Annotated in this window: 54 protein-coding genes, 2 tRNA genes, 1 other RNA gene and 1 riboswitch (2 of these 58 only partly in view); of the genes, 33 read left to right on the top strand and 24 right to left on the bottom strand. The window is 59.4% G+C overall.

Features of this window, described 5'->3' with window-relative positions; all coding sequences use genetic code 11:
• Positions 1-560, bottom strand: the 5' portion of a protein-coding gene (locus tag J4721_RS11345) for a ribonuclease T2 (RefSeq protein WP_211002712.1). Its footprint begins 106 nt before the window's first position; the window shows 560 of its 666 coding nt (coding positions 1-560); its start codon is at positions 558-560; the stop codon falls past the left edge of the window.
• 142 nt (positions 561-702) lie between these two features.
• Here J4721_RS11345 and J4721_RS11340 point away from each other — a divergent pair, with 142 nt between their 5' ends.
• Together J4721_RS11340 and J4721_RS11335 are read left to right on the top strand one after the other, a co-directional pair.
• Positions 703-1,476, top strand: coding sequence for a DUF1013 domain-containing protein (locus J4721_RS11340; protein ID WP_014875910.1), 774 nt, complete (start codon positions 703-705; stop codon positions 1,474-1,476).
• A 255-nt stretch (positions 1,477-1,731) separates the two neighbouring features.
• A tRNA-Met gene (locus J4721_RS11335) sits at positions 1,732-1,808 on the top strand.
• A 183-nt stretch (positions 1,809-1,991) separates the two neighbouring features.
• On the opposite strand, the gene recR is transcribed toward J4721_RS11335, so the two are convergent.
• The 4 genes from recR to J4721_RS11315 form a co-directional block, all read right to left on the bottom strand.
• Positions 1,992-2,591 carry a recombination mediator RecR gene (gene recR / locus J4721_RS11330; protein ID WP_014875909.1) on the bottom strand — a complete coding sequence of 200 codons (600 nt, stop codon included), beginning with the start codon at positions 2,589-2,591 and terminating at the stop codon, positions 1,992-1,994.
• A gap of 168 nt (positions 2,592-2,759) precedes the next feature.
• Positions 2,760-3,104 carry a YbaB/EbfC family nucleoid-associated protein gene (locus J4721_RS11325; protein ID WP_027248612.1) on the bottom strand — a complete coding sequence of 115 codons (345 nt, stop codon included), beginning with the start codon at positions 3,102-3,104 and terminating at the stop codon, positions 2,760-2,762.
• Positions 3,105-3,114: 10 nt separating this feature from the next.
• The gene (locus J4721_RS11320; RefSeq protein ID WP_061049830.1) at positions 3,115-3,489 is read right to left on the bottom strand and encodes a hypothetical protein; all 375 of its coding nucleotides are present in this window, start codon (positions 3,487-3,489) and stop codon (positions 3,115-3,117) included.
• Positions 3,490-3,506: 17 nt separating this feature from the next.
• The gene (locus J4721_RS11315) at positions 3,507-5,342 is read right to left on the bottom strand and encodes a DNA polymerase III subunit gamma/tau (protein WP_102914463.1); all 1,836 of its coding nucleotides are present in this window, start codon (positions 5,340-5,342) and stop codon (positions 3,507-3,509) included.
• Positions 5,343-5,571: 229 nt separating this feature from the next.
• On the opposite strand from J4721_RS11315, the gene J4721_RS11310 reads away from it, so the two are divergent.
• Complete coding sequence (locus tag J4721_RS11310) at positions 5,572-6,123, top strand: protein-tyrosine phosphatase family protein (RefSeq protein ID WP_061049828.1); 552 nt, start codon at positions 5,572-5,574, stop codon at positions 6,121-6,123.
• Positions 6,124-6,244: 121 nt separating this feature from the next.
• Here J4721_RS11310 and J4721_RS11305 read toward each other — a convergent pair whose 3' ends face one another.
• From J4721_RS11305 to J4721_RS11295, 3 genes are all read right to left on the bottom strand, one after another.
• Positions 6,245-6,658, bottom strand: coding sequence for a hypothetical protein (locus J4721_RS11305; RefSeq protein ID WP_211002711.1), 414 nt, complete (start codon positions 6,656-6,658; stop codon positions 6,245-6,247).
• Between the two features lie 91 nt (positions 6,659-6,749).
• Positions 6,750-6,990: riboswitch (cobalamin riboswitch) on the bottom strand.
• A gap of 184 nt (positions 6,991-7,174) precedes the next feature.
• Positions 7,175-7,273: signal recognition particle sRNA small type (gene ffs / locus J4721_RS11300), an RNA gene on the bottom strand.
• An 89-nt stretch (positions 7,274-7,362) separates the two neighbouring features.
• Complete coding sequence (locus J4721_RS11295; protein ID WP_014875903.1) at positions 7,363-9,234, bottom strand: 5'-nucleotidase C-terminal domain-containing protein; 1,872 nt, start codon at positions 9,232-9,234, stop codon at positions 7,363-7,365.
• Positions 9,235-9,547: 313 nt separating this feature from the next.
• Between J4721_RS11295 and nudC the strand changes: the two genes are divergently transcribed.
• Together nudC and J4721_RS11285 are read left to right on the top strand one after the other, a co-directional pair.
• Positions 9,548-10,552, top strand: coding sequence for an NAD(+) diphosphatase (gene nudC, locus J4721_RS11290; RefSeq protein WP_211002710.1), 1,005 nt, complete (start codon positions 9,548-9,550; stop codon positions 10,550-10,552).
• A 68-nt stretch (positions 10,553-10,620) separates the two neighbouring features.
• Positions 10,621-11,088 (top strand): SRPBCC family protein, encoded by a 468-nt coding sequence (locus J4721_RS11285; protein ID WP_102873516.1) that lies wholly within the window; start codon positions 10,621-10,623, stop codon positions 11,086-11,088.
• 13 nt (positions 11,089-11,101) lie between these two features.
• On the opposite strand, the gene J4721_RS11280 is transcribed toward J4721_RS11285, so the two are convergent.
• Positions 11,102-11,935, bottom strand: a complete 834-nt coding sequence (locus tag J4721_RS11280) for a prephenate dehydratase (RefSeq protein ID WP_014881159.1) — start codon at positions 11,933-11,935, stop codon at positions 11,102-11,104.
• Positions 11,936-12,054: 119 nt separating this feature from the next.
• On the opposite strand from J4721_RS11280, the gene J4721_RS11275 reads away from it, so the two are divergent.
• From J4721_RS11275 to fnrL, 6 genes are all read left to right on the top strand, one after another.
• On the top strand, positions 12,055-12,558 hold the full coding sequence (locus J4721_RS11275; protein WP_014875899.1) for a cytochrome c family protein: 504 nt from the start codon (positions 12,055-12,057) through the stop codon (positions 12,556-12,558).
• 241 nt (positions 12,559-12,799) lie between these two features.
• A complete protein-coding gene (locus J4721_RS11270) occupies positions 12,800-14,722 on the top strand; it encodes an extracellular solute-binding protein (RefSeq protein WP_102873517.1) in 1,923 nt (640 codons plus the stop codon).
• A gap of 9 nt (positions 14,723-14,731) precedes the next feature.
• The gene (locus J4721_RS11265) at positions 14,732-15,817 is read left to right on the top strand and encodes a microcin C ABC transporter permease YejB (RefSeq protein ID WP_211002709.1); all 1,086 of its coding nucleotides are present in this window, start codon (positions 14,732-14,734) and stop codon (positions 15,815-15,817) included.
• A 3-nt stretch (positions 15,818-15,820) separates the two neighbouring features.
• Positions 15,821-16,927 (top strand): ABC transporter permease, encoded by a 1,107-nt coding sequence (locus J4721_RS11260; protein ID WP_014875896.1) that lies wholly within the window; start codon positions 15,821-15,823, stop codon positions 16,925-16,927.
• Positions 16,928-17,014: 87 nt separating this feature from the next.
• On the top strand, positions 17,015-18,625 hold the full coding sequence (locus J4721_RS11255) for an ABC transporter ATP-binding protein (RefSeq protein ID WP_211002708.1): 1,611 nt from the start codon (positions 17,015-17,017) through the stop codon (positions 18,623-18,625).
• A 286-nt stretch (positions 18,626-18,911) separates the two neighbouring features.
• Complete coding sequence (gene fnrL / locus J4721_RS11250) at positions 18,912-19,652, top strand: transcriptional regulator FnrL (RefSeq protein ID WP_014875894.1); 741 nt, start codon at positions 18,912-18,914, stop codon at positions 19,650-19,652.
• Positions 19,653-19,713: 61 nt separating this feature from the next.
• Here fnrL and J4721_RS11245 read toward each other — a convergent pair whose 3' ends face one another.
• Positions 19,714-20,553: a universal stress protein gene (locus J4721_RS11245; protein ID WP_027248622.1), complete on the bottom strand. Its 840-nt coding sequence runs from the start codon at positions 20,551-20,553 to the stop codon at positions 19,714-19,716.
• A gap of 206 nt (positions 20,554-20,759) precedes the next feature.
• On the opposite strand from J4721_RS11245, the gene ccoN reads away from it, so the two are divergent.
• From ccoN to ccoS, 9 genes are all read left to right on the top strand, one after another.
• Positions 20,760-22,370: a cytochrome-c oxidase, cbb3-type subunit I gene (ccoN, locus tag J4721_RS11240; RefSeq protein WP_014875892.1), complete on the top strand. Its 1,611-nt coding sequence runs from the start codon at positions 20,760-20,762 to the stop codon at positions 22,368-22,370.
• Between the two features lie 14 nt (positions 22,371-22,384).
• Entirely contained in the window at positions 22,385-23,113 is a 729-nt protein-coding gene (ccoO, locus tag J4721_RS11235) for a cytochrome-c oxidase, cbb3-type subunit II (protein WP_014875891.1), read from the top strand.
• 12 nt (positions 23,114-23,125) lie between these two features.
• On the top strand, positions 23,126-23,323 hold the full coding sequence (locus J4721_RS11230) for a CcoQ/FixQ family Cbb3-type cytochrome c oxidase assembly chaperone (RefSeq protein WP_014875890.1): 198 nt from the start codon (positions 23,126-23,128) through the stop codon (positions 23,321-23,323).
• On the top strand, positions 23,320-24,189 hold the full coding sequence (ccoP, locus tag J4721_RS11225) for a cytochrome-c oxidase, cbb3-type subunit III (RefSeq protein WP_027248624.1): 870 nt from the start codon (positions 23,320-23,322) through the stop codon (positions 24,187-24,189). The genes J4721_RS11230 and ccoP overlap by 4 nt, the downstream gene beginning before the upstream one ends.
• A gap of 152 nt (positions 24,190-24,341) precedes the next feature.
• Positions 24,342-25,115, top strand: a complete 774-nt coding sequence (locus J4721_RS11220; protein ID WP_102873522.1) for a transglutaminase family protein — start codon at positions 24,342-24,344, stop codon at positions 25,113-25,115.
• Positions 25,116-25,674: 559 nt separating this feature from the next.
• Positions 25,675-27,114 (top strand): cytochrome c oxidase accessory protein CcoG, encoded by a 1,440-nt coding sequence (gene ccoG, locus J4721_RS11215; protein ID WP_211002707.1) that lies wholly within the window; start codon positions 25,675-25,677, stop codon positions 27,112-27,114.
• Positions 27,111-27,581, top strand: a complete 471-nt coding sequence (locus tag J4721_RS11210) for a FixH family protein (RefSeq protein ID WP_014875886.1) — start codon at positions 27,111-27,113, stop codon at positions 27,579-27,581. Before ccoG ends, J4721_RS11210 begins: the two co-directional genes overlap by 4 nt.
• A gap of 6 nt (positions 27,582-27,587) precedes the next feature.
• Positions 27,588-29,768, top strand: a complete 2,181-nt coding sequence (locus tag J4721_RS11205; RefSeq protein WP_211002706.1) for a heavy metal translocating P-type ATPase — start codon at positions 27,588-27,590, stop codon at positions 29,766-29,768.
• Between the two features lie 43 nt (positions 29,769-29,811).
• Positions 29,812-29,970, top strand: coding sequence for a cbb3-type cytochrome oxidase assembly protein CcoS (gene ccoS, locus J4721_RS11200; protein WP_014875884.1), 159 nt, complete (start codon positions 29,812-29,814; stop codon positions 29,968-29,970).
• An 84-nt stretch (positions 29,971-30,054) separates the two neighbouring features.
• Here ccoS and J4721_RS11195 read toward each other — a convergent pair whose 3' ends face one another.
• The 3 genes from J4721_RS11195 to J4721_RS11185 all read right to left on the bottom strand — a co-directional run bounded on the left by J4721_RS11195 (position 30,055) and on the right by J4721_RS11185 (position 33,072).
• A complete protein-coding gene (locus tag J4721_RS11195; protein ID WP_211002705.1) occupies positions 30,055-31,647 on the bottom strand; it encodes a D-alanyl-D-alanine carboxypeptidase family protein in 1,593 nt (530 codons plus the stop codon).
• 333 nt (positions 31,648-31,980) lie between these two features.
• Positions 31,981-32,319 carry a hypothetical protein gene (locus tag J4721_RS11190; RefSeq protein WP_211002704.1) on the bottom strand — a complete coding sequence of 113 codons (339 nt, stop codon included), beginning with the start codon at positions 32,317-32,319 and terminating at the stop codon, positions 31,981-31,983.
• Between the two features lie 39 nt (positions 32,320-32,358).
• Positions 32,359-33,072 (bottom strand): HAD family hydrolase, encoded by a 714-nt coding sequence (locus J4721_RS11185; protein WP_211002703.1) that lies wholly within the window; start codon positions 33,070-33,072, stop codon positions 32,359-32,361.
• Positions 33,073-33,160: 88 nt separating this feature from the next.
• Between J4721_RS11185 and clpS the strand changes: the two genes are divergently transcribed.
• The 5 genes from clpS (at position 33,161) to J4721_RS11160 (ending at position 37,315) form a co-directional block, all read left to right on the top strand.
• Positions 33,161-33,502 carry an ATP-dependent Clp protease adapter ClpS gene (clpS, locus tag J4721_RS11180; RefSeq protein WP_014875880.1) on the top strand — a complete coding sequence of 114 codons (342 nt, stop codon included), beginning with the start codon at positions 33,161-33,163 and terminating at the stop codon, positions 33,500-33,502.
• Positions 33,503-33,516: 14 nt separating this feature from the next.
• On the top strand, positions 33,517-34,509 hold the full coding sequence (locus J4721_RS11175) for a class I SAM-dependent methyltransferase (protein WP_211002702.1): 993 nt from the start codon (positions 33,517-33,519) through the stop codon (positions 34,507-34,509).
• Positions 34,510-34,615: 106 nt separating this feature from the next.
• Positions 34,616-35,419, top strand: coding sequence for an SDR family NAD(P)-dependent oxidoreductase (locus J4721_RS11170; protein WP_102873528.1), 804 nt, complete (start codon positions 34,616-34,618; stop codon positions 35,417-35,419).
• 36 nt (positions 35,420-35,455) lie between these two features.
• Positions 35,456-36,349, top strand: a complete 894-nt coding sequence (gene hemF / locus J4721_RS11165; protein WP_211002701.1) for an oxygen-dependent coproporphyrinogen oxidase — start codon at positions 35,456-35,458, stop codon at positions 36,347-36,349.
• Positions 36,350-36,475: 126 nt separating this feature from the next.
• Complete coding sequence (locus J4721_RS11160; RefSeq protein ID WP_027248633.1) at positions 36,476-37,315, top strand: GH25 family lysozyme; 840 nt, start codon at positions 36,476-36,478, stop codon at positions 37,313-37,315.
• Positions 37,316-37,393: 78 nt separating this feature from the next.
• On the opposite strand, the gene hemC is transcribed toward J4721_RS11160, so the two are convergent.
• A complete protein-coding gene (gene hemC, locus J4721_RS11155) occupies positions 37,394-38,356 on the bottom strand; it encodes a hydroxymethylbilane synthase (RefSeq protein ID WP_014875875.1) in 963 nt (320 codons plus the stop codon).
• A 110-nt stretch (positions 38,357-38,466) separates the two neighbouring features.
• Between hemC and hemE the strand changes: the two genes are divergently transcribed.
• Both hemE and J4721_RS11145 read left to right on the top strand, forming a co-directional pair.
• On the top strand, positions 38,467-39,501 hold the full coding sequence (gene hemE, locus J4721_RS11150) for a uroporphyrinogen decarboxylase (RefSeq protein ID WP_102849706.1): 1,035 nt from the start codon (positions 38,467-38,469) through the stop codon (positions 39,499-39,501).
• A 99-nt stretch (positions 39,502-39,600) separates the two neighbouring features.
• On the top strand, positions 39,601-39,768 hold the full coding sequence (locus J4721_RS11145) for a hypothetical protein (protein ID WP_199538326.1): 168 nt from the start codon (positions 39,601-39,603) through the stop codon (positions 39,766-39,768).
• Between the two features lies 1 nt (position 39,769).
• Here the strand turns inward: J4721_RS11145 and J4721_RS11140 are convergent, their stop codons facing one another.
• Complete coding sequence (locus J4721_RS11140; RefSeq protein WP_211002700.1) at positions 39,770-40,870, bottom strand: CaiB/BaiF CoA-transferase family protein; 1,101 nt, start codon at positions 40,868-40,870, stop codon at positions 39,770-39,772.
• Positions 40,871-41,085: 215 nt separating this feature from the next.
• Here J4721_RS11140 and J4721_RS11135 point away from each other — a divergent pair, with 215 nt between their 5' ends.
• A complete protein-coding gene (locus J4721_RS11135) occupies positions 41,086-43,266 on the top strand; it encodes a heavy metal translocating P-type ATPase (protein ID WP_211002699.1) in 2,181 nt (726 codons plus the stop codon).
• A 29-nt stretch (positions 43,267-43,295) separates the two neighbouring features.
• Here J4721_RS11135 and J4721_RS11130 read toward each other — a convergent pair whose 3' ends face one another.
• Positions 43,296-43,490, bottom strand: coding sequence for a SlyX family protein (locus J4721_RS11130; protein WP_014875870.1), 195 nt, complete (start codon positions 43,488-43,490; stop codon positions 43,296-43,298).
• A 205-nt stretch (positions 43,491-43,695) separates the two neighbouring features.
• Between J4721_RS11130 and hisS the strand changes: the two genes are divergently transcribed.
• From hisS to J4721_RS11110, 4 genes are all read left to right on the top strand, one after another.
• Complete coding sequence (gene hisS, locus J4721_RS11125) at positions 43,696-45,183, top strand: histidine--tRNA ligase (RefSeq protein ID WP_014881139.1); 1,488 nt, start codon at positions 43,696-43,698, stop codon at positions 45,181-45,183.
• 3 nt (positions 45,184-45,186) lie between these two features.
• The gene (locus tag J4721_RS11120; protein ID WP_102855437.1) at positions 45,187-46,275 is read left to right on the top strand and encodes an ATP phosphoribosyltransferase regulatory subunit; all 1,089 of its coding nucleotides are present in this window, start codon (positions 45,187-45,189) and stop codon (positions 46,273-46,275) included.
• Positions 46,272-46,964, top strand: coding sequence for an ATP phosphoribosyltransferase (gene hisG, locus J4721_RS11115; RefSeq protein WP_211002698.1), 693 nt, complete (start codon positions 46,272-46,274; stop codon positions 46,962-46,964). Before J4721_RS11120 ends, hisG begins: the two co-directional genes overlap by 4 nt.
• Before the next feature lie 265 nt (positions 46,965-47,229).
• Positions 47,230-47,892: a hypothetical protein gene (locus J4721_RS11110; protein ID WP_076617363.1), complete on the top strand. Its 663-nt coding sequence runs from the start codon at positions 47,230-47,232 to the stop codon at positions 47,890-47,892.
• 55 nt (positions 47,893-47,947) lie between these two features.
• On the opposite strand, the gene J4721_RS11105 is transcribed toward J4721_RS11110, so the two are convergent.
• From J4721_RS11105 to J4721_RS11085, 5 genes are all read right to left on the bottom strand, one after another.
• Positions 47,948-48,024, bottom strand: a tRNA-Pro gene (locus J4721_RS11105).
• Between the two features lie 43 nt (positions 48,025-48,067).
• Positions 48,068-49,024 (bottom strand): DMT family transporter, encoded by a 957-nt coding sequence (locus J4721_RS11100; RefSeq protein WP_211002697.1) that lies wholly within the window; start codon positions 49,022-49,024, stop codon positions 48,068-48,070.
• A 216-nt stretch (positions 49,025-49,240) separates the two neighbouring features.
• A complete protein-coding gene (gene leuB / locus J4721_RS11095; RefSeq protein WP_211002696.1) occupies positions 49,241-50,344 on the bottom strand; it encodes a 3-isopropylmalate dehydrogenase in 1,104 nt (367 codons plus the stop codon).
• Between the two features lie 141 nt (positions 50,345-50,485).
• Positions 50,486-51,550, bottom strand: coding sequence for an endonuclease/exonuclease/phosphatase family protein (locus tag J4721_RS11090; RefSeq protein WP_211002695.1), 1,065 nt, complete (start codon positions 51,548-51,550; stop codon positions 50,486-50,488).
• Complete coding sequence (locus J4721_RS11085) at positions 51,547-52,380, bottom strand: hypothetical protein (protein WP_211002694.1); 834 nt, start codon at positions 52,378-52,380, stop codon at positions 51,547-51,549. Before J4721_RS11085 ends, J4721_RS11090 begins: the two co-directional genes overlap by 4 nt.
• A gap of 370 nt (positions 52,381-52,750) precedes the next feature.
• Here J4721_RS11085 and J4721_RS11080 point away from each other — a divergent pair, with 370 nt between their 5' ends.
• A complete protein-coding gene (locus J4721_RS11080; protein WP_211002693.1) occupies positions 52,751-53,728 on the top strand; it encodes a DUF2332 domain-containing protein in 978 nt (325 codons plus the stop codon).
• A gap of 68 nt (positions 53,729-53,796) precedes the next feature.
• Here J4721_RS11080 and leuD read toward each other — a convergent pair whose 3' ends face one another.
• The 3 genes in view from leuD to J4721_RS11065 are tightly spaced (at most 55 nt apart) and all read right to left on the bottom strand, a layout consistent with a single transcriptional unit that may run on beyond the window.
• Complete coding sequence (leuD, locus tag J4721_RS11075; RefSeq protein ID WP_014881131.1) at positions 53,797-54,402, bottom strand: 3-isopropylmalate dehydratase small subunit; 606 nt, start codon at positions 54,400-54,402, stop codon at positions 53,797-53,799.
• 12 nt (positions 54,403-54,414) lie between these two features.
• Positions 54,415-55,818: a 3-isopropylmalate dehydratase large subunit gene (gene leuC, locus J4721_RS11070; protein ID WP_211002692.1), complete on the bottom strand. Its 1,404-nt coding sequence runs from the start codon at positions 55,816-55,818 to the stop codon at positions 54,415-54,417.
• Positions 55,819-55,873: 55 nt separating this feature from the next.
• Positions 55,874-55,934, bottom strand: partial view of a hypothetical protein gene (locus J4721_RS11065; protein WP_027248644.1) — the 3' portion only. The gene runs 53 nt beyond the window's last position; 61 of the gene's 114 nt are visible here — the last part of the coding sequence; its start codon lies beyond the right edge, outside the window — the gene reads right to left on this strand; the stop codon is at positions 55,874-55,876.

The following is a 55,934-nucleotide window of genomic DNA, read 5'->3' as shown; positions in this document are numbered from 1 at the left end:
TGAATGTGACCGTCGCGGCAGGTGATGGTCAGCGTGTTGGGGGCCAAGTCAGGATTGTCCTGCAAAAAAGCCTGCTCGACCAAACTGGCAGGCAGGGTCACCGACTGCTGCAGTTTACGGAAGGCGACGGGACGTTTGATCTGCGCATAGGCCTGCCGGGAGAGTGCGAAATATGCCTGCGCGGAGAGGCCAGCGCAGGTGCCGTGTTTTTTCCACTGGTGCCAAGCGAGGCCGGCGCTGCCCATAATGTCCGTCATTTCCCGGCTCATGGCCCGGCTGGGTGGGGCCTCGGCGGTGCGGCAGTAGCTCGGCCAGCCGCGGTGGAACTGAGGCCACAGACCATGCAATGTCCAGCCGTGATCATGTCGGGCGTCGCATTGCTCGGACCGTTTGGCATCCCCCTCCAGCACGCACCAGTTTGGCGACCAGCTGAGGCTGAGCAAATAGTAGTCGAATTCACCTGCAATCTCGCCTTCGGCACGGACCTGACCCGGCAGGGCCACGCCAACGCCCGTTACTGCAATAAGGGCCGCCATCAGGGCCTGTCTGATCCCGCGCATTCGCCTCTTTCCTTATAGAAACATCGCGACTATATAGAACTGAAGTTCCCCGACAACGGAAACCGCCCCAAATCGGGGAAGCCTCTTTCAGGCGACGGGAAAGATGTATCTGGGACAACCGTGTTATTAAGGAGATGAGCGCATGGCAAAACCGTTGATGGCCAAGGCGACCGCCGTGTGGCTGGTGGACAATACCACGATCAGCTTCAAACAGATCGCCGATTTTGTCGGCATGCACGAGCTGGAAATCCAGGGCATTGCAGATGGCGATGTGGCTGCGGGCGTCAAGGGGTTCGACCCGGTCGCCAATAACCAGCTGACGCAGGAAGAGGTCGACAAGGCCGAGAAAAATCCGCTGCATAAGCTGAAGCTGAAGTTCAATCCGGCTGCTGCTGGCGAAGAAAAACGCCGTGGCCCGCGCTATACCCCGCTGTCGAAGCGCCAGGACCGCCCGGCCTCGATCTACTGGCTGGTGAAGTTTCACCCTGAGTTGTCGGACGGTCAGGTGTCGAAACTGGTGGGCACCACCAAACCGACCATTCAGGCGATCCGTGAGCGGACCCATTGGAATATTGCCAATATCCAGCCGATTGACCCGGTTGCTCTGGGCCTCTGCAAACAGTCCGAGCTGGATGCCGCCGTCCAGAAGGCTGCTGCCAAGAAGGCTGCCGAAGGTGGCGTGATGAGCGATGATGAGCGTCGCAAGCTGGTGTCGACTGAACAATCGCTGGAAATGGACGCGGAGCCACGCATGCCGTCTGCGATCGAAGGTCTCGAAACCTTCACCCTGGGTGGCAACGACAAGCCCGAAGCGGCCGAGGAAGAGACTGTTGTGGATGCCGACAGCTTCTTCAACCTGCCTGCCGGTGGTGACGATGAGGATGATGACGAGGATAACATCGATCCCCGTTTCTAAGATCTACCGGCCGCGGGGATGGCGGTATGTCAGATAGAAAAGACCACGGTGCGTGCTGCGTTCCGTGGTCTTTTTGCGTCTGGAAGTCACAGAAGTCGGCGATGCTGCCACGGTGACTTTACGAGGCAGGATGAGGTGCGGGGAGGTCGATTGATTGACCGTCACAAAAAATTCGCCTTTCGATGCCGATCCCTGCATTTTTCTGACTTTTCCGCCTTGACGTGCGGGCGTGGCTGGCGTACCTCGCACCCCGACGGCGCGGTAGCTCAGTTGGTTAGAGCGAACGACTCATAATCGTTAGGTCGGGAGTTCGAGTCTCCCCCACGCCACCATTCTTCTCTTGAAAATATAGACTCGACCACTGGCGGATTGCCGGGAAAACTACTGCCCGAACATCTGAATTTCTTTGCGCTATCGATGCTGCAACAGGGCTTTGTTCAGGCCTGATATTGCCTGTTTGTCGGGTGCTGTGGATAAGGCCGAGCAGACCTTGCCTCTGCCAGATGTCGTGACAGTCAGATGTCCTTGCGGGCACGCAGGGCGGCTGTGATGGTGCCCTCGTCGAGGTAGTCGAGCTCTCCGCCAATAGGCACCCCCTGCGCCAGCGACGTCAGGCGGACTTGTCCGCTGAGCTGATCCGCGATGTAATGTGCCGTCGTCTGGCCGTCGATTGTGGCGTTGAGCGCCAGTATGACCTCGCTGACCTGTTCGGCCTGCACCCGGTCCACCAGACGGGGAATGCGCAGATCCTCCGGGCCGACCGCGTCCAAGGCGGAGAGCGTTCCGCCCAACACGTGATAGCGGCCCTTGAAGACGGCCGCACGTTCCATGGCCCAGAGGTCGGAAACATCCTCCACCACGCAGAGTTCGCCGTTCGCACGGGTCATATCCTCGCAGATGGTGCAGAGATCACCGGTGCCGACATTGCCACAGTTGAGGCATTCCCGCGCGGTGGCGGCCACCTCGCTCATGGTCTCGGCCAATGGGGTCAGCAGCAGGGCGCGTTTGCGGATCAGGTGCAGGACCGCCCGGCGGGCAGAGCGCGGCCCCAGCCCCGGCAGTTTGGCCATCAGGGCAATCAGGTCTTCGATGTCGGTGGTTGAGTTCTTGATCATGCCTAAAACGCCCTTCTTTGCCCCGCTATATAGGCTGATTGCGACCTCCGAGTACAAGGGGGGCAGGGCAGCTGTTCAGGTTTTGTTTTACACCGCAGCTGGGCACGAGATGGGTAAAAGAAAAGGCGGCACCGAGGCCGCCTTATCCTGTCCGTGAGGCCGGGCGTATCAGAATGGCAGTTTAATGTCCTTGGGCAGGCCCATGCTTTCGGTCAGGCTGGCCATTTCTTCCTGCGCCTTTTCGGCGGCTTTGGCCTGGGCATCCTTGATCGCGGCGAGGATCAGGTCTTCGACCACTTCCTTGTCGTCGCCGTTGAAGATCGACGGGTCGATATCCAGCGCCTTCAGATCGCCCTTGGCCGAGGCGGTTGCCTTCACCAGACCTGCGCCTGCTTCGCCGGTGACCATGACATTGTGCAGGTCTTCCTGCATCTGCGCCATCTTGGTTTGCAGTTCCTGTGCCGATTTCATCATCTTGGCCATATCGCCAAGACCGCCGAGGCCTTTGAGCATCTGTTTTCTCCTAAGTGCGAGGGCGCAGCGCGCCGTAAGTCATCACTGCACATATCGCAACTGCGAGGCCGATGAACAAGTGGGGTGGTCCCAGACAGCCTTCAGCAAGGGCGTAGGTTTCCACATAATCAAGCGCGTTTTCGTACCGGTCAACCGCAACGACAAAGGCGATCCCGGCCCAGAGTACGGCGGCGATTGCGAAGGTCGCGCGGTTTCGTGTGGTCAGAGCGATGCCCGCAAGGGCAAGCAACGCGAGGGACACGGGCAGGGTGGAGAGGCCAATCAACTCATCCCAGGCGGTGGCCGGACCATCACTTGGTTTCCAAAACGGTCGTTCCTTATCACAGACTTCTGCAATTGCTGCGGCGGGAAATAGTGTCGCCATGAAGCCTATGGTCCAAGTCACTCTTCCTCGAAGGGATCCCATTCGTCCTCGACCTCTGGCAGGGCTTCCGCCTCGACTTCGGCGGCGAGATCTTCTGCTGTACGGATGTGTCTGATCTTTGCCTTGGGGAAGCTCTCAAGGACCGCCTGTACCATCGGGTGGGTGCTGGCTTCCGCTCGCAGGGCGTTCTCTGCGGCGTTTTCACGCTCAGTGATGGTTTCGCCGCCGCCCTCATTGGCGAGGGAAATCACCCAACGGGCATGGGTCCAGGTCTGCAACTGCTGGCCCAAACGGGCGGCGAGATCCTTGGGCGCGTCATCCGTTGGCTGGATGGTGATTCGGCCCGGCTGATAGGACACCAGGCGCAGATAGGTTTTTACATATTCCAGCAGCAGACCGTCGCGTTTCACCCGGATCAGTTCAATTACATGCTCAAAGCTGGGATAGCGCGCAAGCGCGCTGTCCGCCTGCGGGGCGAGGGCGGTGGCCTGTCTATTGCCTGCTGACATCGTTGGCCCGCCTTGGGGACCGCCCGGCATGCCGCCCTGTGGCCCGGCCTGCTGAGGGACGTAGCCGCCTGCGCTGCCGGGGCCAGATGGTCCGCCAGAGCTCTCCATCGGCGCATTCATATGCCCGCCGGGTGGCGGAGGCCGAGGTGTATCCTGCAGGGTGCGCATCAGTTGTTCCGGCGTCGGCAGGTCGGCCACATGTGTCAGACGGATCACCGCCATCTCGGCCGCCATCATAGCGTTGGGCGCGGCGGCGACCTCTTCCAACGCTTTCAGCAGCATCTGCCACATTCGCGTCAGCACCCGCATCGGCAATGCCTCGGCCATCTGGCTGCCACGGGCGCGCTCATCGGGGCTGACGGTGGGGTCTTCGGCGGCATCGGGGGTGATCTTCACCACCGACACCCAATGGGTGATTTCAGCAAGATCGCGTAGCACTGCCAGCGGATCGGCTCCCTCGGCATATTGCGCGCTGAGTTCGGTCAGCGCCGAAGCCGCGTCGCCACGCAGAATCATGTCGATGAGATCAAGGACCCGCCCGCGATCCGCCAGTCCCAACATGGCGCGGACCTGATCAGCTGTTGTTTCGCCTGCGCCATGAGAAATCGCCTGATCTAGGAGCGAGGTGGCATCACGGGCCGACCCCTCGGCGGCGCGGGTGATGAGGGCCAGCGCATCCTCGGCGATTTGGGCATTCTCAGCGCCTGCGATTTTTTGCAACAGGGTAATCATCACCTCCGGCTCAATCCGGCGCAAATCGAACCGCTGGCAGCGCGACAGCACCGTCACTGGTACCTTGCGGATCTCCGTGGTGGCGAAGATGAATTTCACATGTGCGGGCGGTTCCTCCAGCGTCTTCAACAGCGCGTTGAAGGCGGAGGTCGACAGCATGTGGACCTCATCGATGATGTAGATCTTGTAGCGGGCAGAGGCGGCGCGGTACTGCACCGAATCGATGATTTCGCGGATGTCACCCACCCCGGTGCGCGAGGCGGCGTCCATCTCCATTACATCGACATGCCGACCTTCCATGATCGCCGTGCAATGTTCGCATTTGCCGCAGGGCTCGGTAGTCGGGCCACCCTGACCATCCTCACCGATGCAGTTCATGCCCTTGGCGATGATCCGTGCGGTGGTCGTCTTACCGGTGCCGCGAATGCCGGTCATGATGAAGGCCTGTGCAATCCGATCGGCGGCAAAGGCGTTTTTCAGCGTCCGCACCATGGCGTCCTGACCCACCAGATCGGCGAAAGTTTCAGGCCGGTATTTGCGGGCCAGAACCTGATATTGGCCAGACCCTTGGTCCGGTGCTTGGCCTGCTGTGTCGCCTGCTGTGTCGCTCATGATGTCTCGTGCCAGATTCGGGGGTCGGTCGTTTGTATTCGGGTAAAGTAGGCAAGCGCGCGCGTGGCGTCCACCGCTGATGCAGATCCAAGCGGAGCAGGTGTTCATCACCGGTGTGGATCAAGAAACCATTAGGTGCCCGGCGGGCGGACCGCTACATTGAAGGATGTGATCATCCGGGGGGATCGTAACGCAGGATTTGCGACGCACTTGGCAGTGGGGGCTGACAATGGAGCATGAATCTGAGGGTGGCGATACCAAAAGTGCGGAAAAAGGCGGACCGCTGGTGTTGCACGCGCTGTCGGTGGCGGATGGCATTTTGGCGCTGTGTCCGCTGCCGGGGGCAAGCGGGGATTACTACGCCGACATAGAGCATATTCGGGAGTGGCAGCCCGGACTGGTGATCTCCATGACCACGGATGAGGAACACGCCGCCGTTGGCGCAGAGAGCCTCGGCAGCGATCTGCAGAGCCTTGGCAGCCGATGGATCCACCTGCCGGTTCCTGATTTCAGCACGCCGCCCCCGGACATTCTGAGCCGCTGGCCTGAGGCGAGCCATATGGCCCGCAAGGCGCTTGTCGGAGGTGGTCGGGTACTGGTGCATTGTCGAGGCGGCTGTGGCCGGTCGGGAATGGTTGTGCTGCGACTGATGACGGAATGTGGTGAGCGGCCGGATCTGGCGCTGGCGCGACTGCGCGCGGTGCGGCCCTGCGCCATTGAAACCGACGCCCAGATGATTTGGGCCTACGGTCCGAGACGGATTCCCGGCAACGCACGCTGAATTAATGCAGCTGCGGAACGCGCCACAGCAAGTTGCCAACCTTCGTCTGTGTCGCTTCATCGTGATGCGGCGCCGCGCAAGCGCGGCGCTTAAGGCAATTTCGACAGGTTGCTTGTGCCTGTCAGGCGGGTACGGATTGCAGCGGCGTTGGCGCGGGCCCGGGCTGCGGTCTCAGGGGTAGAGCCTGAGCCAAGCCACAGGGGTATTCCGGCAGACGGGTGATGGGGCGGCTGTCCGCACTCTGGCAAAAAAGCGCGTCCGCGAATTGATCAAGACTGCCCTGATCTGCCTCCGGAGAGATGCCGCAGTAGATGCGGATACGATCGTGGCTGGCCGAAAACCGTGCTTGGCAGGGTCGGTCACAGGCCGTCAGTTCACAATTGCCCGCTATTTCAAAATCATCAGTTGTGACCGTACGGGCCTGCCCCAAAGCAGTGGTCAGGCGTGACAGCATACGTTCTGCCGCAGGGCAGGGGCGCCCCAGATATTGGCAGTTGCTGAGTGAGTAGCGGTGTGTTGTATCAGTCCAGTTCATTGCGCCCTCCGCGCGAAGGAGGGGATGAATGGTCAGTGCTGGCAGGCCAATTGGCAGACATGCAAACGCTGCCAGAACACCCCGCCTGGTTTCGAGTTTCTCATCAGATGGCAGGTCTCCTGACTCGCGGGTCGTCACAGCCCCGGGGCCTTCCCAATGCGGCATGGTCCGAGTGGACGCTGGCATCAGTGGCATAATCCGAGGTTGCTCGCCGCTTACAGTTGCGGGGGCAGTCGCGGCATTGATCTGGCTGGTCTGCCATCTCGCACCGTGTTCCCTTTTCATCCTGACCACCCAAGGGCGATACAGGAACCATCTGTTGAAGAGCTAGCGGGGGCAGGGGCGAGTCGTCAAGCGTTTCGTCCGGATGTACCCGGAATTATTGATCCATGATGGCGCTATATCTGGCGCTACCGATCGAGCCGCGTCTATATATTGTGTAGCGTGACCATTTCTTAGTCGGGCATGATGCTTTGCGCTCACGGCCACGAACCAGTCATCTTGTAAAAGAAAGAAAGGTGAGAGGTTGGACATCGACCCAAGCGGGGCTCGTTGTGGCTGCTTCCTTCCGGATCTGACCAGGTTGGCGAGGCGCTTGCCCGCGCCAACCTCTCGACCCCGATATAGGAGTGCAGGCGGGGAATGGCAAGCCCGTGCGATGCGCAATATGAAAGGAGCAGAGAGGTTGATCTCGCGCTCTGATCTCACAATTTGACGCCAATCCTTAGAAACCCGTCGGGGGTGGTGCCATGGAGGCTGTGGCGGGACGGATCAAGATCGGTGAGATAGGCGCGGGCTCCGGGCCCGGTGAAGATCTCGACCTCAGTGGAGGGATGGCTGAACAGGCGCCAGGGAGGAGGTGCGTGTTCCAATGGGTCACGATCAAGACGCCCGGCCACGTAGTCGCGGATCGCGTCTCTCACCCGCAACGGGGGAATCGGCAGCGGCGTGGCGGCCTGGGCCATGGCGAAATTACCGCCGCCACCGATGCGATAGCTGCTGACCGCCACCGCGAAATGCTGACTGTCGCGCACCGGCGCCCCTTTCCAACGGAGGTTGCGGATCCGGTAGCTATCCGGATTTGCGAGTTCTCCATCGCTGGCAAACCGGGCTGGTGCGGAGACATCGATATCGTATTGGACACCGAAAATGACATCGAAATTATGGCCGGCCCGATCGTCGTCCAACAATGGGGAGCCAAAGGTGCCGGGCGCGATCTGATTGAACAACCCGGCCGACATTTCCAGCCAATCGCGCAGCTGGGCGCCATCCAGAACCACGGTGCGCAACTCGTTCGGGAAAGGCTGTATATCGACGACATGGCGCATGTACATCTGCCCGATCGGTACATCCGTGTAATTTGAGGGGCCGGAGCGTGCGCCAAATTTGCCGGGGGCCGTCGCTGAGAGCAGGGGCAGGTTGCTGGCCACGGTATCTGTCAGAGCCGGACGCACTGCAGCCGCCTGGGCCCAAGCCACCAGCGCAAGAGCCTGATCGCGGCCGAGAAAAGTGAAATAGGAATGCAGCGGTTGGCTGGTGCGTCCCACAGGTTGCGCCATGCGGGTCCGTGTTTCGGCATGATCTTCCGCGAGCGCCGCGACCATTGCGGGATCTTCGTCCACCAGAGGCGTCAGTACGCCGCCAGCGCCGCCGATGGTTCTGCGTCGGGCGATGGGGCGGAGCGTACAGGTGGCCTTGGTCACAGCCCAGCGATCAGAGTTCCACGTCATCCGCAAGTCGATTACGCCAAGATGTGAGCCATGGGCCCCGGGCATCACGACCGGCGCGGAAACCGGGTGGCGTGGATCGGGCAATGTCAGATGGGTGTGGCCGCCAACTATCGCGTCCAGCACGCCAAGATTGGCCAGCTGATGGAGGGCGTTTTCAATGCCGTAGGTTGCGTGTCCTTCGCCGATCCCGGTATGAGCGAGCGCCACGATGACGTCACAGCCCTGTTCGCGTAAGGCAGCGGCATGATCGCGTGCGGATTGCACCATGTCGTCGATCGTGACTTTACCTTGAAGTTGATGGGCCGCCCATTTGAGTGTCTGCATCGGCAGAACTGAGATCAGGCCAATGCGCAGCGGCGGTGTGCCTGAGGTATCCGGGAGTGCGCGTTCGAGCACGGTGGATTGGCAGAACGGAAGGGACAGCTGCGGGTCCAGCGCCCGCATGTTTGAGCAGAGTACCGGGCAGCTGATCCGCAATAGTGCCTGCCGCAACTGATCCAACCCGAAATCGAAGTCGTGATTTCCAAGGCCGATGGCGTCGTAGCTGAGCAGATCAAACGCGCGCGCAACCGGCGCAGGGCGGATATCGCTAAGCTCCAGCGGGCGCTCCGCAATCGGGGTTCCGAAAATGCTGTCGCCATTGTCTAAAAGCAGAGTGACAGCACCGTTGTCTGCGGCTTCGTGGCGCGCCTGGGCGATCAGCGTGGCCACGCGTGACAGACCCTGCGCAGGATCAGGTTTATCGGAATAGTAATCGTGACTGAGCAGGTTTGCGTGAAGATCAGTGGTCGCCAGAATGCGCAGGGATCCGACCTTACTGTCCTCGGCTTGGTCCGATCCTGTCATGTGGCGTTTCTTAGAGGTCGCACGGTAATTCCCGAGGTGGCGTTGATTGCCAATTTATTAACAAGCCTGATTGCCTCTTTGAAGCAATCAAATGTGACACTCGAAAGCCGCTTATTGCTTAGAATTCTATTCAATCGCGTTGCTTTCCTCTTGAGATGCTATGGATTTACGGCTTTCACCTACGGCGAGTGGTTAGGATATTTCTAGGCCACTGTGGCGCAGAGGAAACAACTTTTCACCTTAAGGTTGCGCGTCTCTGACGGATTCAGGTGCTGTGGCACATCTGTGTGCAGACGAAAGAGCGGGGCGGGCGATGCGACAGGCAGAACATGTGACATTTGGTGGCAGTGGTTTGGACCGGGCCGCGCATCTGCGGGATGATCCCGCGGCTTTGGCTGCGCTCTGGAGTGGCGGGGACTGTCGTATCCTGTTGATCTGGCGCGGAAAGCCATTGTGCTCTCTGCCTTCAGAGGTCGCCGTTGCATCGGATAAGGGGATTCTGCCGGTGGCTTTGGCCTGGGTCCGGTCCGATCATCCCGTGGCGAAGGGCGCGGCGGTGGCTGCTGTCTTCCTCGGGATCTGTACGGCAGGGCGGGCAAGGTTCTCGGTTGATATCAGTGATTGGCAGCCTGACAACCTTGACGATATGGCGTTGCGCGCCTTTGTGGATAACAGTGAACAGCGGCATCCGGATCTGCCGCAGGAGACCGGTTTTGTTGAGCTGCGACGCATCATGGCCCAGCTCAGCCGCGAGGAGGCAGAACTGGCGGCGACTGCACGGGCGGTGTTTGGCTGGCATCACTCGCATGGGTATTGCGCCTGCTGTGGCGCCAAAAGCGATATTGCTCAGGGGGGGTGGCAGCGGGTCTGCCCCAGCTGTGGAGCGGCGCATTTTCCACGCACTGATCCGGTTGTCATCATGCTCATTACGCATGGGGATGCGGTGCTGGTCGGGCGGTCGCCTGGGTGGCCCGATGGGATGTACTCCCTCCTCGCCGGTTTTGTAGAGCCTGGGGAAACACTGGAGGCCGCTGTGCGACGTGAGACTGCGGAAGAAACCGGTGTGAAGGTCGGTGCCGTCAGCTATCTGTCCAGTCAGCCCTGGCCGTTTCCGATGTCGCTGATGTTCGGTTGCGCGGGTGAGGCATTGGGACGTGAGATCACCATCGATCCTAAAGAGATCGAAGATGCGATCTGGGTCTCGCGTCAGGATATGATGGCGATATTCGAAGGCACGCACCCTGATATTCGCCAGCCTCGCAAGGGCGCAATTGCACATTTTCTGCTGCAGAACTGGCTTGCAGATACACTGGATTGAGACGAATAGTATCAGTCAGTACAAGATCGCCATCGGATTTTCCGATCCGCTGTAACAACAGGACGCCCATGGATTTTTCCAGCAAAGAAGACATCGACGCACCAATTGCAGAAGTCTTTGGATCGATTTCGGACTTCGAAAACATGGAGCGTATGGCGCTGCGTCGGGGTGTCGATGTGCAGCGGATGGGGGATGTTCATCACCCTGAAAACGGGCTGGCCTGGGAGATAGAGTTCCAGTTTCGCGGCAAAAAACGCAATCTGCATCTCTCGCTCAGCACCTATGAGCCGGTGACGCAAATGGTGCTGACTGGCACAGGCAGCGGCATGGATGGCGCGATGGATGTCGAGCTGCTGGCCCTGTCGCCGCAGCGCACCCGCTTGTCGGTAACCCTATCTCTGACACCCAAGACGCTGTCGGGTCGTTTGATGGTCCAGTCCTTGAAACTGGCGCGCAGCAAGTTGAACCGCGGCTTCAAGAAACGCGTCTCCGAATTTGCCAAACAGACCGAAGACCGGGTCGGTCGCTCCGCCTGACGTCGGCTACAGCTCAGAAACGATCATCATTCGCCGGGTAAACGCCCAGGATTTCGATGTTGGTGGTGAAATAGGCCAGTTCATCCATGGCGAGGCGGACGTTCGGATCGTCCGGATGGCCATCAATATCAGCGTAGAACTGAGTCGCGGTGAAGGACCCATCGACCATGTAACTCTCGAGTTTGGTCATGTTGATGCCGTTGGTCGCAAAGCCACCCATCGCCTTGTAAAGTGCGGCGGGTATGTTGCGGACCTGGAACACGAAGCTGGTGATCATGCCATGGTTTCCACGGCGCTCCGTATTCGGGTCGCGCGACATGGTCAGAAAGCGGGTGGTGTTATTGCCATGATCCTCGATATGGCGGGCTAGCACCTCCAGGCCGTAGATCTCGCCCGCCAGTTCACTGGCCAGCGCGGCGTGGCTCTTGTCGCCTTGTTCAGCCACGTCACGGGCGGCGCGGGCATTGTCGGGGCTGACACGCCCGTGGATGTTATTTTCGCTCAGAAAACGGGCGCATTGCGGCAGCAGCACCAGATGCGAATGCGCTTCTTTGATGTCTTCAAGCTGGGCGCCAGGAACGCCTAGAAGATTGATGTGAACCCGCACAAAGGCTTCGTCGATGATGTGAAGGCCGCTGTGCGGCAACAGGCGGTGAATATCAGCAACACGCCCATAGGTGGAATTCTCCACCGGAAGCATGGCCAGTTCAGCCGCACCGCTGCGTACAGCGTTAATGGCGTCCTCGAAATTGCGGCAAGGCAGCACGTCCATGTCCGGACGTTCCTTGCGGCAGGCTTCGTGGCTGTAGGAGCCAAGCTCCCCCTGAATGGCAATTCTCTGGGTCATAACTGCGACATCCGTGCAAAACTTCAAAAAACGGGCGTTTCGTCGCGCTGTCTATACCTTGCCACTTGAGAGGGGAAGCCTTAGACACCCTCCCAGACAGCTGAAATGGACTCGCGATCATGTTTGACACGATGACCCTTACCAAAGCGACCGCAGGCGTTTGCGGCGCGTTCCTCGTGTTCCTCCTGGGCAAATGGGCCGCAGAGGAACTCTATCACACCGAAAGCCACGGCGAGGCTTCTTATGTGATTGAAGTGGAAGAGGCAGGTGCGGAAGAAGTTGCTGAAGTCGTAGACTTCGGCGAACTGATGGCCGCAGCAGATGTTGGCAAAGGTGCCAAGGTCTTCAAGAAATGCTCCGCCTGCCACAAACTCGAAGCCGGTGAAAACGCCACCGGTCCCTATCTATATGGGGTGGTTGATCGCCCGATCGCCGCTGCGGATGGCTTTGGATACTCTGCCACCCTGGCCGGTCTTGGCGGCGAATGGACCGCAGAAGAGTTGGATGCCTTCCTGACCAAACCGTCGCAATATGCGCCGGGCACCACCATGAGCTTTAGCGGGCTGAAGAAGCAGAAGGATCGGGTGAACCTGATCGCCTATCTCGATAGCCTCGACGATTGATTTTGTCGCCTTATGACAGAACGAAGAGACCGCGCTATTCAGCGCGGTCTTTTTCGTTCTGAGGCGTGGGCGGCGCAGAAGTGATCAGGTTTGAACGCGAGTCGGCGGGTTCATGCCCTCCTGTTTCTTGACACACGGGAAATTCAGCCAATCTGAACTTGAATGTTAGGGGGGCAGCCGCTTAGCTTTGGGTCAGACAATGATCCTGGCAGCGAACGCCGGACAATGGAGGTATTGGCAGATGAAGACGCCCACCGCACCGCGCCGCGCCATTTCGGCTCGAGTGGTTGATCCGCAACCATTTTTTCGCATCATGATGGCAGGGTTTGCCGCGCTCATCATATGCGCGCTGACGGTCTCGCTGGCATTTGCTGAGGAGCGGGTGATCAAAAGCCACGGCTTCACTGAATTCGGAGAGTTGAAATATCCCGAAGGCTTTACCCATTTTGACTACGTCAATCCGGAGGCCCCGAAAGGCGGCGAGCTGTCTCTCTCGGCGGTGGGCACCTTTGACAGTATGAACCCCTACACCCGCAAGGGGCGTGGAGGCGCCATGTCGGCCGATCATTTTGAATCGCTGATGATTGGATCCTATGACGAGCCGGGATCTTACTATGGGCTGCTGGCCGAGAGCCTCGAATATCCGGAGAGTCAGGACTGGGTGATTTTCAACATGCGCCCTGAGGCACGGTTTTCCGATGGCACGCCGGTGACGGCAGAGGATGTTGTCTTCTCGCATAACCTGCTGTTGGAGCAGGGGCTGAAGTCCTATGCTGAGGCCGTCAAAAAACGCATTCCCAAGGCCGAAGTGTTGGGGCCGCATCGGGTGAAATTCTATTTCTCACCGGACTTTCCGCGCCGGGCGATGATCACGCAGGTGGCAGGGACCTCTGTGTTTTCCAAGTCATGGTTTGAGGCAGACCCGGAGAACCGTCGTCTGGATGAGCCGCGGTTGGATCCTGGGATCGGGTCTGGCCCGTATGTGCTCGAAAGCGCGGATGTGAACCAGCGCATCGTCTACAAACGCAATCCCGATTACTGGGGCAATGACGTGAATGTAAATGTCGGGCGCCACAACTATGATCGGATTCGCATCGAGTATTTTGGGGACAGTGTTGCCGCGATGGAAGGATTCAAGGCCGGGGTCTATACCATGCGCCCGGAAAACAGCTCTAAGAGCTGGGCCACTGCCTATGGGTTCGACGCGGTCAAAGAGGGCGATGTAGTGAAGGGGGAATTCCCCGACGGCAATGTTCCGGCAGCCAGCGGGTTTGTGATGAACCTCTTGCGCCCCAAATTTCAGGATCCCCGCGTGCGTGAGGCGATCCAGCTTGCCTATAATTTTGAATGGACCAATGACAGCCTGCAATATGGGCTGTTCGCGCAGCGCCATTCGTTCTGGCAGGATTCGGCTCTTGAAGCGAAGGGGCTGCCAGAGGGACGCGAATTGGAGGTGCTGCAGGATCTGGGTGACCAGATTGATCCGGCGCTGCTGACAAGCGAACCGGTGATGGCGCATAGCTCAAAACCTGCGCGGCCAGCGGATCGGCGCAACCTTCGCCGGGCGATGAAACTGCTGGATGAGGCCGACTGGGCTGTTGGCGATGACGGGCTGCGCCGCAACGCCAAGGGTGAGGTGCTGAAACTGGAATTCCTGATCGATTCGCCCACGATTGAGCGGATCGTCCAGCCCTATATCGCCAATCTGCGGCAGATGGGGGTAGATGCCATCTCTAATCGGGTCGATTTCGCGCAATATACCAGCCGTCGCCGTGAAAAAGACTTTGATATGATCACCTACGCCTATCCAAAGTACCTGCAACCCTCGACCGGGCTTTATCAGCAGTTTGGGTCTGACGCGCATGAGTTCTCAGTGTTCAACCCGGCGGGGATAGCCGATCCAGCGGTTGATACGCTGATCGGTGCCATCGTGAAGGCGGAAGACCAAGAAGAGCTTTATGCCAATGTGCGTGCGTTGGACCGCGTTCTGCGAGCCAAGCGGTTTATGGTTCCAACCTGGTATCTGGATGTGAATTGGGTGGCCTATTGGAACTTTTATGAGCAGCCAGAGACCTTGCCGCTGTTTGACCTGGGATTGAGCGATGTCTGGTGGGTCAACGCCGAGAAAGAAGCGGCATTGAAATCCTCCGGCGCGTTGCGGTAAGCGCCTGACATGGCAGCCTATATCCTTAGACGTTTTCTCCTGGTGATCCCGACGCTGTTCGGGATCCTCGTTATCAATTTCGCGCTGGTGCAATTTGTACCGGGCGGACCGGTCGAGCAGATGATCGCGCAGCTGGAAGGCGGCGGCGATGTGTTCGAAGGGTTTGCAGGCGGCGGTGGTGACGCTGGCGGGGAGGCCGTCGCAGCCAATGACAATTACGCAGGCCGACAAGGGCTGCCGCCTGAGTTGATCGCGGAGCTGGAGCAGCAATATGGTTTGGATAAACCGCCGTTGGAGCGGTTTGTCCTCATGCTCGGCAATTACATGCGCTTTGACTTTGGTGAGAGTTATTTCCGCAAGATCGATGTGATGGATCTGGTTATGGAGAAAATGCCGGTGTCGATCTCGCTCGGGCTGTGGTCGACATTGATCGCCTATCTGATCTCCATCCCGCTGGGTATTCGCAAGGCGCTCCGGGACGGTAGCCGATTTGATACATGGACCAGTGGTCTGATTATCGCGGCCTATGCAATCCCCGGCTTCCTGTTTGCGATTCTGCTTTTAGTGCTGTTTGCCGGTGGCTCCTATTGGCAGATTTTCCCGCTGAGGGGGCTGACCTCTGACAACTGGGAGAGCCTGAGCCTTTTTGGTAAGATCGTCGACTATTTCTGGCACATCACGCTGCCGGTTGTGGCTTCGACCATTTCGGCCTTTGCTACGCTGACACTTCTGACCAAAAATTCGTTTCTGGATGAGATCAAGAAGCAATATGTGATGACCGCCCGAGCCAAGGGGCTGAGCGAGCGGAAGGTGCTATATGGTCATGTATTCCGCAACGCGATGCTGATCGTGATCGCGGGCTTTCCGGCCGTCTTCATCGGGGTGTTCTTTTCCGGAAGCCTGATCATCGAGACGATCTTCTCGCTTGATGGTCTGGGGCGTCTGGGGTTTGAGGCCGCGGTGGCGCGTGATTATCCGGTGATCTTTGGCACGTTGTTTATTTTCGGACTGATGAGCCTTGTGGTCGGGATTATCTCCGACATCATGTATGTGATTGTCGATCCGCGTATCGACTTTGAAAAGAGAGAGGGCTGACAGATGGCATTGTCCCCGCTCAACCAGCGCCGCTGGAGCAATTTCTGCCGCAATCGCAGGGCTTTCTGGTCGCTTTGGATTTTTTCCGTTCTGTTCGGGATTTCGCTATTTGCCGAGTTTGTTGCCAATGACAAACCGATGTTGGTGAGTTACCGGGGAGAATATTTTACGCCAGTATTCAACTTCTACCCGGAGACGGCTTTTGGCGGGGATTTCCAGACGGAGGCGGCCTACCGTGATCCGGAGGTGCAATGTCTGATTGCCTCTGGCGGTGTTGAGGACTGCTTTGATGATCCCGAAGGTATTCTGGAAGAGATCGAAACCGGCACGTTTGCGGCGGAGGGGTTTGTGGAAGGGTGGGCGATTTGGCCGCCGATCCCCTATTCTTTCAACACCACGGTCGACCGCCCCGGCGCGGCACCTCTGCCACCTAATGGGCAAAACTTGTTGGGGACGGATGATACCAAGCGCGATGTGTTGGCACGCGTCATTCACGGTTTTCGCCTGTCGATCCTGTTCACGCTGATGGTCACCGGAGCCGCCACCCTGGTGGGCATTGCGGCGGGCGCTGTTCAGGGGTTCTTTGGTGGCTGGCTTGACCTGATTTTTCAAAGGGTGATTGAGATCTGGGGCTCCATCCCGCAGCTCTATGTTATCATCATCATGTTCGCCATTCTGGGACGCAGTTTCTGGCTGCTGGTTGTGCTGATGATCCTGTTCAGTTGGACAGCGTTGGTCAGTGTGGTCCGGGCGGAGTTCCTGCGCGCGCGAAATCTGGAATATGTGCGTGCGGCCAAGGCATTGGGGGTTGGCAACATGACCATCATGTTCCGCCATATGTTGCCGAATGCAATGGTTGCGACCCTGACATTTCTGCCGTTCATCGTGACCGGCACCATCGGAACGCTTGCGGGGCTGGATTTCCTCGGGTTTGGCTTGCCATCCTCCGCGCCGTCGCTGGGTGAGCTGACATTGCAGGCCAAGCAGAATCTGGAGGCGCCCTGGCTGGCGTTCACCGCCTTCTTTACCTTTGCTATTATGCTGTCGCTGCTGGTCTTCATCTTTGAGGGGGTGCGCGATGCATTCGATCCGAGAAAGACATTTTCGTGATCAGATCAGGCCCTAACATGCACAACAGAGACGAATGGATGATCTGTTTCGTGCGAGATGCAGTGCAACAGGCAGATGTTCTAACCTATGGGCAATTCGATGACTGTAACTGAACAATCCAACCCGTTGCTGAATGTCCGGGATCTCCGTGTCTCCTTTCGCCAGGATGGTAAGGTGACGGAGGCGGTACGCGGTGTCTCTTTTTCCGTGGGTCGTGGGGAAACGGTCGCGTTGGTGGGGGAGAGCGGCTCTGGCAAATCGGTTTCGGCGCTGTCGACGGTCTCACTGCTGGGCGATAGCGCCACAGTGAGCGGTTCCGTTACCTATGATGGTACCGAGATGGTCGGCGCCAGTGAGCGCCATCTGCGGCAGGTGCGAGGCAACGATATCAGCTTCATCTTTCAGGAGCCGATGACCTCTCTCAACCCGCTGCATACGATTGAGAAACAGTTGGCGGAGTCCCTTGCCTTGCATCAGGGGCTGGGCGGTGCAGCGGCACGGGAGCGGATTGTGGATCTGCTGAACCGGGTTGGTATCCGGGACGCGGAGACCCGTCTCGACGCGTATCCGCATCAGCTTTCCGGCGGGCAGCGTCAGCGGGTGATGATTGCCATGGCCCTTGCCAACAAACCCGATATCCTGATCGCCGATGAGCCGACAACCGCCCTTGATGTCACTATTCAGGTGCAGATCCTCGACCTGCTTGCGGATCTGAAAGCCAGCGAGGGTATGGGGTTGCTGTTCATTACTCATGATCTGAGCATTGTGCGCCGGATCGCGGATCGCGTCTGCGTTATGCAGGCCGGTGAGATCGTTGAAAGTGGCCCAACGGCTGAGATTTTTGCCAATCCGCAGCATCCTTATACGCGCAAACTGCTGGATGCGGAGCCGACCGGCCAGCCTCAACCGGTGCCACAGGACGCGAAGGAGCTAATCCGGACCGAAGATCTGAAGGTCTGGTTTCCCATTCAAAAAGGTTTTCTGAAACGTACCGTCGGCCATGTAAAGGCGGTCAATCCGACGTCTCTGTCAGTCCGCGCGGGTGAAACGTTGGGCATTGTTGGCGAAAGCGGCAGCGGCAAAACCACGTTGGCGTTGGCCATTATGCGTCTCATCGCCTCGGAGGGGCGAGTTGAGTTTCAGGGACAGGATCTGCGGCAATGGTCGACCCGTGATTTACGCCGGTTGCGGGCAGATATGCAGATCGTGTTTCAGGATCCCTTTGGGGCGCTCAGCCCGCGGATGACCTGTGCTCAGATTATTGCCGAAGGTTTGGCTATTCACAACGTAGATCAGGACCGTGATCCGCGGGATCTGGTTGCTGAGGTGATGAGTGAGGTGGGGCTGGATCCGGCATTTATGGACCGCTATCCGCATGAATTCTCAGGTGGTCAACGGCAGCGGATTGCGATTGCGCGGGCGATGGTGCTGCGACCTAAACTGGTGGTTCTGGATGAACCGACCTCGGCACTGGACATGACGGTGCAGGTTCAGATCGTCAATCTGTTGCGCGACCTGCAGGAGCGGTATGGGCTTGCGTATCTTTTCATCTCACATGATCTGAATGTAGTGCGGGCCATGTCGCACAAGATGATCGTGATGAAGCAAGGTGATGTGGTTGAGGCTGGCTCAGCGGCTGAGCTGTTTAACAATCCATCGGATCTCTACACGCAGCAACTTCTTGCTGCGGCCGGATAACGGCGGTTCGCGCAAAATCATCTCGCGGTTTCGCAGATCGGCAGCTTGGATCGTCGCGACAGTATGGCACATCCGATCAGGGAGCCACGGCCCATGGCCCTGCGAAGCGGATAAGCCCCTGTCATTGTTAAGGGGGGAACTGCGATCGCTGTAGGCGACGACGGATACATTCCCTCGGTGTTGCTCCAACAAACGCCGCGTCGCCAATTGTGATTTGCGCGACGGATGTATAAATTGTCACCGGAAGGTGAGCATTAGCCTTAGTGCAGATCAAATCGGACCTCTCATGAACGCTCCTACCATTCAGAACGTCAATTGCGGCGATTGCCCTATTCGTCATCGTGCCGTTTGTGCGCGCTGTGATGCGGACGAATTGGAGGTGCTGGATTCTATCAAGTACTACCGCACCTATGATGCCGGCCAACCCATCACCTGGTCCGGCGACCGGATGGATTTTGTCGGCTCCGTCGTTTCGGGGATCGCAACCCTGACGCAGACCATGGAGGACGGGCGGACCCAGATGGTCGGTCTGCTGCTGCCCAGCGATTTTGTTGGCCGACCCGGGCGCGATACGGCTGCCTATAATGTGGTGGCAACCTCAACCGTGGTCATGTGCTGTTTTCGCAAGAAACCATTTGAGGAGATGATGGCCAAAACTCCGCATGTTGCGCATCGTCTGCTTGAGATGACATTGGACGAGCTGGACGCTGCCCGGGAATGGATGCTGGTTCTGGGACGTAAAACAGCGCGCGAGAAGATTGCAAGCTTGTTGTCCATCCTGGCGCGGCGCGATGCCTCCTTGCAGCTCCATAAGGATAGCAACCGACGCGTTTTTGATCTGCCACTAACCCGCGAGGCCATGGCAGACTATCTGGGGCTGACGCTGGAAACCGTCAGTCGGCAGGTCTCTGCCTTGCGTAAGGACGGTGTGATCGAACTGGAGGGCAAGCGCCATGTGACCGTGCCTGACATGGGGCGCCTTATGGAGGAGGCAGGAGATGACAGCGACGGCGGTTGCCTGATCTGACCACCTCTCTAGGAGGCGAAGGGGGCGAATGTGTCGCCCCCTCTGTACCTGCGTCCCTGCCTTAATGGGCCATCATAACCGGCACTTTTGCCTTCTCCAGCATGTTGCGGGTTGCGCCGCCCAGGATCGCCTCGCGGAAACGGGAATGCCCGTAGGCCCCCATCACGATCAGATCTGCAGCTGTATCGACCGCATGCCGGTTCAGCACATCTGAGACACGTGTCATCGTCTTGCTGAGCACATCAATCTCGCATTTGACCCCATGGCGCGACAGCATCTGACACAGCAGCCCGCCTGGATCTGAGCGTTCCGGCCCGTGCTGCGGCGGGTCGATGACAACGACGCGCACCACATCCGCTGCCTGTAGCATTGGCAGTGCCTTGCGAATGGCGGTCATTGCTTCGATGCTTTCGTTCCAGGCGACCAATACGGTTTTTGGCTGCGCTGGCAGAGGCGCATCATCCGGCACCACAAGCACAGGTGCGCGGCCTTCAAAGAGGGCAGCTTCGACGATGGCCTCAGCCTCGGCGGGGCGATCCTTGCCATAGGGTTGTCCCAGCACCACAAGATCACAAAACCGCGCCAACCGCGCAACGTGGCGTCCGATATCAGCCATCTGTGCGACGCCTGTCTCAACGTTGAAGCCGACCGCGGATTGCGCCAACCGCTTCGTCGCTGTTGCTTCGATAGCGTTAACCTCTTCTTTGGCGCGGGCGAGGGTTTCCTGCAGCACCATCGCGTTGGCACCCGCATAATAATACCCCGTCTGCGTGCGATCTACACCGAGGCAGAGCGCGTCGACATGGCCATCGGCCAGCCGGGCCAGCGAGATCGACTGCTCCAGCTGCGTTTCGGTGTTTGCGGGGGTGGTCAGGACAGTCAGCAGTGTCTTGTAGGACATATTAACCTCGCATGTGTATGGGCGACTGCAACGAACTTGTGGTTGTGCCGCGAGTTGCGTCATTATGAAGGTGCATCTCACATTCTGCGGCAAACTGTCTTGATACAGATCAAGGCGTTGTTCTGCGCAGTTTTGCATTTAAGGCTCAGAAAAAACTGTCTGACGCGGGCCAGAGAATCGTGTCGGGCAAGGAAAAGGGACGCAAGATGTCTAATTATATCAAGCTAATCGTGCTTGGTTTGGTCACGCTCTTTGCGATGATCGCGACCAATTACGCGCGGGATTTGGCCTATCAGGTTCATGCGATCATCATCATGATCGTGGCTGGCGGGCTGTTTCTATACACCCTTCGACACACCGATGAGCCTGTGATTGCAACGGGGTCGCTACAGGGCGAATACTTTGACAGTGTCGTGCGCGCCGGTGTGGTGGCAACGGCGTTCTGGGGCGTGGTTGGGTTTCTGGTCGGTGTCTTCATCGCCTTCCAGCTGGCCTTTCCGGTCCTGAACTTCGAGTGGGCGCAAGGCCTGGCCAATTTCGGGCGGCTGCGGCCACTGCATACTTCGGCGGTGATTTTTGCCTTCGGTGGCAATGCGCTGATTGCGACCTCATTCTACGTGGTGCAGCGTACCTCGGCCGCCCGTCTCTGGGGCGGTAACTTGGCGTGGTTTGTGTTCTGGGGCTATCAGCTGTTCATCGTGCTGGCGGCGACCGGCTATCTGTTCGGGTCGACCCAGTCCAAGGAATATGCGGAACCGGAATGGCACGTTGATCTCTGGTTGACCATCGTCTGGGTGGCTTATCTGGCTGTGTTCCTGGGCACCGTGATCAAGCGCAAGGAGCCGCATATCTATGTGGCAAACTGGTTCTACCTTGCGTTCATCGTGACCGTCGCGATGCTGCATCTGGTCAACAACATGACGATCCCTGTCAGCATCTGGGGCTCCAAATCGGTGATCATGTGGTCGGGCGTGCAGGATGCAATGGTGCAGTGGTGGTACGGCCACAACGCTGTGGGCTTCTTCCTGACTGCGGGGTTCCTTGGCATGATGTACTACTTCGTGCCGAAGCAAGCAGAACGCCCCGTGTTCAGTTACAAGCTGTCGATCATCCACTTCTGGGCACTGATCTTTCTGTACATCTGGGCTGGTCCGCACCACCTGCACTACACCGCGCTGCCGGATTGGGCCTCGACCCTTGGTATGGTGTTCTCGATCGTGCTGTGGATGCCCAGCTGGGGTGGCATGATCAACGGCCTGATGACTCTGTCTGGCGCTTGGGACAAGCTGCGCACCGACCCGGTGATCCGGATGATGGTGATCTCGATCGGCTTTTACGGCATGTCCACCTTTGAAGGTCCGATGATGTCGATCCGTGCCGTGAACTCGCTGTCGCATTACACCGACTGGACCATTGGTCACGTTCACTCCGGCGCGCTTGGCTGGAACGGCATGATCACCTTTGGTGCGCTGTACTTCCTGGTGCCGGTCCTGTGGAAACGTGAGCGTCTCTACAGCCTGAGCTTGGTGTCCTGGCACTTCTGGTTGGCCACAATCGGCATCATTCTCTACGCGGCATCCATGTGGGTGACCGGCATCATGGAGGGCCTGATGTGGCGTGAAGTGGATGCCAACGGGTTCCTGGTGAACTCTTTTGCCGACACGGTGGCTGCGAAATTCCCGATGTACGTGGTGCGCGCTCTGGGTGGGGTCATGTTCCTCGCTGGTGCTCTGATCATGTGCTACAACCTGTGGATGACTGTACGGCGTGCGCCGGCCAAAGAGGCCAGCCTGACCGTCGCAGTCCCTGCTGAATAAGGAGGGCCCGAGCAATGGGAATTCTCGACAAACACAAAATCCTCGAGACCAACGCGACCCTCCTTCTGGTGTGCAGCTTCTTGGTTGTCACCATCGGTGGCCTCGTTCAGATCGCGCCGCTGTTCTGGCTGGAAAACACCATCGAAGAGGTGGAGGGCATGCGTCCCTACACCCCGCTGGAGCTGGCCGGGCGTGATATCTACATCCGCGAAGGGTGCTACGTCTGCCACAGTCAGATGATCCGTCCGATGCGCGATGAGGTCGAACGTTATGGACCATATTCGCTGGCAGCAGAGTCGATGTATGACCACCCGTTCCAGTGGGGGTCCAAGCGGACCGGCCCGGATCTGGCTCGAGTGGGCGGGCGTTATTCGGACGAATGGCATGTCGATCACCTGCGCGACCCACAATCGGTGGTGCCGGAATCCGTGATGCCGAAGTACGGCTTCCTTGAGAACAACCGTATTGATGGCGAATACATCGGTGACGTGATGGCGGCGAATGCCTTTGTCGGGGTGCCGTATTCCGACACTATGCTGGAGAATGCGCGGGCAGACTTTCGTGCGCAAAGCAATCCTGATGCCGATTATGACGGCCTGCTGGAGCGCTATGGCGAGAAGGTCAGCGTTCGGAACTTCGACGGTCAGCCCGGGATCTCCGAAGCTGATGCTTTGATCGCATATCTGCAGATGCTGGGGACCTTGGTTGATTTCTCGACCTTTACCCCCGTCGCCAACCGCTGATTGGAGGCAGACATGGACATTTATACTCTGCTTCGGGAATTCGCCGACAGTTGGATGCTACTCTTCCTGTTTGTATTCTTCCTAGCCGTGGTGGTCTGGGCGTTTCGCCCGGGCAGCTCCAAGGTTTACAAGGATACCGCCAACATCCCCTTCCGGCACGAAGACAAACCCGCCCCAGAAATGGGTAAAGCCAAGGAGGCGCGGTCATGAGCAAGAAAGTGAAGAAGTTCGAGGACGACCCGAATACCACCGGCCACAGCTGGGACGGGATCGAGGAATTCGACAATCCGATGCCGCGGTGGTGGCTCTGGACCTTCTATGCGACCATTATCTGGGCCATCGGCTATACCGTTGCCTACCCGGCCTGGCCGGGGATCCAATCGGCGACGGCTGGTGTGCTGGGCTGGAATTCCAGAGCGCTGGTCGCTGAAGAAATCGCAGCCGTGAATGAGGCCAACGCCCCAATCAACAGCCGTTTGGAGGAGATTGAGCTGGCATCTATTACCACCGATCCCGAGCTGAACGGCTATGCGGTCTCGGCTGGCTCTGCGGTGTTCAAGACCTGGTGCGCCCAGTGTCACGGCGCTGGCGCGGCTGGGGCGAAAGGCTACCCGAACCTGCTGGATGATGACTGGCTTTGGGGCGGGTCGATGGAGGATATCCATGCCACCATTGCCCATGGTATCCGCAACGAAGAGAGCGACGATGCGCGCTACTCGGAGATGCCAGCCTTTGGCCGGGATGAGTTGCTGGAGAAGGAAGAGATTGATCAGGTTGTGAACTATGTGATGTCTCTTTCGGGTGAGCCTCAGGATGCCGACAAGGTCGCGCCGGGGGCAGTGATCTTCGCGGATAATTGTGCCTCTTGCCACATGGAAGATGGCACCGGTGACCGCTCTCAGGGCGCGCCGAACCTTGCAGATGCCATTTGGCTCTATGGTGGGGATCACGCGACACTGACCGAAACCGTTTACAACTCGCGTTACGGGGTCATGCCAAACTGGAACGCGCGGCTGACAGAAGCCCAGATCCGTGCGGTGACCGCCTACGTGCACCAATTGGGTGGCGGTGAGTAAGGCTGCGCCCTTCCATATATCATCAGCATCAAGCGGGGCTGCCTTCGGGTGGCCCCGTTTCGTTTCAATATGTCGGCACATGGTTCATTTTCTGCTTGAAGCTACAGCCGCTGTAGAGTGCAGTAAGGGTGGGCAGCTAAATAGGTGACTTCATGCCCGATACCCGTTTCCTTGACGTAACTCCGATGCTAGACAGCAAGGCGCCAGCGATAACAGCGTTGATCTCAGAACTTGGCTGGCAGCGGTTGTCACCTCATGACCGGATCGGCGCAGCCTATGACTACGTCCGTGATGAGATCCTGTTTGGCTACAATGTCGCGGACACGCGCCAAGCCTCTCTGGTTCTTGCGGATGGCTATGGTCAGTGCAACACGAAAGCGACATTGCTGATGGCAGTGCTTCGCGCACTTGGTATCCCATGCCGACTGCACGGGTTCACCATAGACAAGAGCCTACAACGCGGAATAGTGCCTGAGCTGGTTTATTGGATGGCGCCACGCAGCATCCTGCATTCATGGGTCGAGGTTCGTCTGGACGCCCAGTGGATCAATCTTGAGGGGTTCATCCTTGATCAGCAGGTCTTGGGTTCGTTGCAAGCAGCGTTTCCGGGTCGGACGTCGTTATGTGCCTATGGGGCGGGGACCGATTGCCTGCAAGCGCCAATGATCACGTGGCAGGGACGGGATACTTATATTCAGAGAGCCGGGATCAATGCCGATCTTGGTATTTTCGACAGTCCGGATGCGTTCTTTGGCCAGCATCAGCAGGATCTCACGGGGGTGCGGGGCTGGCTCTATCGAAACATCATTCGCCATTGGATGAACCGCCGGGTGGCAGCGATCCGGCGCGGGGCTGTGCCGGCTTTGCCTGGCGGTGACAAGGGGCTGAAGCCGGATGTTCCGGATCGGGTGTTCACGGATAGCTAAAATTGGGGTGCCCTATTTTACGGGTCTTTGATCCCTGTCAAATACCCAAGCAGCGTAACCGGGTAATATCCCTTCTTGAGACAATGCCATCGGTTCGCCCTTTCCAGCGCCGATGACTGTCCAGTTCGCTCTCCTGCTTTGCAGGGGCGGACCCGGCGTCGGCTTTTCGATCTGTTCGCGCGTTTCCTGAAAAGCCGACGCCCTGATCCTCCCAGATGGCTGACAGGGCCGATGTGTTCTGGCGAACGTCGCGCTACCCAGCGCGCAGCGATCGCGCTACACTCTTCTGTAGCGAGAAGGTGCTCTGTAAATAAGCCTGCGCTCTGGTGTCACATCTGCGACGCGGCGACGCGGGGGTGCTCGTCGCAACAATGTGTAAACGACTGTATTATATGTGTTTATGGCGTGTATTGCGTTTCGGGACAGAATGCCGCGCCCGGTTGACGGCGTCCGAGTAGGGGCAAAGATGCGTTCTGTATATGCGTTTGATCCACGTCAAGGTTCGTCCGTGGCGCATCTGGGACAACCGCTGCAACAAAGCAAGATTTGGAGTGAGTCCGTGAGCGATTCCGATCCCGCCCCCAGCCTGTATGCCGCCCGTGAGCCGATATTCCCTCGCCGTGTGTCCGGGCCGTTTCGAAACCTGAAATGGTATATCATGGCGGTGACGCTGGGGATCTACTACCTGACGCCCTGGATCCGCTGGGACCGGGGGCCGGCACTACCGGATCAGGCGGTTTTACTGGATCTGGCCAACCGGCGATTTTATTTCTTCTGGATCGAAATCTGGCCACATGAATTCTACTTCGTCGCCGGCCTGCTGATCATGGCCGGGCTGGGGTTGTTTCTGTTCACCTCGGCGCTTGGCCGTGTCTGGTGTGGCTACACCTGTCCGCAGACTGTCTGGACCGACCTTTTCATTCTGGTGGAACGCTGGATTGAAGGGGATCGAAACGCGCGATTGCGCCTGCACCGCCAGAAAAATCTGGATTTCAGAAAGGCGCGCCTGCGGATTACCAAATGGGTGGTCTGGCTCCTGATCGGGTTGGCGACCGGGGGCGCATGGGTGTTCTACTTTGCAGATGCACCGACCCTTCTGCGTGATCTGCTGACTGGTCAGGCCCACCCTGTTGCCTATACCACGATGGCTATTCTGACTGGCACGACCTTTCTCTTTGGTGGCTTTGCCCGAGAACAGATCTGTATCTATGCCTGCCCCTGGCCGCGTATTCAGGCCGCTATGATGGATGAGGATACCCTGACCGTTGGCTATCGTGAATGGCGCGGAGAGCCGCGTGGCAAGCCTCGCAAGACCGATGAGCCCGGTCTGGTGCATGGCGACTGCATTGATTGCATGGCCTGCGTCAATGTCTGCCCGATGGGGATCGACATTCGCGATGGGCAACAGATGGAGTGTATTACCTGCGCACTCTGTATTGATGCCTGTGATGACGTGATGGAACGGATCGGAAAGCCGCGCGGATTGATCGACTACATGGCGCTGAGCGATGAGGCGAATGAGCGGGCAGGCCACCCGCCCAAGAACATCTGGAAACACGTCCTGCGGCCGCGGACCATCATGTATACGGCCCTGTGGGGGGGCGTCGGTCTGGCGCTGTTGTTTGCCCTGTTTATCCGCTCTGACATCGAATTGACTGTTGCTCCGGTGCGCAACCCGACCTTTGTGACCCTCTCCAACGGATCAATCCGCAACACCTACGATGTGCGATTGCGCAACAAGACCGGCGAACCTCGCCCGTTTGAGCTGTCAATCAAGGGGGAGCCTGCGATGCAGCTCGATCTTGAGGGGATTGATGGCACGGTCGTCACCGTACCTGCGGATACAAGCTTCCTTCAGCGGGTCTATATAGTGGCCCCAAAAACCGCCAACGCTGCATCTGCACGCAGCACGCCGGTACGAATTTGGGTCGCCGACCTCGACAATGGAGAGCGCGCGTATAAGGATACCAGCTTTAACGGGCGGGGAAGCGGGCAATGATTGAAGGTAAAACACCACGGCAATTCACCGGCTGGCACATGCTCATGGTTTTTGGCGGCGCATTCACTGTGATCATCGGCGTCAATATTGCGCTGGCGGTCAATGCGGTTCGCACCTTTCCGGGGCTTGAAGTGAAGAACAGCTATGTCGCCAGTCAGAGCTTTGATGCCCGCCGCGATGCGCAGCAGGCATTGGGCTGGTCCGTCTATGCTTCGGCTGTTGGCGATCAGGTGAAACTGGAAATCACCGATGCTGATGGCGCGCCGGTTGAGGTGGCAGCGTTGCACGCGACCCTTGGTCGTGCGACCCATGTGAAGGACGACCAGACGCCTGATTTTCGGTTCGACGGCACGGCTTATGTCGCCCCCGCAGAGTTGAGCGCTGGAAACTGGAACATTCGCATGGTGGCCCGGGCGGAGGACGGTACCGAGTTCACGCAGCGTGTCATTCTGCATGTGGCGCGGTAAACAGCCATGAGCACCGCCGTCCGCCCCCAACTTGCCGCCTGTCCGGGCTGCGTTGCTGCACCAAATGGCACAGTAGAGCAGGCGCCGACGGAGGCACGCTTGGCGCTGTCATTGCCCAGCATCCATTGTCAGGCCTGTATCTCTACCGTTGAGCGTGGACTGAATGCGGTGCCGGGCGTGCGGAGCGCGCGGGTGAACCTCACACTTAAACGCGCGCTGATTGAGGCCGACCCGGAGGTCCGCGCCTTGGATCTCGTACCAGTCTTGGAGCGTTTGGGTTTTGAGGCGCATGAGCTGGACCTCGCCGCGCTGAGTGCAACCCAGACAGATCAGGCCGGTCGTGACCTGCTGATGCGGTTGGCGGTTGCTTTCTTTGCCTCTATGAACGTGATGCTGCTGTCGATTTCGGTCTGGTCCGGGGCGAGCGACGCAACCCGCGATATGTTCCATTGGATCTCGGCGGCGATCACCTTTCCGGCGATCCTGTTTGCGGGGCAGCCGTTCTTCCGCAATGCATGGCAGGCCCTGCGAGTGGGGCGACTGAATATGGACGTGCCGATTGTTCTGGCAATTGTTCTGGCCCTGCTGACATCTCTGTGGGAGACCTCCCTTTCCGGAGAGCATGCGTATTTCGATGCGGCGCTGACATTAACATTCTTCCTGCTGGCCGGGCGGTATCTGGATCATCGCACCCGCGCGGTCGCCCGGTCTGCTGCGGAGGAGCTGGCCGCCCTGGAAGTGCCGCGTGCGCTGCGTCTGGATTCGGCTGGGCAACCGTTGGAGGTGGCTGTCGCGGATCTGTCCATCGATGACCATATTCTTGTGCGTCCGGGTGGGCGAATGCCCGTGGATGGCGTCGTGCTGGAGGGGCAGTCTGAACTGGACCGATCCTTGCTGACGGGTGAAACGCTGCCGGTTTTTGCCGAAATCGGAAGCTCGGTTTCGGCAGGGGAGGTTAATCTGACCGGTCCCTTGGTAATCCGTGCCACAGCTGTCGGAAATGAGAGCTCTCTGCATCAGCTGGCGGATCTTGTCGTCATCGCGGAATCCGGACGCTCGCGCTATACCTCACTGGCGGATCGTGCTGCGAAGCTTTATGCGCCGGGAGTTCATATTCTGTCAGGACTGGCCTTCCTTGGCTGGTACCTCTTCACCTTCGACATGCGGGTCGCGCTGAATATCGCGGCAGCTGTATTGATCATAACTTGCCCCTGTGCGCTGGGGCTGGCGGTACCTGCTGTGACCACGGCAGCCTCTGGCCGATTGTTCAAGAAAGGCATGTTGATCAAACATGCAACCGCGCTGGAACGTCTGGCAGAGGTGGATACCGTCGTTTTCGACAAGACCGGTACGCTGACCAATGGGCAGCCACGCTGTGACGATTTTGACCACTTGTCGCTGTCGGACCAGAGGCTGGCCTTTGCATTGGCGCAGGGGTCGGACCACCCGCTATCGGTTGCAATCTGCTGCGCGGCGGAGCAGGCGGGGATCGAGGCCGTCGCAGTGACCGCACAGGAAGAAGTTCCCGGATATGGCAGTGAAGCCCTGTATGAGGGGCAACGGGTGCGCCTTGGCCGCGCGGCCTGGGTCGGAGCCGAGCCGGGACAAAAGACTGCGGCCTATCTTGATCGGGGCGCAGGCGCACCACGGGCTCTGACGTTTTCCGACAATCTTCGGCCTGGGGCTGCTGACGCCGTTGAGGCGCTTTTGAAGGTGGGCAAAGATGTTCGGCTGATCTCCGGCGACACAGAGGGGGCGGTTCGTGATCTCGCGATGCGTCTTGGGATCAAGACCTGGATCGCCTCAGCCTTGCCGCAGGACAAATGCGATCAGGTATCGTTGTTGTCGCAGCAGGGACATCGGGTGCTGATGGTGGGCGACGGTCTTAACGACACGGCAGCGTTGGCTGCGGCCCATGTCTCCATCTCACCTGCCTCAGCGCTGGATGCCGCGCGGGTGGCTTCCGATATTGTTCTGCTGGGGCAGGATCTGTCACCGATCGCCGAGGCTTGCAGCGTCGCACAGAAGGCAACTCGCCGCATTCGTGAGAATTTCCGCATTGCAACGCTTTATAATGTGATTGCAGTCCCCCTCGCCGTCGCCGGTTTGGCGACCCCGTTGGTGGCTGCCTTGGCGATGTCGACCTCGTCGATTACAGTGTCCCTGAACGCGCTGCGCCTGCGGTAGTGAACTGCGCGCACGACTGCGGCCCCAGATCAAGAGAGTTCTGATGAGTGTATTGACCTATTTGATTCCGATATCCCTGTTTTTGGGGGGCATTGGCCTTGTCGGGTTTCTCTATACCGTGCGTTCGAACCAATATGATGACCCCGAAGGGGACGCGCGCCGTATCCTGAACGATGAGTGGGACGACCACCCAAAACCCTGAGAATGCCTTTCCAACCGGGAGCTGTCAGTCAAAAGAAAAGGCGCCTCATGGGCGCCTTCTCCTGTTGGCTCTGCGATCCCGCGCTCAGGAGGGACCGACCGTTTCGCAAGTGATATTGCGGGCAGAGAGGCGGCGGCAGGCGAGGGCCGCACTCTCTTTGGTCATGCCAAGGAAATTGGCATCAAAGCCACGAGGTGTTCTGACAACTTTGCGCAGGCTACCGTCCAGGGTGGCCATTTCGGCCAGGGCTGTACGCAACAGCACCTTTTCGGCCTGATAACGGCTGCCGTAGCGCCCTACATTGATTCCCCAGTACCGTCCGCCTGATGTGGACAGGCGGGTGACAACCACGGGTTCCGGCTCTGCGGTTGTCTGGTTTTCAGCCAGCCGCGCGGGACGCGCCATCGGACGTAGCCCGACAAAGGGGCGCGGTTTGGCGATCGGGGCTGAGGCCTGCTCGGCCACGGCAGCGATGACTTCTGCTTCGGCAATCGCTGCGGTGATGCTGGCCTGCAGCACATCACGATCCAGTTTTGGTGCAGCTTCTTCGCTTGCGGCGGTTGGTGTTTCGACGGTTGGCGCATCGACGGTTGCGGTGTCTGTTTGCGCCTCCGCCAGTAGCGTTGGAACCTCAGGCGCGGCGGAGGCTGGACGGCCCTTGGGACGCAGGCTGGTCTTTACCAGACCCGAAACCCGGATAGTTTTGCCCGCGGCACCGTTTGGTGTGCTGTCGCCAGCGCTGGCCAGCTGTGTTCCGAGACCCCGATTGCCCTGATATGGCGGGCGGGTCGGGCGGCGGAGTTTGGCGCGGCTGGGCGCCCGGCGAAAGCCGAGGTCCAGCAGTTCGGCCACCTTAGCGTTGCGGGAGGTGGAGGATTTGCCACCAAAAACCGTGGCGATGACCCGTTCATTGCCACGTTCGGCAGAGGCGACGAGGTTGAAACCTGCCGCACGGGTGTAGCCAGTCTTGATTCCATCAGCGCCACGGTAGGCCGCCAGCAAGCGACGATTGGTGTTGGGCACCTTGCGTACGCCTGCATCCGTCGAGCGGCGCGAGAAGAGGTTGTAGTATTCGGGATAGTCATAGAGCAGATGCCGCCCCAGCGTTGTCATGTCGCGGGCGGTGGACATATGCCCCTTCTGGGTCAGGCCGTGGGCGTTTTTGAAAGTGGTGCGCGACATGCCAAGCGCCTTGGCCGTGCGGGTCATGCGCCGGGCGAAAGCGGCCTCGGATCCAGCCAGCGTCTCGCCGATGGCGGTGGCGGCGTCATTGGCGGATTTCACCGCAGCGGCGCGGATCAGGTAACGGAAAGCAATGCGCTGACCGGTTTTCAGGCCCAGTTTGGAGGGTTGTTCGGAGGCGGCGTTACGGCTGATTTTTACCTTGGTATCAAGGCTGATCTCGCCGTTGCGGACCGCCTCAAACGCGATGTAGAGCGTCATCATCTTGGTCAGGGAGGCGGGGTGCAGCCGGGTATCGGCGTTGCGCGAGTGCAGGACCTCTCCGGTCCGAGCGTCAATCACCATTGCAGCATATGGCGCAGCCATCGCGCCGGGTGGCGCAGTTGCGACCATCGATAGGAAAATAACCAGTCCCAAGACCCAACGCCCCAGACGGGAACACGCCCGCGGTGCGCGGATCAGCGGAGTCCGCTTGACCTGCACGATATCTGCCATTTTTGCCTCTTGCCGCCGGTTTTCCGACTGACGTTTTTTGCCTGTATTAAAAAAGCGTAACACAGGGTCACTTCGGAATAAACAGTGAGGTTTTTAAGGGGAAATCGCGATCTGGTCCGAGGATCCGATATCTAGTGGAATGCCCGGAAGGTACCCACTAGATCGGCGGTTGGTTAAGGAAGTGTTAGCAAAAAAAGTCGCAAAGGGTGTGGCCTTCGGCGGTTGTGCGCTGCCGTCTGGTGCAGGGATGCAACAAGGGCGAGTGAAGGCACTGTCTGTTGGCTCTTCTCCGCTCTGCCGACTGGCTTGCCGGGCCGTTGGCAGGGCTCATCCTCAGGGGTGATACTGGCCGGTGATATAGAAGGGACCTGTATAGGCCAGCTCCAGAGAAAACGCACAGGGGGCAGAGATTCGCGCCGTGATTGCCGCCCGTAGCGCCGCAAGTAACGTGTTGGAAAAATTTGTATCGCGATGCGGCTTCACCAGCACGAAGATTTTCACCGCAACATGGGTGTGGTGATAGGCGTCGGTCGGGTAACCGCGCCCCTTGCAATCGCCGGCACCATCGTCGTGGGACAGGATGACCTGTTCGATCTCAGCTAGGATCGCGGGGATATCAAGATCGAGATCGCTGCTGTATTTGATTTCGGCATGAGGCATTGGTGTGTCCATTGGGTTGGGCCGTGGGGCGTTTGGTGAGGCTGGGGCGTCTTAACTGATCCGCGCCACTAGCGTGGGCAAGGCGCTGAGATCGGCAATTTCGGTATATCGCGGGCTGTGAACCGGAGCAGGGGCATATTCGACCTCCCAGACCAAGCCATGCGGAACGTAAGTGCCCCAGCCGCCCGCCTCAATGATGGGCACTACATCGGATTGCATGGAGTTCCCCACCATCATTGCGTGTTCGGGGCCATCACCGTGTCGGGCGAAAATCTCGGAATAGATCTGTGGTGTTTTTTCCGAAACGATTTCGACCCCGTCGAAAAGATCCCCCAAGCCGGATTGCGCCAGTTTGCGCTCCTGATCCAGAAGATCGCCCTTAGTGACCAGCACCACCCGGTGGCTGTCAGCCAGGGCCTCCACTGCGCTTTGCGCATTGGACAGCAACTCAATCGGATAGGACAGCATCAACTGGCCTGCGACAATCAATTCCTGGATCACGGAGGCCGGCACGCGGGCATCCGTCACCTCAATGGCGGTTTCGATCATCGACAGCGTGAAGCCTTTCACGCCATAGCCATAGCGGCCAAGGTTTTGCTTCTCCGCGGCTAAGAGACGGTCGCCGATAGCTTGCGAATCGAACTCCTGCGGAACGTGGTCCATCAGCAACTCGGCAAAGCGATCCTGAGTAATGCGGAAAAATCGTTCATTATGCCAAAGGGTATCATCAGCATCGAAGCCAATTGTTGTCAATTTTCGGGTCAATCCGACACGCTCAATCCCTTTTCCTCTTCGTCAGAAAGGCTATATAAGCGGGACACCAAAATCCATCCACGATCGGAAGTCTGTGCCAATGCTGCCTACGCCAGTTATGATGTCGGATCATTCAGATGACGATACCGATCTCGGTGTCCTCACCAAGACCCGACCCAAAACGCAGCGTCCGCCGCGCTATAAGGTGCTGTTGCTGAATGACGACTATACCCCGATGGAATTCGTGGTCATGGTGTTGGAGCGCTTCTTCAACATGACACATGCCGAGGCGTTTGAAGTGATGCTGACCGTGCATAAAAAAGGCGTCGCTGTGGTTGGTGTGTTCAGCCATGAAATCGCCGAAACCAAGGTCGGACAAGTCATGGATTTTGCCCACCGCCATCAGCATCCACTGCAATGCACGATGGAAAAAGAAGAATAAAAAGAGGCTCCTAGATGTCTGTTCGCCTGTCCTTGGCCGTCGAGACGGGTGGCTTTCCCGTGCCCGAAAGCGGCCGTATAGCGGTGTTTCACCCCGCCTCTGATGTAGACCTGTCGGCGCTGCCGAAAGAGCGAGTGCTGATCGTCCAGCCCTTTGCGCCGGATCATGTCGCCCTTGCGGCGCGGGGCTATGACTGCGTGCCTGAGCTGCCTGCTGAGGTGCGGTTCGCGGCAGCGGTTGTGTTCCTTTCGCGTGCCAAGGCGCTGACGCGTGGCCTATTGGCGCAGGCCGCAGAGCTCAGCGACGGTCCTGTTCTGGTCGATGGCGGCAAGACGGACGGTGTCGATTCGGTGCTGAAAGCACTGCGCGCACGCTGTGACGTGTCGGCACCCATCTCAAAGGCTCACGGCAAGGCGTTTTGGTTCGATGCGACAGGCACCGACCTGAGCGACTGGCAGGTCGCAACCACGCAGATTGACGGAGGGTTTCAGACCGCTCCGGGGGTGTTTTCCGCAGATGGTGTCGATCCGGCCTCGGCCCTGCTTGTCGCCGCACTGCCCGCAAAGCTCGGCCGCAATGTGGTCGATCTTGGCGCTGGCTGGGGGTATCTGTCCTCAGCGGTTCTTCAACGAGAGACCGTGCAGGCGCTGCATCTCGTTGAAGCCGACCACAGCGCACTCAGCTGCGCCCGGGAGAATATCAACGATCCCCGTGCCCAGTTTCACTGGGCGGATGCCCGCAGCTGGCAGACAACCGAGCGGGTCGATTGTGTCATCTCCAACCCACCGTTCCACACCAGTCGCGCGGCGGAACCATCGCTGGGGCAGGCCTTCATCACAGCAGCCTCTGGGATGCTGGCGCCCGCCGGGGCCTTCTGGCTGGTTGCCAACCGGCATCTTCCCTATGAGGCCACGCTTGCGGAACAGTTTGCTACGGTATCGGAGGTCGCAGGTGATAATCGATTTAAAGTGCTGCAGGCCAGCCGCCCACGCCGTCATCGCCGCTGACGCAGACGGACGACAAAGGGTGGTTCCCTTGTTTCTGTCCGCAGTCTAGGTTGCAGAAATGAGGCTGGCCACTGGTCCATCCTCTCGGTCCTGACGGAGGTCATTTATGTCTTTTTCCATTTCCGGCAAAACGGCCATCGTCACCGGCTCTGCCAGTGGCATCGGCTTGGCCATAGGCAAGCAATTTGCTGCGGCTGGTGCCAATGTGATGTTTGCCGATACCGATGAAAAGGCCCTGCTGAGTGAGTTGGGCGCCCAAGCGGATGAGAGCAATATCCGCTATTTTGCCGGGGATCTGCGAGAACGGCTGACCATTGCCAATCTCCTGTCGGCAACCATTGATGCCTTTGATGAGGTCGATATTCTGGTCAACGGCGCCCGGCAGGTGGTGCCGACCGATCCACTGGACCCGGAAGATGAGTCGATGGAATTGCTGCTCAATGAAACTCTGCTGCCGACCATGCGGCTGTCACAACAGGTGGCGCGACGCATGATCAAACAGGGTGAGCAGCGCGACAGCAGCGGACCCAATGGCGCGATCATCAACCTGTCCTCCATAGCGGCGCGTCGGTCCCATCCGGAGCTCATGGCCTATTGCGTGGCATCAGCCGCACTCGATCAGCTGACGCGCTCCCTGTCGGTGTCGCTTGCGCCGCATCGGGTACGCGTCAATTCCATTGCCTTTGGCTCGGTTATGAGCGCGTCGATGCAGGCCACTCTCAAGGACAATCGCGCTTACCGGCAGGATATAGAACGGCATACGCCGCTGGGCCGGATTGCCTCGCCCAGTGAACTGACCGAGGCAGCGCAGTTCCTTGCCTCCGACGCGGCTGCCTTCATGACCGGACAGATTGTCACATTGGATGGTGGGCGCACGTTGCTGGACACGGTTGCAGTACCGGTTCATTAAACCATTTTACCCTTTCCTGCGGACATAGGCGACCAGATGAGCACCGATATGATCGACCAAAAGGCCCGCGCTGCGGCTTGGTTCAAATCTTTGCGCGATGATATTGTCGCGGCCTTTGAAGCGCTGGAAGACAGCCACGACACTGGCCCCTTCAGTGATCAGACGGCGGGCCGTTTCGAGATCAGCGAGACAAAGCGCACAGCCGAGGATGGCAGCGATGCCGGCGGCGGCCTGATGAGTGTGATGCGCGGTGGCCGGGTGTTTGAGAAGGTTGGCGTCAACATCTCTGAGGTTTACGGCACCCTGGGGGCTCGCGCACAATCCGCCATGGCGGCCCGCAAGGGGATCCCAGGCATGCAGGACGATCCGCGGTTCTGGGCCTCTGGTATCTCCCTTGTCGCCCATATGCAGAACCCCCATGCGCCCGCAGTCCACATGAACACGCGGATGTTCTGGACCCCGCACGCCTGGTGGTTCGGAGGCGGCTCGGATCTCAACCCTTGTATTGAGTATGACGAGGACACCGCCCATTTCCACCGCACCCAAGAGGAGCATCTGGCACCGCATGGGGACACGCTCTATGGGCAGCTGAAAGAATGGGCGGATGAGTATTTCTACATTCCCCACCGCAACCGGGCACGAGGCGTTGGCGGCATCTTCATGGATGATCGCAACAGTGGTGATTGGGAGGCCGACTTTGCCCTGACGCAGGACATTGGCCGCGCGTTTCTTCCCGCCTACCTGCCATTGGTTGAAAAACGCAGGCCCATGGTGTTCGGCGCAGCGGAAAAGGACATCCAGCTGGTCCATCGCGGTCTCTATGCAGAATATAATCTTGTCTATGACCGCGGGACTAAATTCGGGCTGGAGACCGGTCATGATGCCAATGCGGTGCTGATGAGCCTGCCACCAATGGCCAAATGGATCTGACGTCGCGGTGTTTTGCTGATCGCGGCAGGGGGACGCCTTGATCATTGCTCTGACTGGCCGGTCGCGCTTTACTGAGGCAAAGCGTGGTATCATACGCAGATCCGGGACAAATCAGGGCAGGTCCGTATGAGCAGAATTTGGCTGTTGATTGCAGCAGTGTTGACGCTGGCCGCCTGCGGGTCACGCACAGCATCTGTTGCGCCGCCTTCACCGCCGATCGGTCAGCCGGTTCAACCTGGTGAGACCGCTGCCAGCCTCGCACAGGCGCGCGCGCGGTTGATCACCCATCCCAAATTTGGCGACAGTGATCCACACCCGTGGAAGGGCCGCACGCCCTGGTCCTATCCGATCCACGGGATCGATGTCTCTCGCTGGCAGGGCGACATCAACTGGCGCCGGGCGAAGGCGGCAGGTATCAGCTTTGCCTATCTCAAGGCGACCGAAGGCGGCGATCTGGCGGATCCAAAATTCCGCGATCATTGGCGCGGTGCCCGGCAGGCCGGTGTGAAACGCGGGGCTTATCACTATTTTTATTTCTGCCGCCCTGCTGCGGAGCAGGCGCGCTGGTTCATCCGCCATGTCCCGCGCGACAGCGCCGCCTTGCCTCACGTGTTGGATATGGAATGGACCCCCCATTCGCGCACCTGCACAATACGCCCTTCCGGCAGCAAAGTCCGTGCCGAGGCGGATCGGTTTCTCGATATTCTTGAGGCGCATTACGGACGCCGCCCAGTGCTCTACACCACCGTTGACTTCTACCGTGATACTGGCATCGGTCGCCTGAAGGGCACCGAATTCTGGCTGCGCTCCGTTGCGGATCACCCTCATGTCACCTATCCCGGCGCGCTTTGGCGGTTCTGGCAATACACCGGCACCGGACGGGTGCCGGGGATTGACGGGAACGTCGATTTGAATGTCTTTGGCGGTGGACCAGAGCGTTGGTTGCGCTGGTCAGGGCAGATCTGAGGCTCCACATCTGGCATAGATCTTCTGGCTTCAAATGCCCCGGAGTGTAAGGCAGAACCTAGCCCCCTTGGCCAGCCCTTAGCGCTTCCAATCGAAGAAGCCCGCTCCCGCCTGTGCCAGCAGCTTTGTCGCCATTTCACGACCCAGTTCTGCGCCATCCTCAACAGGGCAGGTCTGCTCATCGCTGATCGCCTCAGAACCGTCAGGACGCAGAACTTCTCCGCGCAATCGCAGCGTCCGACCTTCCAGGGTTGCCAGCCCGGCAATCGGGGTCTCGCAGGAGCCATCAAGGGCGGCCAGAAACGCGCGCTCTGCCGCCAGCCGCTCTCCGGTTTCGCGGTCGTGAAGGGCTGCCAGCATATCGCCGGTGCGGCTGTCATCCGCGCGCCGCTCAATCCCGATGGCGCCCTGGGCGACGGCGGGCAGCATGTCTTCGGGCGGAATGGGTGTTGCGGGCACCTGGTCGGCGCCGAGGCGATTCAGACCGGCCATTGCCAAGAAAGTGCATTCTGCGACACCGTCGCGCAGCTTGGTCAGGCGGGTCTGAACGTTGCCGCGAAATTCCACCACCTGCAGGTCGGGGCGACGATGCAGCAGCTGGGCACGCCGCCGCAGGGAGGAGGTGCCGACAACGGCCCCCGCGCGCAGATCGGTGATGGCGGTCACATCTGGCGAGACAAAGGCATCACGTACGTCTTCGCGGGGCAGATAGGTATCCAGCAGCAATCCGGCAGGCTGCGCCACAGGCATATCCTTCATCGAATGCACTGCGATATCGATGGCGCCGGACAACAGATCCTCTTCGATTTCCTTGGTGAACAGACCTTTGCCACCCAGTTCCTTCAACGGTTTGTCCGCTGCGATCAGCGCCTGATTGTCACCGCTGGTTTTGATCACCACAATCTCAAAGGCGTCCTGTGGCAGATCGAAGGCTGCGACCAGCCGGGCGCGTGTTTCATGGGCCTGGGCCAGCGCCAGAGGCGAACCGCGGGTGCCGATTTTCAGGGGCGAAGCGGGGGAGGGCAGATCGATCTGTGTCATGCATTGACCCTTAATCGCGACATAATGCCATGACAAGCACCGGTCCTGCTGCCCTTGACAATTTGCCGCTAAGGCTAGACCTCAGATGCAACACAGATATGAGGGTGACCATGGCCGAACAGAAGAAACTGCTGCGTGCATTGGCGGGCGAGACACAGGATGTGCCGCCGATCTGGATGATGCGTCAGGCCGGTCGCTATCTGCCGGAATATCGCGCCACACGGGCCGAGGCGGGCGATTTTCTGTCGCTTTGCTATAATCCGGAGCTGGCAACGGAGGTCACCCTGCAGCCCATCCGTCGCTATGGGTTTGATGCGGCGATTCTGTTTGCCGATATCCTGCTGGTGCCGCAGGCGTTGGGAGCGGATCTGTGGTTTGTGACCGGCGAGGGGCCGCGTCTTTCGACAATCACCACCGAGGCGGATTTCGCCAAGCTGGGCCCGGTCAGCGATATTCATGAAACGCTGAACCCCATCTATGAGACGGTGCGCTTGCTTTCTTCCGCGCTGCCTGCAGAAACAACGCTGATCGGCTTTGCCGGTGCGCCCTGGACTGTCGCGACCTATATGATTGCCGGGCGTGGCACCCCAGATCAGGGGCCTGCGCATCTGCTGCGTCGGGAGAATAACGCGCTGTTTGAGGCCTTGCTGGCCCGTATCACAGAGGCGACGATTGAATATTTGTCGATGCAGATCAAAGCAGGCGCCGAGGTGGTTAAGATCTTCGACAGTTGGGCAGGCTCGTTGAGTGGCGAGGCGTTTGAGAAATATGCGCTGGAGCCTTGCCGCCAGATCACCGAGGCGCTGAAACAGCGCCACCCGAGTATCCCGGTCATTGGGTTCCCGCGTGAGGCAGGTGACAAATACGTCGGGTTTGCCAAGGCAACTGGGGTGGATTGTGTCGCGCTTGATAACTCAGTGGATCCTGAATGGGCCGCAGCCCATGTTCAGGTGGACGGCTGTGTGCAGGGCAATCTCGCGTCTCGTCATATGGTCACCGGCGGTCAGGAGCTGGTGGATGACACACGCCGCATTGTCAAAGCCTTTGGTAACGGGCCGCATATCTTCAACCTTGGTCATGGTATCACGCCTGATGCGGACCCGGATAATGTGCAGCGCATGATTGATGCTGTGCGGGACGGCTGATCCGTCTGCACTCCATAATGTAATGCTTACGATAATCTTGCGCGCTGAGGCCAATTGCGGCATCAGCGCCTTTTGCGATCACGCCGAAAGGGCAAGTCGATGGACTACAAGAAATCTGGCGCCCCCAGAAAGGGCAAGAACAGCCCGCGCCACCAAGAACACAACGCCAAAGGGTCCGACAAAAACCCCTACGGCGGCCGCGAAACAAAAGCGGGCCTGCTCGCGCGGATGAAGGCGGCAGCTGAGAAAGCCAAGAAAGCCGATTAATCTAGCGTTGGGGCTGCATCAGGTCGGCCAGTATCTGGGCCGTATGCTCACCGCGTTCTGGCGCTGGGGGGGCGGTCCAATCCCCCTGACCTGAGAAACGCGGCGCGGGTGCAGCCTGAAGGCCATTGTCTGCCATGATCCAGGTCCTGCGCGTGTTCATCGGGTGGGTTACTGCTTCTTCCGGCGACAGAACTGGGGCCACGCAGGCGTCGCTGCCGTCGAACAGATCAGCCCAATAATCGCGCGGCTGGTTGGCAAAGACCCCGGTCAGCCGCGCGGCCAGCACCGGCCACAGCCCTTTGTCATGCTGCTGGGCGAATTGTGCATCCTCGCCCAGATCCAGACGTGACAGAAACTCTGCATAGAATTGCGGTTCCAGACATTGCACGCTGATATGGCCGCCGTCAGCGCAGAGGTAGCAGCGGCTCCAATGGGGCCCATCAAGCAGGCTCGCCCCGCGCATCGTCGCAAACTGTCCGGCCTGCTGCAATGTCATCAGCAGGTTCATCATATGGGCCGAGCCGTCGTAGATCGCAGCATCGACCACACATCCGGCGGGGCTGCTCTCGTGGGTGTTTCCGCGCCTAACAAGTGCTGCGAGAATACCTGCGACCAGATAAAGCGCACCTCCGCCAATATCGCCTAGCAGCGTCGCAGGCGGCTGCGGCGGCGTTCCTGGCGTCGCGTCATACCAAAGCGCGCCGGAGAGCGCGGTATAGTTCAGATCATGGCCTGCAGTTTGGGCCAATGGGCTGTCCTGCCCCCAACCGGTCATGCGGCCATAGATGAGACCAGGGTTACGGGCATGGCAGGCGGCAGGCCCAAGGCCCAGACGCTCCATCACGCCGGGTCGAAACCCCTCAATCAACACATCGGCGCTTTCGACCAGTTGCAGCAGTGTCTCCACATCGGCGTCGGACTTCAGATCTAGCGTGATAGAGCGTTTGCCCCGGTCGATGATCGGATGCGGTGGCATCAGACCTGTGTTGTCCCCCTTGCGGTGGACGCAAATGACGTCAGCCCCAAGATCCGCCAACATCATCGCGGCAAAGGGCGCAGGCCCCAGTCCTTCAATCTCAATCACACGAATTCCCTGCAGCACTGCGGTGCCTCCTTGGTCGTGATGCTGGCGGATCGGCCAGGCTTTATCGGTAGCTTAGCGGCTTTCTGCCCTTTCCCAATAAAGCCGTTGCGGCACGTCCTGAGCAGAACTGAGTTTGGATCGGCTTTTTCTGAAGAAATGTCTTGAAGCTCTAGTCGCTGTAGTAACTACATAGTGCGCTGACAGGATATGAGAGCAGGAAAGGTGGCGTTGAGATGGCCAGGGATACGGGTGAGCAACTGGAGTGGCGGGTAACAGGAATGGACTGTGGGTCCTGCGCGACCAAACTGCGCGGCGCGGTTGAGCGATTGCCGGGTGTCAGCGGGGTTGAGGTCGCGATGATGGCCGAACGGCTGCGTCTGGATCTGGACCCGCAAGAGGGATCGGTCATCGCCGTAGAGAAGGCGGTGCGCAAGTTGGGGTTTGATCTGATGGCCCGTGGTGACGGCGCAGGGGCCGACCGGAACCCCTGCTGCGACACCCCGCAGGCCGGCGCATCCACCGCAACCGAGGCACCTGCATGGTATCGCAGTGGTAAGGGGCAACTGCTGCTGGGAACCGGTTTGCTGCTGGCGCTGGCCTGGGGAATTAAACTCTTGGCGTCCCCTACGGTGGGTCTCTGGGCGTTTATGCTGGCAACCCTGATTGGCGTGGCTCCCATCGTACGCCGCGCCTTTGCGATGCTCCGGGCGGGAATGCCCTTCACCATCGAAATGCTGATGTCGATTGCGGCGATTGGCGCCTTGTTTATTGGTGCCGCAGAAGAGGCCGCGCTGGTGGTGTTTCTCTTTGCTGTGGGCGAAATGCTTGAAGGATTGGCCGCGAACAAAGCGCGAGACGGGATTCGCGCGCTGGCCGATCTCGTGCCCAAGACGGCGCTGGTGGAGCGGGGAGATGTGTTGGAGGAAGTCGCAGCAGACAGCCTGCGTGAAGGTCAGATCGTTGTGGTGCGCCCCGGTGACCGCGTGCCCGCCGACGGCGCGGTTATCGATGGGGTCTCTGGCGTCGACGAAAGCCCGGTGACAGGTGAAAGCGTCCCGCGCCTGAAAGAGCCCGGTTCCGAGGTTTTTGCCGGATCGATCAACGCCGAGGCTGTCCTGCGGGTGCGCGTGACCCGTGCGGCGGCAGATAACACGATCTCTCGGATCATTCGCTTGGTTGAAGAGGCCGAGAGTGCCCGTGCGCCAACTGAGCGATTTATCGACCGTTTCAGCCGTGTGTATATGCCCATCATCGTCGGGGTCGCCCTGTTGGTGGCACTGGTGCCACCGCTTGGGTTTGGTCTGGATTGGAATACATGGATTTATCGCGCGCTTGCGCTGCTGCTGATTGGTTGCCCCTGCGCGCTGGTGATCAGTGTTCCGGCGGCCATTGCTTCTGCTTTGTCAGCCGGGGCGCGCCACGGTCTGTTGCTGAAGGGCGGCGCGGTCATTGAGGCCGCAGCGGGCACCACTCATGTGGCTTTTGACAAGACCGGGACATTGACCCGTGGGCGGCCTCAGGTCACGGATATCGTCGTCCATCATGGCAGCGAGGGTAAGCTGCTGGAACTGGCCGCCGCTGTTGAGCGCGAGTCGAGCCATCCGCTGGCAGAAGCGATCTGCGCGCGGGCGGCAGACAGCGGCGTGGATAGTCCATTGGTACAGGAGGCCCGTGCAGTGCCCGGCAAAGGCGCCTCCGCCAAAGTTGGATCCTTTGTGATCACTGTCGGATCTCCGCGTTTTGCCTCAGAAACCGGCGTCATGACGGAGACCGCCATAGCGCAGACGGCAAAGCTGGAAACGCAGGGCAAGACGGTTGTCGTCCTGTTCAGCGACGAGGTGCTCTATGGTTTGATCGCGCTACGTGATGAACCCCGCGAAGATGCGGCTGATGCGGTGCAAAAGCTGAAGCGGATGGGGATCAATGCGACCATGCTGACCGGGGATAATGCCCGCACGGCAGAAGCGATTGCCGGGCAATTGGGCTTGGATCATCGGGCGGAGCTGATGCCGGAGGATAAGGTCACGGCGCTGCAGGATCTCACCCGGAGCGCTCAGGTCATGATGGTTGGCGACGGAATCAACGATGCGCCGGCGCTGGCGACGGCTCAGGTCGGGGTCGCAATGGGGTCCGGCACCGATGTCGCGCTAGAGACCGCAGATGCGGCGATCCTGCGCAACCGTGTCAGCGACGTGGTTGGCGTGATCCGGCTGTCCCGTGCGACGCTGACCAATATTCGCCAGAACGTTGCCGTTGCGCTGGGGCTGAAGGGTGTCTTCCTCGTCACGTCGGTCCTTGGTATGACCGGCCTGTGGATCGCCATTCTGGCTGACACTGGCGCCACGGTGCTGGTGACACTCAATGCGTTGCGTCTGCTATCGTTCAAACCGTCGCTGACGAGCAGCGATAGCTGACGGGTAGTGCCGTCAGTCGTCGCAGCGGATCAGTAGTGCGGCGGACGTTCGTCACCGATGACAACGCCGCCGCCACCGTCCTGTTCACGGGCAGCTTCGCGCTGATACAGCATGGCGACGCGATGGGTCAGCCGGTCGATCTCTGATTGCTGCCGATTGATCACCTCGCTCAGCTCATCGACGGTGCGCGTCAGGTGGGCGATCTGCTCTTCGAGATGTTGCATTGCTGTCTCCTTAGGTCTGACGCTCTCATATGCGCTGGCGGCGGGCGCGTCCATGCTGTCACAAGTCTGAAACACAGTGCCTGCATGTGAGGCAGCGCAGAGACGCCTTGCCGGGTGTGCACCTCTGCCGCCTTGCTGTCAGCCCGCCCTTGGGCTAGACCGCCGGGCGAGTATCTGACCCATTTGACACCCCGAGGAGGCCAAGATGGCCAAAGTCAAGAAACAGCCCCGCCCCAAGGCGATCACGCCCAAGGGCTTCCGTGACTATTTCGGCGAAGAGGTGAGCCAGCGCAGCGAGATGCTGCAGGCCATTGCGGGGGTTTATCATCGCTACGGGTTTGATGCGTTGGAATCTTCTGCGGTGGAAACTGTTGAGGCGCTGGGCAAATTCCTGCCCGATGTCGATCGGCCCAATGAGGGCGTCTTCGCTTGGCAGGAATATGACGAAGGCGGCAATGGTGACTGGATGGCGCTGCGCTATGACCTGACCGCCCCTCTGGCCCGGGTCTATGCCCAGCATCGCAACGATCTGCCGACGCCATATCGCCGCTACGCGATGGGGCCGGTCTGGCGCAATGAGAAGCCAGGGCCGGGGCGCTATCGCCAGTTTTATCAATGTGACGCCGATACCGTTGGCACCGCTTCTATGGCGGCGGACGCTGAGATTTGTGCGATGCTCTCTGATACGCTGGAAACCGTCGGCATTCCGCGCGGTGACTATCTGGTACGGGTGAACAACCGCAAGGTCCTGAATGGCGTGCTGGAGGCGATGGGGCTTGAGGCGGGCGACGCCAAACGTGACGATGTTCTGCGCACCATCGATAAGTTTGATAAGGTGGGCGAGGCTGGTGTCCGCGAATTGCTGACCAAGGGGCGTCTGGATGCCTCTGGTGCCTTTATTGACGGTGTTGGTCTTTCCGATGATCAGGCTGCGCCCGTGCTGGCCTTCCTGACCTCCAAAGGGGCGGACGCGGCCAAGACCCTTGCCAACCTCAGCGAGGCGGTTGGCAGCAGTTCCATTGGAGCTGAGGGTGTCGGCGAATTGGAGCAGATCGGTGATCTGCTGGCCGCAGGCGGTTACGGTGCTGACCGCATCGACATTGACCCCTCGGTGGTGCGCGGTCTTGGCTACTACACCGGGCCTGTCTATGAGGCAGAACTGACCTTTGAGATCCTTGACGAGAAAGGCCGCAAGCGGCAATTCGGTTCGGTCTCTGGCGGTGGACGTTATGATGATCTGGTGAAGCGGTTCACCGGTCAGGAGGTTCCTGCAACCGGCGTGTCCATTGGTGTGGATCGCCTGTTGGCGGCGCTGCGTGAAAAGGGACGGATCAAGGCAGAGGCCACTGGCCCAGTCGTGGTTACCGTTATGGATAAGGCCCGCATGGCGGATTATCAGGCCATGGTGGCCGAGCTGCGCAATGCAGGCATCCGTGCAGAGGTCTATCTGGGCAACCCCAAGAATTTTGGCAACCAGCTGAAATATGCGGACAAGCGCAATTCGCCCATCGCGGTGATCGAAGGTGGCGAGGAAAAAGATCGCGGCGTGGTGCAGATCAAGGATTTGATCCTTGGCGCACAGATTGCCGAGAATGCCACACTCGAAGAGTGGAAAGAGCGCCCGAGCCAGTTTGAAGTGCCACGCGGTGATCTGGTCGCCAAGGTGCGCGAAATCCTTGCAGGGCAGGGCTGAACGATGGGTGATCGTCTGAGTGCTCTGTCGCTCGCCGCGCGGCTACGCATGAGCTTTGAGGCTGCTGGCGCACGGGTGGTGGAACCGCCGTTTCTACAGCCTGCCGAAACGCTGCTGGATCTCTACGGCGAGGATATCCGCGCCCGTGCTTATGTAACCTCCGATGCGTTGCGCGGGGAACAGATGCTGCGTCCTGATTTCACTGTGCCGGTGGTCGAGATGCACATGCGCGACGGTGCAGAGCCTGCGCGTTACACCTATGCAGGCGATGTATTCCGCCGTCAGGAACATGACGAGGACCGCGCCAACGAATATCTTCAGGTGGGGTATGAGGTTTTTGAACGCCATGACCCGGCGGGATCAGACGCTGAGGTTTTCGCGCTGATTGCGCTACAACTGCGCGACCTGCCAGTGCGCGCCGCAACCGGTGATATCGGTATCCTTATGGCGGCGGTTGAGGGGCTTAACACCACTTCACTGCGCAAGGCGGCCCTGATGCGTCATATCTGGCGGCCGCGCCGGTTCCGGGCGATGCTCGACCAGTTTGCCGGGCGCAGCCCGGTGGCGGGAAGCCGTCGCAAGCTGCTGTCTACCGAAGGGGTGCTGACCGGGCAGGTGCCCGCCATTGGCAAGCGGCGTCCGGCGGAGGTGGATGCCCGCGTTGAGGCCCTGCGCGCCGATGCGGCGGCCTCGCCAATCGCTGAGAATGAGCTGACCGCGCTGGAGGCGCTGATGGCGGTGCGCGAGACCATTCCCTATGCGTCGGAACAGTTGCGCGACATCGCTGTAGACCTGCCTGCGATCAACCCGGCGCTGGACCGGCTCGATGCGCGTACTGCGGCGATGAAGGCGCGGGGCATTGATGTCGACAACCTTGATTTCGAAGCCTCCTACGGACGCACGTCAATGGAATACTACGATGGCTTCGTTTTCGGATTTTACGCTGATAGCCGTCCAGATCTGCCGGTGATTGCCAGCGGCGGTCGCTATGACGCGCTGACGCGGCAGCTTGGACAGGGGGCGGAAATCCCCGCCGTCGGCGGTGTGGTTCGTCCCGATCTGATGCTGTTGCTGGAAGGGGTGAAATCATGAGCCTGAAGCTTGGGGTGCCGTCCAAGGGGCGGCTGATGGAAAAGACCTTCGAGTGGTTTGCAAAACGCGGGATCACCCTGTCGCGGACCGGATCGGACCGTGAATATGCCGGCGCAGTCGCGGGGATCAACGGGATCGATCTGGTGCTGCTGTCCGCCGGGGAGATGCCACGCGAACTGGCCGCCGGACGCATCCATCTCGGGGTGACCGGAACTGATCTGGTACAGGAAAAACTACCCCTCTGGGAGCAGCAGGTAGAAGAAATCGCAGGCCTCGGCTTTGGTCATGCCGATCTCATTCTGGCGGTGCCGCAAATTTGGGTCGACGTGGAAACCATCGACGATCTGGATGCGGTCGCCGCCGCTTTCCGGGCGAAACACGGCCACCGGCTGCGGATCGCGACGAAGTATCACCGTCTTGTGCGTGAGTACCTGATGGATGCGGGTGTTGCGGACTATCAGCTGGTCGATAGCCAGGGCGCGACCGAGGGGACCGTCAAGAATGAGACTGCTGAAATGGTTGCCGATATCACCTCGACTGGGGAAACCCTGCGGGCCAACCACCTGAAGTTGATGTCGGACGGTCTGATCCTGCGCTCGCAGGCCACGTTATGGCGCAGCCGGGTGGCGAAATACAGCGCTGAGGAAAAGGCCACATTGGGCGACCTACTGGAACGCCTACACGGCTAATCCGGGCCGAGATCCGAGCCTAATTGGCGGAACAGAGTCAAATTAGAAGCGCAGGAATGAAGGCCGCACAGGGATCTCTTGGTGCGGCCTTTTTCGGTTACGGCGCTCACCCGTAGCAAGCATGCTTAGTCCCTGTTTGAAAACCTCCTGTTGGCCTCTACCTAAAGATTGGCAGGCGCATGCGCGCGCAGGCGGGAGCAGTACCATGGTTTCTGCCAACATGCGCTCAGGCGTTCGCTCCGATACAACAAGGGAGACCAGAAAGATGACAGTGACCAAAGCCGCGACCAAAGCCGCGCTGATCGCTATTCCGCTGCTCTTGAGCGCCGGTGGGGCTGCGCTTGCGCAGGACACCAGCATGAGTTTTTTCGTGACCAGCATTGGCTCGGGAAAGGGCGGTGATCTCGGTGGGCTCGAGGGTGCTGACGCGCATTGTGCCAACCTAGCCGAAGCTGCCGGTGTCAACGGCAAAACCTGGCGCGCCTATCTCAGCACGCAGGAAGAGGGCAAGCGCGGGATTTCAGCGCGTGATCGGATTGGCAGTGGTCCTTGGCATAATGCCAAGGGCGTGCAGATCGCGGGCAATCTGGATGAGCTACATCTTAGCCCCAATATCGTCAAATCCACTGGGCTGGATGAGAATGGTAATCTGGTGAATGGACGGGGCGATCGCCCGAATGTCCATGATCTGCTGACCGGGACCATGGCGGATGGCACCGCTTACTTCCCTTGGATGGAGGGCGATAAGACCTGTAGCAACTGGACCAGTTCCGGCGAGGGTAGCGCCACGGTTGGGCATCATGACCGCCATGGCGGCGGCAACACATCCTGGAATGCGGCCCATGACACGCGTGGCTGTTCGATGGAGGCCCTTGCCATGACAGGTGGCGCCGGGCTGTTCATGTGCTTTGCCACAAACGGCGGCTAACGGCGAAGCAATGGACTAAGAACACAAAAGGCGCCCAAGGGCGCCTTTGCATATTTGGTCGGAGCGAGAGGATTCGAACCTCCGGCCCCTGCCTCCCGAAGACAGTGCTCTACCAGGCTGAGCTACGCTCCGACCGTGGCGCGGAATTACACGGCAGGAATTGGATATGCAAGCCCTATTCCGCCGGTTTCTCCTCGCTTCGCCGTTTCAGCATGAGTGATACATTGGTGCCGCCCGCAGTATATCCACGGGTCCGGGTGCGCAAAACCGGGGTGTTGTCGGACCGTCCGCCAAAGGCTTCACGGAGCACAATAAAAATGCCGCTGGCGATGATGATCGCGGCGCCGACCAATGTCATCAAATCGACCTTTTCGTTGAAGAGCATCACGCTGAAGATAGTGGCCCAGATGATCTGGGAATACTGCATGGGAGCGACGATCGCCGCCTCGCCGATGGTATAGGCGCTGACCGTCAGCAATGTCGCGCAAAACCCAAACAGTGCGACAATCGCGATGCCGCCAAAGGTCACGCCTTCCAACGGGACATAGACCAGCGGCAGTGCCAGCCCCATGACCGCAAAAGTCATCAGCATAGGATAGATCATAAGCACGACCCGGCGCTCATCAGCGCTGATTTTGCGCAAAACGACCGACTGAAAGGCAGCGCAAAAAGAGGCAAAAAGCGCTGCCGCATGACCCAGGCCAAAGCTGGTCGCACCGGGGCGCAGCACCACCATCACGCCGATAAAGCCGACCACAACCGCTGCCAATCGCGGCAGCCCGACACGTTCGCCCAAGATCGGGATCGATAGTAGGGTGATCAGCAGTGGCGTGGCAAAAAGCAACGCATAGGTTTCAGCCAGCGGCAGCTCGGAAAACGCATAAAAGGCGCTGGCAGGAATGACGGCCATGGTTGCTGACCGCGCAGCCATCCACCAGGGGTGGACCGGTCGCAGATGGCCGGGAGTGGCATCTTTCACCAACATCAGAACCAGCAGGGGAAAGGACAGCAGACTGCTGAAGAACACCAACTGAACCGGTGATACATCCGCGCCGAGGATCTTGACCACCACATCGTGGGTGGAAAAAATCGCATAGGCCAATAGGGCAAGCAGAGCGGCTTTTATGTTCATAGGTTCATCCGGGTCGGCGCAAAGAAATACGGCAGATGGTCCGCACTATAGCGCTAACACTGTCAGGGAAATACTAAAAAAGCCGTCAGTTGTCGCGGATCAAACCGTCGGTCCGCGCGCGGAATCTGGGCTGTTGCCTGCCAGGTCCGAGATCGGTCTGGGCAGGATGCGGCGGGGCCTTTTGGCGGCCCGCGCCAGGATTTCACACCAAAGCTTTTAGAGGCTGTCGTCGAGGGCGGCGATGATCACATCACCCATCTCTGAAGTGCTGATCGGCGAGACGCCTTCTTCACCCAGCAGATCGCCGGTGCGGTGACCATCGGCCAGTACTTTTTCCACCGCAGTTTCCAGACGGTCCGCCTCGGACCCCTGATCAAAGCTGTAGCGCAGTGCCATTGCAAAGCTGAGGATACAGGCAATTGGATTTGCCTGGCCCTGACCTGCGATGTCCGGTGCAGAACCGTGTACCGGCTCATAGAGTGCTTTGGGGCGACCGTTTGCCATTGGCGCGCCGAGCGAAGCAGACGGAAGCATACCCAACGAGCCGGTCAGCATTGCTGCACAGTCGGAAAGGATGTCGCCAAAGAGGTTGTCGGTGAGGATCACGTCGAACTGTTTTGGCGCTCGGACCAGCTGCATCGCGCCGTTGTCGGCATACATGTGGGACAGCTCGACCTCGGGATAGTCCGCAGCAACGCGGGTTACCACCTCGCGCCACAGGATGCCGGATTCCATCACGTTGGCTTTTTCCATCGAGCAGAGTTTTTTGTTCCGGCGCATCGCCAGTTCAAACGCAGAGCGGGCGGCGCGTTCGATTTCGCTCTCTGTATAGCGCTGGGTATTGATGCCCACCCGCTCATTGCCTTCCTCAAAGATGCCGCGCGGCTCACCGAAATAAACACCCGAGGTCAGTTCGCGCACGATCATGATGTCGAGACCGGCAACGATGTCTTTTTTCAACGAGGAGAAATCTGCCAGCGCGTCAAAGCATTGCGCCGGACGCAGATTGGAGTAGAGATCCATCTCCTTACGCAGACGCAGAAGGCCGCGCTCGGGCTTTACGGAGAAGTCGAGATCATCGTACTTGGGGCCACCTACGGCGCCTAGCAGGACGGCGTCGACCTCCTGCGCCTTCTCCATGGTCTCATCCGCCAGCGGTTTGCCATGCACATCGTAGGCGGCACCACCAACAAGATCCTCGCTCACATCGAACTGTAGATCGCGCTTTTCGCCATACCAGCTGATGACCTTGCGGACCTCGGCCATGACCTCGGGGCCGATCCCGTCGCCGGGCAGAATCAGAATCGATGGATTGGACATATGGGTACTCCTTGAAAGCGTTGCAGTCGGGGTAACGGGAGATCGCCCTTGGGTCAATATTCCGGGCGCATGTAGCGCCTAATCGCTTTGTTTTTATGGCTAAGTGGGCGGCTTTCGCGCCATCTTATTGCAGCAAAGCTGCTACTGGATTTGCAGATCTGTCCAGACCAGCGCATGACGGCTGGCAGGGCGGTCTGCGCCGCCCTCCTTGGCCGCGATTTCGGCAGGCCATATCAGCCCTGACGCGACAACCTGCAACGCCCGTGAAGGCAGGACGTAGTCGACCCGCATCGAACCGGATGTGCCCCAGTTGACGGTATTTGTGCGCCCCGCTGCATCCGGTGGTCGCGGGTCCTGCAGGCGCGGATCGCGGAGCAGATCGGCAATGGCCGTGCGCCGTCCGGCCCCTTTGTCCGGGTCGAGGTTGGCTCCACCCACAATGACCCATGGTTCGGTTGGCGTGGGGCCAAGCCCGCCATCCAGCAGGACCTGCCAAAGCCTGATTTCGTCTTGGTTGCGCATTCCGTTCCGATCTTCCGGCCCGTCGAACAGCGGGGGTGTCGCCTGAAACGCCATAACAGACAGTTGCTCCCCACTGGGCAGTAGGATGGGCACGATCCAGTGCCCGGTTGTCGACAGGCGCTGAGCTGCTAGCGCATCACGGCTGGGGAAGGGGGTGCCATTTGGGTATGTGGGCAGCGTGGCACCGGGCAGATCCTGCCAGAGCAATTCGGACAGATCTCTCACTTCAGCGCGCAGAATGGGCAGCCGAGAGAGGATGGCCATGCCGTCCTGTCCGGTGAACCGGCCATAGCCCTGTGCATCCCGCGCGTTGCCCAATCGCCCATCGCCGTTCATGTCGTGCCCGGTCGGCATGCCAGTATTGGGCCGCGCTGCGTAGATATGGCCATAACGGGGAATGCGTTTGGACAACAGATTACGCAGCTCGATCACGCTGCGGCCTTCATGGTCCCAATCAATCCCCTGCAAGACAAGTATGTCCGCATTGGCCTCGGTGAGGGTCTGCAGAATGGCGCCGACTTGCGGATTCTTGCCGCGTTGCAGATCCCGCAACAATAGGCCGGGGCCCTTGCGGGACAGCTCCGTATTAAAGCTGGCAATGCGCAATGTCTTTGCGGGGTCCGCTTCGGCAGGGCCGATCAATGGAAGGAGAGCGGCCAGCAGGAGCGTGGCCAGCCGTCTCATGCGGTTTGCAATGCCTCTGAACTGGCATAGGCCGCGCGGCGCTTTTGCGCGATCAGCTCTGAGATTCTCAGCATTGCAAGGCCGCGCATGATCATTGATGCAGGAACAAAGGCCCAGGCAGAGACGACCCAGACCAAGGTCTGCGGAGCCGCCAGAAGGCCGGGATCCACCACACCGGATGTGAGCTTCACGAGCGCCGGCAGCGCAAAGGGCAGAAGTACGCCACCTACAATATTGATCCGGGCATCCCGTTGAAGCCGCTCAACCACATCGCCGCCGGTTGTGGGGTCAAAGAGAGGCAGATTGGTCCAGACGTTGAAAGGCCCATTGCCGAGCGGCCAGTCCCGAAGCCGGATCGCCAATGCAAAACCGAAGATTGTGATGAGGGCAATCATATAGCTGAGCGCCGCTGACGCCATCACCTGTGTGATAAGATCTGGCGCCACATGGGCGGGCATCATCAACCCGGTCAGCTGGATCGGGGAGAACGCGAAATCAAGTGTGTCGCCCAGCCCGGAGGCCAGACCATGCACCAGAGAGGTGAGGGCGGTGGCGTCCATCGGATGACGGGCCACCAGGCTGACCAGAATGACGATCAGAGCCAATGATATAAACCGCATTCTGTTCAGCGGTGGAGCCTCGCGAAACTCCACGAAACTTGGATAGCTTGAGAAATACTCGGCGAAGGTGAGCGCTGCGGCGAGGATGGCAAGCAGGGCAATTACCTCGGGTGACCGTGTTGCTGCATCTGGCAACAACAGCGATGGCATTGCAATCAACAATGCAACAAAGATGCCGCGGATTGCCGCGCCTGTAATCCGTGCTATCACGCCTCGATCCCTTCAAACTGGACTGGCCGGTGCATCGCCGTGCCGTTGTTCCAACTTGATGCCCGCATGCATTTCTTGATGAAATGTCTCTGCTGAGCGCTGCCTCATTTCCGCCTTATTTGTGCCTGTCAGCGGGATATTGCTCAAGTTCGCACCAGGGTTTCGGCGAGGTTTTGCGTGTTTTGGGTGGTGGGGTGGTGCTGGTTTGCATCAGTGGCCGTGGCTTGGGTCAAATAAAAACAAGCACTTATGCAGTGGTCCACAAGATGTTGTGGCTGGACCGCATGGCTGGGATAGTGGGGGCTATCAGGGGAGATTTCTGCACCGGTCAGGCTTGGGCATGCTGCTCGAGGTTTGGTTGGAGGCTGGGATGACCCGTCATATCGCAGAACGCTACATCAGATTCGCGCAGTTGGAGGCCGCAGGTCAGTCGCCGATTTATGAGAGGCTGGCACTGCATGTGGCACGCTCGCAGAACTGTCTCGGTTTTCTGTCGACGCTGCCTGCGGATCGCCAGCAACCCAACCTGCTGTTTGCTGCAGTACGCCACGTTGCAGGCAACATTTCCTGTCCGGAGGCATTTGACAGGGTCATCCGTGACCGGGCCGAGGAAGTCGCTACGGTAATGCGGAGACGGACGGCGCAGACAAATGAGCCAGGGCGCTGCGCAGTCTTGCTGCCGCTTTTGGCGCAGATCACCGGACCGATCGCGTTGATTGAGGTGGGTGCTTCTGCGGGTCTCTGCCTGTTACCAGATGTCTATGGATACGACTGGGGCGACCATAAGCTGCCCCCGCCGCCGGAGTTTGAAGGTCGTGCCCCGATATTGCAGTGCAACACATCACCGGGTACACCACGACCGATGGCTCACCTTGATATCATCTGGCGGGCGGGGCTGGATCTGAACCCTCTTGACGTCAGTCGCGATGCTGATGTGGCCTGGCTGGAACAGCTGGTCTGGCCCGAACATCAACTGCGCCTTGATCGGCTGCGGTCCGCGGTTTCGGTCGCACAGTGTTGCCCGCCGCGTCTGGTGGCCGGAGATCTGACGCAGGATCTGCCTGCGTTGATCGCTGAGGCACCGGCCAATGCAACCGTCGTCGTCTTTCACACCGCCGTTCTGACCTATGTCGCGGATCAACAGCGGCGGGATGCCTTTGCCAGGAATATGCTTGAGAGTGACGCAATCTGGATCAGCAATGAGGGGCCGCGCGTCTTCCCCCAGTTTGCAGCCCGTGCAGGTCAGCATCGGGAAGATATGTTTTTACTTATGCAGGACGGTCAGCCCTTGGCGTGGACCGGCCCGCATGGGCAGCAGATCGCGTGGCTTTCTGCAACTCAAGCATAGGGCGCAAGATAAAAGCCGCCCATTGGGGCGGCTTTTCGCGGTGATACCGAAGGTTACCCTATGTCGGGTCAGACCCAGGGGCGCTCCTGCGCAGCCTTGTCCTCAAAGCTGGCGATGGAGGTGGCTTTCTCCATGGTCAGACCAATGTCGTCGAGCCCGTTCAGCAGGCAGTGCTTTTTGAACGCGTCAACTTCGAACTTGATCACTTCACCATCGGATGTGCTGATCTCCTGCGCTTCCAGATCGACAGTCATGCGCGCGTTGGCGCCTTTTTCCGCGTCCTTCATCAGCAGATCCACCTGCTCCTGCGGCAGGACAATCGGCAGGATGCCGTTCTTGAAGCTGTTGTTGAAGAAGATGTCGGCGAAGGATGTGGACACGATGCACCTGATGCCAAAGTCGGCAATCGCCCAGGGCGCGTGTTCGCGAGAGGAGCCACAGCCGAAGTTGTCGCCCGCAATCAGGATCTCTGCATCGCGGTACTGCGGCTTGTTCAGCACGAAGTCCGCAATCTCGGATCCATCGCGGTTATAGCGCATCTCGTCAAACAGGTTCTTGCCGAAACCGGTGCGCTGAATGGATTTCAGGAACACCTTCGGGATGATCATGTCGGTGTCGATGTTGACCAGCGGCATGGGGGCAGCGATGCCTTGGATTTTTGTGAACTTTTCCATTTTGCAGGCTCCTTAGTTCAGCTCGCGCACGTCGGTCAGCTTGCCGGTCAGGGCAGCAGCGGCAGCCATGGCAGGAGACACCAGATGGGTGCGACCCTTATAGCCCTGACGACCTTCGAAGTTCCGGTTGGAGGTCGCGGCGCAGCGCTCTCCTTCGGACAGCTGGTCGGGGTTCATAGCCAGACACATGGAGCAACCCGCAAGACGCCATTCAAAACCGGCGTCCTGGAGGATCTCGGCAATGCCTTCTTCCTCGGCCTGAGCACGGACCAGACCAGAGCCGGGAACGACCATAGCACGCATGCCGTCCTTGATCTTCTTGCCCTTCACGACCTCTGCCACGGCGCGCAGATCTTCGATGCGGCCGTTGGTGCAGGACCCGATGAACACGGTGTCGATCTCAATGTCGGTCAGCTTCTGGCCGGGGGTCAGCCCCATGTATTCAAGCGAACGGCGGGCCGCCTCGATCTTGCCGCCGGTGAAGTCCTCAGGTGCAGGGACAACGCCGGTGATCGGCAGCACGTCCTCGGGGCTGGTGCCCCAGGTCACAACCGGCTGGATGTCTTCGCCCTTCAGGGTGACAACCTTGTCGAAATGGGCGCCTTCGTCGGTGAACAGCGTCTTCCACCAGTTCAGTGCGGCTTCCCACTGGGCGCCTTTCGGAGCATGCGGGCGGCCTTTGACATATTCGAATGTGGTCTCATCCGGCGCGATGAGGCCAGCACGGGCACCGCCTTCGATCGCCATGTTGCAGACAGTCATGCGGCCTTCCATCGTGAGATCGCGGATCGCTTCGCCGCAATACTCAATCACATAGCCGGTGCCACCCGCGGTGCCGGTCTCGCCGATCACAGCCAGCGTGATGTCCTTGGCAGTAACACCCGGCTTCAGCTTGCCGGTGATCTCCACCTTCATGTTTTTGGATTTCTTCTGGATCAGCGTCTGGGTGGCGAGCACATGCTCTACCTCAGAGGTGCCGATGCCATGCGCCAGTGCGCCGAATGCACCGTGGGTGGCGGTGTGGCTGTCGCCGCAGACCACTGTCATGCCGGGCAGGGTCCAGCCCTGTTCCGGGCCAACGATATGCACGATGCCCTGACGGACATCATCCACTGGGTAATAGTGCACGCCGAATTCACGGGCGTTTTTGTCGAGCGCTTCGACCTGAATGCGGCTTTCCTCATTCTCGATGCCTTTGGCGCGGTCGAGCGTGGTCGGCACGTTGTGATCCGGCACCGCGATGGTTTTATCGGGCGCGTGTACCTTGCGACCTGCCATGCGCAGGCCTTCAAACGCCTGCGGGCTGGTCACTTCGTGAACCAGATGGCGGTCAATATAGAGCAGGCAGGTGCCGTCTTCTGCTTCATGCGCAACATGCGCATCCCAGATTTTGTCGTAAAGCGTCTTGGGGGACATGAGTCCTCTCCCGTAGTTTTTGGAATATAGCTGGCAAAATGGCTTGGCGGCAGCCTTATAGCCGCGCCAGGACCGTGCGGGCGGCACCAAAGAACCGTTCGCGCAGGCGTGCGCGA

Source organism: Phaeobacter sp. HS011 (assembly GCF_018101215.1).
GTDB lineage: Bacteria > Pseudomonadota > Alphaproteobacteria > Rhodobacterales > Rhodobacteraceae > Phaeobacter > Phaeobacter inhibens.
This window is presented reverse-complemented; position numbering and strand designations above follow the sequence as displayed.

What these genes read in the sequence shown, in the direction of transcription:
- J4721_RS11340 (WP_014875910.1), top strand. Translation starts at nt 703, where the DNA reads ATGGCAAAACCGTTGATGGCCAAGGCGACCGCCGTGTGGCTGGTGGAC.
- J4721_RS11320 (WP_061049830.1), bottom strand. Translation starts at nt 3,489, where the DNA reads ATGGCGACACTATTTCCCGCCGCAGCAATTGCAGAAGTCTGTGATAAG.
- J4721_RS11205 (WP_211002706.1), top strand. Translation starts at nt 27,588, where the DNA reads ATGAGCACCGCCGTCCGCCCCCAACTTGCCGCCTGTCCGGGCTGCGTT.
- hemE (WP_102849706.1), top strand. Translation starts at nt 38,467, where the DNA reads ATGGCCGAACAGAAGAAACTGCTGCGTGCATTGGCGGGCGAGACACAG.
- leuD (WP_014881131.1), bottom strand. Translation starts at nt 54,402, where the DNA reads ATGGAAAAGTTCACAAAAATCCAAGGCATCGCTGCCCCCATGCCGCTG.
- J4721_RS11280 (WP_014881159.1), bottom strand. Translation starts at nt 11,935, where the DNA reads ATGACCCAGAGAATTGCCATTCAGGGGGAGCTTGGCTCCTACAGCCAC.
- J4721_RS11175 (WP_211002702.1), top strand. Translation starts at nt 33,517, where the DNA reads ATGTCTGTTCGCCTGTCCTTGGCCGTCGAGACGGGTGGCTTTCCCGTG.
- clpS (WP_014875880.1), top strand. Translation starts at nt 33,161, where the DNA reads ATGCTGCCTACGCCAGTTATGATGTCGGATCATTCAGATGACGATACC.
- J4721_RS11145 (WP_199538326.1), top strand. Translation starts at nt 39,601, where the DNA reads ATGGACTACAAGAAATCTGGCGCCCCCAGAAAGGGCAAGAACAGCCCG.
- hemF (WP_211002701.1), top strand. Translation starts at nt 35,456, where the DNA reads ATGAGCACCGATATGATCGACCAAAAGGCCCGCGCTGCGGCTTGGTTC.
- ccoO (WP_014875891.1), top strand. Translation starts at nt 22,385, where the DNA reads ATGGGAATTCTCGACAAACACAAAATCCTCGAGACCAACGCGACCCTC.
- J4721_RS11325 (WP_027248612.1), bottom strand. Translation starts at nt 3,104, where the DNA reads ATGCTCAAAGGCCTCGGCGGTCTTGGCGATATGGCCAAGATGATGAAA.
- J4721_RS11220 (WP_102873522.1), top strand. Translation starts at nt 24,342, where the DNA reads ATGCCCGATACCCGTTTCCTTGACGTAACTCCGATGCTAGACAGCAAG.
- J4721_RS11230 (WP_014875890.1), top strand. Translation starts at nt 23,126, where the DNA reads ATGGACATTTATACTCTGCTTCGGGAATTCGCCGACAGTTGGATGCTA.
- J4721_RS11130 (WP_014875870.1), bottom strand. Translation starts at nt 43,490, where the DNA reads ATGCAACATCTCGAAGAGCAGATCGCCCACCTGACGCGCACCGTCGAT.
- nudC (WP_211002710.1), top strand. Translation starts at nt 9,548, where the DNA reads ATGCGACAGGCAGAACATGTGACATTTGGTGGCAGTGGTTTGGACCGG.
- hisG (WP_211002698.1), top strand. Translation starts at nt 46,272, where the DNA reads ATGAGCCTGAAGCTTGGGGTGCCGTCCAAGGGGCGGCTGATGGAAAAG.
- ccoN (WP_014875892.1), top strand. Translation starts at nt 20,760, where the DNA reads ATGTCTAATTATATCAAGCTAATCGTGCTTGGTTTGGTCACGCTCTTT.
- J4721_RS11270 (WP_102873517.1), top strand. Translation starts at nt 12,800, where the DNA reads ATGAAGACGCCCACCGCACCGCGCCGCGCCATTTCGGCTCGAGTGGTT.
- leuC (WP_211002692.1), bottom strand. Translation starts at nt 55,818, where the DNA reads ATGTCCCCCAAGACGCTTTACGACAAAATCTGGGATGCGCATGTTGCG.
- J4721_RS11190 (WP_211002704.1), bottom strand. Translation starts at nt 32,319, where the DNA reads ATGGACACACCAATGCCTCATGCCGAAATCAAATACAGCAGCGATCTC.
- hisS (WP_014881139.1), top strand. Translation starts at nt 43,696, where the DNA reads ATGGCCAAAGTCAAGAAACAGCCCCGCCCCAAGGCGATCACGCCCAAG.
- J4721_RS11305 (WP_211002711.1), bottom strand. Translation starts at nt 6,658, where the DNA reads ATGAACTGGACTGATACAACACACCGCTACTCACTCAGCAACTGCCAA.
- J4721_RS11260 (WP_014875896.1), top strand. Translation starts at nt 15,821, where the DNA reads ATGGCATTGTCCCCGCTCAACCAGCGCCGCTGGAGCAATTTCTGCCGC.
- J4721_RS11160 (WP_027248633.1), top strand. Translation starts at nt 36,476, where the DNA reads ATGAGCAGAATTTGGCTGTTGATTGCAGCAGTGTTGACGCTGGCCGCC.
- J4721_RS11090 (WP_211002695.1), bottom strand. Translation starts at nt 51,550, where the DNA reads ATGAGACGGCTGGCCACGCTCCTGCTGGCCGCTCTCCTTCCATTGATC.
- J4721_RS11295 (WP_014875903.1), bottom strand. Translation starts at nt 9,234, where the DNA reads ATGACAGGATCGGACCAAGCCGAGGACAGTAAGGTCGGATCCCTGCGC.
- ccoP (WP_027248624.1), top strand. Translation starts at nt 23,320, where the DNA reads ATGAGCAAGAAAGTGAAGAAGTTCGAGGACGACCCGAATACCACCGGC.
- J4721_RS11285 (WP_102873516.1), top strand. Translation starts at nt 10,621, where the DNA reads ATGGATTTTTCCAGCAAAGAAGACATCGACGCACCAATTGCAGAAGTC.
- J4721_RS11245 (WP_027248622.1), bottom strand. Translation starts at nt 20,553, where the DNA reads ATGTCCTACAAGACACTGCTGACTGTCCTGACCACCCCCGCAAACACC.
- J4721_RS11135 (WP_211002699.1), top strand. Translation starts at nt 41,086, where the DNA reads ATGGCCAGGGATACGGGTGAGCAACTGGAGTGGCGGGTAACAGGAATG.
- J4721_RS11170 (WP_102873528.1), top strand. Translation starts at nt 34,616, where the DNA reads ATGTCTTTTTCCATTTCCGGCAAAACGGCCATCGTCACCGGCTCTGCC.
- J4721_RS11210 (WP_014875886.1), top strand. Translation starts at nt 27,111, where the DNA reads ATGATTGAAGGTAAAACACCACGGCAATTCACCGGCTGGCACATGCTC.
- J4721_RS11120 (WP_102855437.1), top strand. Translation starts at nt 45,187, where the DNA reads ATGGGTGATCGTCTGAGTGCTCTGTCGCTCGCCGCGCGGCTACGCATG.
- recR (WP_014875909.1), bottom strand. Translation starts at nt 2,591, where the DNA reads ATGATCAAGAACTCAACCACCGACATCGAAGACCTGATTGCCCTGATG.
- J4721_RS11110 (WP_076617363.1), top strand. Translation starts at nt 47,230, where the DNA reads ATGACAGTGACCAAAGCCGCGACCAAAGCCGCGCTGATCGCTATTCCG.
- hemC (WP_014875875.1), bottom strand. Translation starts at nt 38,356, where the DNA reads ATGACACAGATCGATCTGCCCTCCCCCGCTTCGCCCCTGAAAATCGGC.
- J4721_RS11080 (WP_211002693.1), top strand. Translation starts at nt 52,751, where the DNA reads ATGACCCGTCATATCGCAGAACGCTACATCAGATTCGCGCAGTTGGAG.
- J4721_RS11275 (WP_014875899.1), top strand. Translation starts at nt 12,055, where the DNA reads ATGTTTGACACGATGACCCTTACCAAAGCGACCGCAGGCGTTTGCGGC.
- J4721_RS11265 (WP_211002709.1), top strand. Translation starts at nt 14,732, where the DNA reads ATGGCAGCCTATATCCTTAGACGTTTTCTCCTGGTGATCCCGACGCTG.
- J4721_RS11255 (WP_211002708.1), top strand. Translation starts at nt 17,015, where the DNA reads ATGGGCAATTCGATGACTGTAACTGAACAATCCAACCCGTTGCTGAAT.
- J4721_RS11100 (WP_211002697.1), bottom strand. Translation starts at nt 49,024, where the DNA reads ATGAACATAAAAGCCGCTCTGCTTGCCCTATTGGCCTATGCGATTTTT.
- J4721_RS11310 (WP_061049828.1), top strand. Translation starts at nt 5,572, where the DNA reads ATGGAGCATGAATCTGAGGGTGGCGATACCAAAAGTGCGGAAAAAGGC.
- leuB (WP_211002696.1), bottom strand. Translation starts at nt 50,344, where the DNA reads ATGTCCAATCCATCGATTCTGATTCTGCCCGGCGACGGGATCGGCCCC.
- ccoS (WP_014875884.1), top strand. Translation starts at nt 29,812, where the DNA reads ATGAGTGTATTGACCTATTTGATTCCGATATCCCTGTTTTTGGGGGGC.
- J4721_RS11195 (WP_211002705.1), bottom strand. Translation starts at nt 31,647, where the DNA reads ATGGCAGATATCGTGCAGGTCAAGCGGACTCCGCTGATCCGCGCACCG.
- J4721_RS11315 (WP_102914463.1), bottom strand. Translation starts at nt 5,342, where the DNA reads ATGAGCGACACAGCAGGCGACACAGCAGGCCAAGCACCGGACCAAGGG.
- fnrL (WP_014875894.1), top strand. Translation starts at nt 18,912, where the DNA reads ATGAACGCTCCTACCATTCAGAACGTCAATTGCGGCGATTGCCCTATT.